This is a genomic window from Streptomyces scabichelini (assembly GCF_011045015.1).
GTDB classification, from domain to species: domain Bacteria; phylum Actinomycetota; class Actinomycetes; order Streptomycetales; family Streptomycetaceae; genus Streptomyces; species Streptomyces scabichelini.
Genome location: NZ_JAAKZY010000059.1, coordinates 1 through 51192, shown reverse-complemented (window position 1 = coordinate 51192; position 51192 = coordinate 1). Strand labels below are relative to the sequence as shown.

General features: G+C 69.2%; 39 protein-coding genes and 3 pseudogenes. 24 read left to right on the top strand and 18 right to left on the bottom strand.

Annotated elements, in window-relative coordinates; translation table 11 throughout:
• A partial coding sequence (locus tag G5C60_RS20100) for a pirin family protein (protein ID WP_206439747.1) occupies window positions 1–464 on the bottom strand: 464 nt, incomplete at its 3' end.
• An 84-nt stretch (window positions 465–548) separates the two neighbouring features.
• Here G5C60_RS20100 and fasR point away from each other — a divergent pair.
• From fasR to fabF, 5 genes are all read left to right on the top strand, one after another.
• A complete protein-coding gene (gene fasR / locus G5C60_RS20095; protein ID WP_165261214.1) occupies window positions 549–1754 on the top strand; it encodes a fatty acid biosynthesis transcriptional regulator FasR in 1206 nt (401 codons plus the stop codon).
• 89 nt (window positions 1755–1843) lie between these two features.
• Window positions 1844–2758, top strand: coding sequence for an acyltransferase domain-containing protein (locus G5C60_RS20090; protein ID WP_165261212.1), 915 nt, complete (start codon window positions 1844–1846; stop codon window positions 2756–2758).
• A gap of 16 nt (window positions 2759–2774) precedes the next feature.
• A complete protein-coding gene (locus G5C60_RS20085; RefSeq protein WP_165261210.1) occupies window positions 2775–3806 on the top strand; it encodes a ketoacyl-ACP synthase III in 1032 nt (343 codons plus the stop codon).
• Window positions 3807–3905: 99 nt separating this feature from the next.
• The gene (locus G5C60_RS20080; RefSeq protein ID WP_165261208.1) at window positions 3906–4154 is read left to right on the top strand and encodes an acyl carrier protein; all 249 of its coding nucleotides are present in this window, start codon (window positions 3906–3908) and stop codon (window positions 4152–4154) included.
• An 85-nt stretch (window positions 4155–4239) separates the two neighbouring features.
• Window positions 4240–5511 (top strand): beta-ketoacyl-ACP synthase II, encoded by a 1272-nt coding sequence (gene fabF / locus G5C60_RS20075; protein WP_165261206.1) that lies wholly within the window; start codon window positions 4240–4242, stop codon window positions 5509–5511.
• 157 nt (window positions 5512–5668) lie between these two features.
• Here the strand turns inward: fabF and G5C60_RS20070 are convergent, their stop codons facing one another.
• A complete protein-coding gene (locus G5C60_RS20070; protein ID WP_165261204.1) occupies window positions 5669–6163 on the bottom strand; it encodes a DUF3145 family protein in 495 nt (164 codons plus the stop codon).
• A gap of 248 nt (window positions 6164–6411) precedes the next feature.
• On the opposite strand from G5C60_RS20070, the gene G5C60_RS20065 reads away from it, so the two are divergent.
• Window positions 6412–7323, top strand: a complete 912-nt coding sequence (locus G5C60_RS20065) for an SGNH/GDSL hydrolase family protein (protein ID WP_165261202.1) — start codon at window positions 6412–6414, stop codon at window positions 7321–7323.
• Between the two features lie 156 nt (window positions 7324–7479).
• Here G5C60_RS20065 and G5C60_RS20060 read toward each other — a convergent pair whose 3' ends face one another.
• Window positions 7480–9933, bottom strand: coding sequence for a glycoside hydrolase family 3 protein (locus G5C60_RS20060; protein WP_165261200.1), 2454 nt, complete (start codon window positions 9931–9933; stop codon window positions 7480–7482).
• Between the two features lie 116 nt (window positions 9934–10049).
• Between G5C60_RS20060 and G5C60_RS20055 the strand changes: the two genes are divergently transcribed.
• The 3 genes and pseudogenes from G5C60_RS20055 to G5C60_RS20050 all read left to right on the top strand — a co-directional run bounded on the left by G5C60_RS20055 (window position 10050) and on the right by G5C60_RS20050 (window position 12139).
• Entirely contained in the window at window positions 10050–10637 is a 588-nt protein-coding gene (locus G5C60_RS20055; RefSeq protein WP_206439746.1) for a TetR/AcrR family transcriptional regulator, read from the top strand.
• A gap of 28 nt (window positions 10638–10665) precedes the next feature.
• Window positions 10666–10752, top strand: a pseudogene (locus G5C60_RS52180) (LysR family transcriptional regulator); the annotation flags it as partial.
• 139 nt (window positions 10753–10891) lie between these two features.
• Window positions 10892–12139, top strand: a complete 1248-nt coding sequence (locus tag G5C60_RS20050) for a pyroglutamyl-peptidase I (protein ID WP_165261196.1) — start codon at window positions 10892–10894, stop codon at window positions 12137–12139.
• 3 nt (window positions 12140–12142) lie between these two features.
• Here the strand turns inward: G5C60_RS20050 and G5C60_RS20045 are convergent, their stop codons facing one another.
• Together G5C60_RS20045 and G5C60_RS20040 are read right to left on the bottom strand one after the other, a co-directional pair.
• Window positions 12143–12949, bottom strand: a complete 807-nt coding sequence (locus tag G5C60_RS20045; protein WP_165261194.1) for an EI24 domain-containing protein — start codon at window positions 12947–12949, stop codon at window positions 12143–12145.
• A 44-nt stretch (window positions 12950–12993) separates the two neighbouring features.
• The gene (locus G5C60_RS20040) at window positions 12994–13857 is read right to left on the bottom strand and encodes a hypothetical protein (RefSeq protein WP_165261192.1); all 864 of its coding nucleotides are present in this window, start codon (window positions 13855–13857) and stop codon (window positions 12994–12996) included.
• A gap of 215 nt (window positions 13858–14072) precedes the next feature.
• Between G5C60_RS20040 and G5C60_RS20035 the strand changes: the two genes are divergently transcribed.
• Together G5C60_RS20035 and G5C60_RS20030 are read left to right on the top strand one after the other, a co-directional pair.
• On the top strand, window positions 14073–16637 hold the full coding sequence (locus G5C60_RS20035; protein ID WP_165261190.1) for a M14 family zinc carboxypeptidase: 2565 nt from the start codon (window positions 14073–14075) through the stop codon (window positions 16635–16637).
• Between the two features lie 62 nt (window positions 16638–16699).
• Complete coding sequence (locus tag G5C60_RS20030; protein ID WP_165261188.1) at window positions 16700–17848, top strand: serine hydrolase domain-containing protein; 1149 nt, start codon at window positions 16700–16702, stop codon at window positions 17846–17848.
• Window positions 17849–17962: 114 nt separating this feature from the next.
• Here G5C60_RS20030 and G5C60_RS20025 read toward each other — a convergent pair whose 3' ends face one another.
• Window positions 17963–19015 (bottom strand): NADP-dependent oxidoreductase, encoded by a 1053-nt coding sequence (locus tag G5C60_RS20025; RefSeq protein ID WP_165261186.1) that lies wholly within the window; start codon window positions 19013–19015, stop codon window positions 17963–17965.
• 121 nt (window positions 19016–19136) lie between these two features.
• Here G5C60_RS20025 and G5C60_RS20020 point away from each other — a divergent pair, with 121 nt between their 5' ends.
• The 3 genes from G5C60_RS20020 (at window position 19137) to G5C60_RS20010 (ending at window position 27658) form a co-directional block, all read left to right on the top strand.
• Window positions 19137–19571, top strand: coding sequence for a MarR family winged helix-turn-helix transcriptional regulator (locus tag G5C60_RS20020; RefSeq protein WP_165261184.1), 435 nt, complete (start codon window positions 19137–19139; stop codon window positions 19569–19571).
• Window positions 19572–19849: 278 nt separating this feature from the next.
• On the top strand, window positions 19850–25039 hold the full coding sequence (locus G5C60_RS20015; RefSeq protein WP_165261182.1) for a family 43 glycosylhydrolase: 5190 nt from the start codon (window positions 19850–19852) through the stop codon (window positions 25037–25039).
• A gap of 213 nt (window positions 25040–25252) precedes the next feature.
• The gene (locus G5C60_RS20010; RefSeq protein WP_206439745.1) at window positions 25253–27658 is read left to right on the top strand and encodes a SpoIIE family protein phosphatase; all 2406 of its coding nucleotides are present in this window, start codon (window positions 25253–25255) and stop codon (window positions 27656–27658) included.
• Window positions 27659–27733: 75 nt separating this feature from the next.
• Here the strand turns inward: G5C60_RS20010 and yjfF are convergent, their stop codons facing one another.
• The 6 genes from yjfF to G5C60_RS19980 all read right to left on the bottom strand — a co-directional run bounded on the left by yjfF (window position 27734) and on the right by G5C60_RS19980 (window position 34668).
• A complete protein-coding gene (yjfF, locus tag G5C60_RS20005; RefSeq protein WP_165261180.1) occupies window positions 27734–28762 on the bottom strand; it encodes a galactofuranose ABC transporter, permease protein YjfF in 1029 nt (342 codons plus the stop codon).
• The gene (locus G5C60_RS20000; RefSeq protein ID WP_165261178.1) at window positions 28762–29874 is read right to left on the bottom strand and encodes an ABC transporter permease subunit; all 1113 of its coding nucleotides are present in this window, start codon (window positions 29872–29874) and stop codon (window positions 28762–28764) included. The genes yjfF and G5C60_RS20000 overlap by 1 nt, the downstream gene beginning before the upstream one ends.
• Window positions 29871–31409, bottom strand: a complete 1539-nt coding sequence (locus G5C60_RS19995) for a sugar ABC transporter ATP-binding protein (protein ID WP_165261176.1) — start codon at window positions 31407–31409, stop codon at window positions 29871–29873. Before G5C60_RS19995 ends, G5C60_RS20000 begins: the two co-directional genes overlap by 4 nt.
• 108 nt (window positions 31410–31517) lie before the next feature.
• Complete coding sequence (locus G5C60_RS19990; RefSeq protein WP_165261174.1) at window positions 31518–32528, bottom strand: ABC transporter substrate-binding protein; 1011 nt, start codon at window positions 32526–32528, stop codon at window positions 31518–31520.
• A 158-nt stretch (window positions 32529–32686) separates the two neighbouring features.
• Window positions 32687–33742: a substrate-binding domain-containing protein gene (locus G5C60_RS19985; RefSeq protein WP_165261172.1), complete on the bottom strand. Its 1056-nt coding sequence runs from the start codon at window positions 33740–33742 to the stop codon at window positions 32687–32689.
• A 236-nt stretch (window positions 33743–33978) separates the two neighbouring features.
• Entirely contained in the window at window positions 33979–34668 is a 690-nt protein-coding gene (locus G5C60_RS19980) for an SCO2400 family protein (RefSeq protein ID WP_206439744.1), read from the bottom strand.
• A gap of 260 nt (window positions 34669–34928) precedes the next feature.
• Between G5C60_RS19980 and G5C60_RS19975 the strand changes: the two genes are divergently transcribed.
• The 8 genes from G5C60_RS19975 (at window position 34929) to G5C60_RS19940 (ending at window position 45217) form a co-directional block, all read left to right on the top strand.
• Window positions 34929–36086 (top strand): enolase C-terminal domain-like protein, encoded by a 1158-nt coding sequence (locus G5C60_RS19975; RefSeq protein ID WP_165261170.1) that lies wholly within the window; start codon window positions 34929–34931, stop codon window positions 36084–36086.
• A complete protein-coding gene (locus tag G5C60_RS19970) occupies window positions 36083–37087 on the top strand; it encodes an alcohol dehydrogenase catalytic domain-containing protein (protein WP_165261168.1) in 1005 nt (334 codons plus the stop codon). The genes G5C60_RS19975 and G5C60_RS19970 overlap by 4 nt, the downstream gene beginning before the upstream one ends.
• Before the next feature lie 128 nt (window positions 37088–37215).
• Complete coding sequence (locus G5C60_RS19965) at window positions 37216–38184, top strand: hypothetical protein (protein ID WP_165261166.1); 969 nt, start codon at window positions 37216–37218, stop codon at window positions 38182–38184.
• 99 nt (window positions 38185–38283) lie between these two features.
• Window positions 38284–39396: a multiple monosaccharide ABC transporter substrate-binding protein gene (gene chvE / locus G5C60_RS19960; RefSeq protein ID WP_206439743.1), complete on the top strand. Its 1113-nt coding sequence runs from the start codon at window positions 38284–38286 to the stop codon at window positions 39394–39396.
• A gap of 32 nt (window positions 39397–39428) precedes the next feature.
• On the top strand, window positions 39429–40979 hold the full coding sequence (gene mmsA, locus G5C60_RS19955) for a multiple monosaccharide ABC transporter ATP-binding protein (protein WP_165261162.1): 1551 nt from the start codon (window positions 39429–39431) through the stop codon (window positions 40977–40979).
• On the top strand, window positions 40976–42217 hold the full coding sequence (gene mmsB / locus G5C60_RS19950; RefSeq protein WP_165261160.1) for a multiple monosaccharide ABC transporter permease: 1242 nt from the start codon (window positions 40976–40978) through the stop codon (window positions 42215–42217). The genes mmsA and mmsB overlap by 4 nt, the downstream gene beginning before the upstream one ends.
• A gap of 63 nt (window positions 42218–42280) precedes the next feature.
• A complete protein-coding gene (locus G5C60_RS19945) occupies window positions 42281–43447 on the top strand; it encodes an aldose epimerase family protein (protein WP_165261220.1) in 1167 nt (388 codons plus the stop codon).
• Between the two features lie 123 nt (window positions 43448–43570).
• Complete coding sequence (locus G5C60_RS19940; protein ID WP_165261158.1) at window positions 43571–45217, top strand: pyridoxal phosphate-dependent aminotransferase; 1647 nt, start codon at window positions 43571–43573, stop codon at window positions 45215–45217.
• 186 nt (window positions 45218–45403) lie between these two features.
• On the opposite strand, the gene G5C60_RS19935 is transcribed toward G5C60_RS19940, so the two are convergent.
• Both G5C60_RS19935 and G5C60_RS19930 read right to left on the bottom strand, forming a co-directional pair.
• Entirely contained in the window at window positions 45404–46330 is a 927-nt protein-coding gene (locus tag G5C60_RS19935) for an arabinan endo-1,5-alpha-L-arabinosidase (RefSeq protein ID WP_338145870.1), read from the bottom strand.
• 295 nt (window positions 46331–46625) lie between these two features.
• A complete protein-coding gene (locus G5C60_RS19930; protein ID WP_165261154.1) occupies window positions 46626–46865 on the bottom strand; it encodes a hypothetical protein in 240 nt (79 codons plus the stop codon).
• A gap of 116 nt (window positions 46866–46981) precedes the next feature.
• Here G5C60_RS19930 and G5C60_RS19925 point away from each other — a divergent pair, with 116 nt between their 5' ends.
• A complete protein-coding gene (locus G5C60_RS19925) occupies window positions 46982–47887 on the top strand; it encodes a LysR family transcriptional regulator (RefSeq protein ID WP_165261152.1) in 906 nt (301 codons plus the stop codon).
• 49 nt (window positions 47888–47936) lie between these two features.
• On the opposite strand, the gene G5C60_RS19920 is transcribed toward G5C60_RS19925, so the two are convergent.
• From G5C60_RS19920 to G5C60_RS19910, 3 genes and pseudogenes are all read right to left on the bottom strand, one after another.
• On the bottom strand, window positions 47937–48668 hold the full coding sequence (locus tag G5C60_RS19920) for a class I SAM-dependent methyltransferase (RefSeq protein ID WP_165261218.1): 732 nt from the start codon (window positions 48666–48668) through the stop codon (window positions 47937–47939).
• A 61-nt stretch (window positions 48669–48729) separates the two neighbouring features.
• Window positions 48730–49203 carry a hypothetical protein gene (locus tag G5C60_RS19915; protein ID WP_165261150.1) on the bottom strand — a complete coding sequence of 158 codons (474 nt, stop codon included), beginning with the start codon at window positions 49201–49203 and terminating at the stop codon, window positions 48730–48732.
• 56 nt (window positions 49204–49259) lie between these two features.
• A pseudogene (locus tag G5C60_RS19910) lies at window positions 49260–50211 on the bottom strand (aminoglycoside phosphotransferase family protein).
• A gap of 86 nt (window positions 50212–50297) precedes the next feature.
• Between G5C60_RS19910 and G5C60_RS19905 the strand changes: the two are divergent.
• Window positions 50298–50984, top strand: coding sequence for a class I SAM-dependent methyltransferase (locus G5C60_RS19905; RefSeq protein WP_165261148.1), 687 nt, complete (start codon window positions 50298–50300; stop codon window positions 50982–50984).
• On the opposite strand, the pseudogene G5C60_RS19900 reads toward G5C60_RS19905, so the two are convergent.
• Window positions 50981–51192 (bottom strand): annotated as a pseudogene (locus tag G5C60_RS19900) (hypothetical protein); the annotation flags it as partial. The gene G5C60_RS19905 and the pseudogene G5C60_RS19900 overlap by 4 nt on opposite strands.

Sequence of the window (51192 nt, the reverse complement as noted above, 5' to 3'; positions counted from 1 at the left end):
CGCCGCACATGCAGCATCGCCCCCGCCTCCGGAACCGCGTACGGAGTGGAGTCCGCGATGCCGTGGACGATCTCGTACGCGGGATCGCCGCCCGGCGACAGCGGGGCGAGCCACATTTGCACGAAGGTCAACGGCTCGGCGCCGTCGTTGCGCTCCACGTGCCGTACACCGCCCGCCGAGCTGAGCCGCTGTACGTCTCCGGGCCTGACCACCGACACATGGCCCGCGGAGTCCCGGTGCGTCAGCTCTCCCGAGACGACCCAGGTCACGATCTCCGTGTGGCTGTGCGGATGCTCGTCGAAACCCGCGCCGGGCGCGAGCCGTTCCTCGTTGCAGGCGATGACCGCACCGAAGCGGAGGTTGTCCGGGTCGTAGTGGGGCCCGAAGGAGAAGGCGTGGAGGGACTCGATCCCGGCCGCCGAGTCGCCTCCGCGGTAGCGCTCCTGGGAGCGCCGTACATTCATCACAGGGCCCACGTTAGACCCGCGGCCACCCTCACCTGAGCCCCGCCGCCGCACACTCCCGTCCGGATAAGGCAGTCTTGTCCCGTGCCCGAACCCGAACCCAGCACCACCCAACCCGCTGCGCACGCCGCCCACGCGCACACCGCGACCCTGAAGCGGCTGGAGAAGTCCTCCGGAAGTCTCGCCGCGCAGGCCATCACGCGCATGGACGAGACACTGCCGTGGTACAGGGCGATGCCACCGGAGAACCGGTCCTGGATCGGTCTGGTCGCGCAGGCCGGTATCGCCGCCTTCACCGAGTGGTTCCGGCATCCGGATGCCCCGCAGGCCATCTCCACCGACGTCTTCGGCACCGCACCCCGCGAGCTGACCAGGGCGATCACCCTGCGCCAGACCGTCGAGATGGTCCGTACGACCATCGAGGTCATGGAGTCCGCGATCGACGAGGTCGCGGCACCCGGTGATGAGTCCGTCCTGCGCGAAGCCCTCCTCGTGTACGCCCGCGAGATCGCCTTCGCCACCGCCCAGGTGTACGCCCAGGCCGCCGAGGCACGCGGTGCCTGGGACGCCCGGCTCGAGTCGCTCGTCGTGAACGCCGTGCTGTCGGGCGAGGCCGACGAAGGTGCCGTCAGCCGGGCCGCCGCGCTCGGCTGGAACTCCCCCGAGCATGTGTGCGTGGTGCTGGGCACGGCCCCCGACGGTGACAGCGAGCTGACCGTCGAGGCGATCCGGCGGGCCGCCCGGCACGCCAAGTTGCAGGTCCTCACCGGAGTCCTCGGCGACCGGCTCGTCGTCATCGCCGGCGGCAGCGACAACCCGATCGGCGTGGCCAAGTCGCTGATCGGGCCCTATGCGGCGGGACCGGTCGTGGCGGGGCCCGTCGTGCCCGATCTGCTCGCCGCGACCCGCTCCGCGCAGGCCGCGGCCGCCGGGCTCAAGGCGTGTTTCGCCTGGCAGGACGCCCCGCGGCCGGTGCTGGCTGACGATCTGCTGCCGGAGCGCGCGATCGCCGGCGACCCGAGTGCGCGCGACCAACTGGTGGAGGAGATCTACAGACCACTGGAGGAGGCGGGGTCCGCTCTCCTGGAGACCCTGAGCGTCTATCTGGAACAGGCGAGCAGTCTCGAGGGCGCCGCCCGGATGCTCTTCGTTCACCCCAACACCGTGCGCTACCGGCTTCGACGTGTGACTGATGTCACCGGTTGGTCACCCTCCGATGTACGATCCGCCTTCACACTCCGGATCGCGCTGATCCTGGGGCGTCTGGCCGATGGAGATCCCCAGCTCTAGGCTTTTGTCGGGGGCCCACAAAACCCCCTGCTGTTCTTCGTCCCTGTCCCCACGGGCGGCATTGGCCGTCCACAAGAGAGAGTGTGAGGGTGCTCGTACTCGTCGCTCCCGGCCAGGGCGCCCAGACGCCCGGCTTCCTGACTCCTTGGCTCGACCTCCCCGGTGCCGCCGACCGTCTCGGCATGTGGTCGGACGCCATCGGGCTCGACCTTGCCCACTACGGAACGCAGGCCGACGCGGACGCGATCCGCGACACGGCGGTGGCGCAGCCGCTCCTCGTCGCGGCCGGACTCCTGTCGGCGTCCGCCCTCGGCGAGGTGGCACCGAGTGCCGTCGCGGGCCACAGCGTCGGTGAGATCACGGCCGCCGCCTTCGCGGGCATCCTGGACGACACGGCCGCCCTCGAACTCGTACGCAAGCGTGGTCTGGCCATGGCCGAGGCCGCCGCGATAACGCAGACCGGCATGTCGGCCCTGCTCGGCGGTGACCCCGAGACGACGATCCCGCATCTGGAGAAGCTCGGTCTGACCCCGGCGAACGTGAACGGCGCGGGCCAGATCGTGGCCGCCGGCACCATGGAGGAGCTGGCCGCCCTGGAGGCCGACAAGCCCGAGGGCGTACGACGTGTCGTGGCCCTCAAGGTCGCGGGCGCCTTCCACACGCACCACATGGCCCCCGCGGTCGAGACCCTGGAGCAGGCCGCCGCGGAGCTGACGCCGGCCGACCCGAAGATCACGTACGTCTCGAACAAGGACGGCAAGGCCGTCGCGACCGGCGCCGAGGTGCTGTCGCGCCTGGTCGGCCAGGTCGCCAACCCGGTCCGCTGGGACCTGTGCATGGAGACCTTCAAGGAGCTGGGCGTGACCGCGCTCGTCGAGGTGTGCCCGGGCGGCACGCTGACCGGTCTCGCCAAGCGCGCCCTGCCCGGCGTGCAGACGCTGGCGCTCAAGACCCCTGACGACCTCGACGCTGCTCGCGAGCTCATCGCCGAGCACGCTGCCTGACAAGGAGCCCGAGAGCATGTCGAAGATCAGGCCCAGCAAGGGCGCCCCGTACGCGCGGATCCTGGGCGTGGGCGGCTACCGGCCCACCCGGGTCGTGCCGAACGAGGTGATCCTCGAGACGATCGACTCGTCCGACGAATGGATCCGCTCGCGCTCCGGCATCGAGACCCGGCACTGGGCCTCCGACGAGGAGACCGTCGCCGCGATGTCGATCGAGGCCTCCGGCAAGGCGATCGCCGACGCCGGGATCACGGCCGAGCAGATCGGCGCCGTGGTCGTCTCCACCGTCTCGCACTTCAGCCAGACCCCGGCCGTCGCCACCGAGATCGCCGACAAGCTCGGCACGGCGAAGGCCGCGGCCTTCGACATCTCGGCGGGCTGCGCGGGCTTCGGCTACGGCCTGACTCTCGCCAAGGGCATGATCGTCGAGGGTTCGGCGGAGTACGTACTTGTCATCGGTGTCGAGCGCCTTTCCGACCTGACCGACCTGGAGGACCGCGCGACGGCCTTCCTGTTCGGTGACGGTGCGGGTGCGGTCGTCGTGGGCCCCTCCCAGGAGCCGCACATCGGCCCGACCGTCTGGGGCTCCGAGGGCGACAAGTCCGAGACCATCAAGCAGACCGTCCCGTGGAACGAATTCCGGATCGGCGACGTATCGAAACTGCCCCTGGACAGCAAGGGCAACATCAAGTTCCCTGCGATCACGCAGGAGGGCCAGGCGGTGTTCCGCTGGGCCGTGTTCGAGATGGCGAAGGTCGCGCAGCAGGCGCTGGACGCGGCCGGAATCACCCCGGACGATCTGGACGTCTTCATTCCCCACCAGGCCAACGAGCGGATCATCGACTCGATGGTGAAGACACTCAAGCTGCCGGAGCACGTCACGGTCGCGCGTGACGTACGCACCACCGGCAACACCTCGGCCGCCTCGATCCCGCTCGCGATGGAGCGGCTCCTGGCGACCGGCGAGGCGAAGAGCGGCGACACCGCGCTCGTCATCGGCTTCGGGGCGGGTCTCGTGTACGCCGCGACGGTCGTTACCCTCCCCTAGGCACCCCGTGCCAGATCCCCGGATCCGGTACGGACGCAACACCTGCCGCTGACGCGGCGGGCGCCACACCCTCTGGATATCTACGAAGGAGCGCCTCACATGGCCGCCACTCAGGAAGAGATCGTCGCCGGTCTCGCCGACATCGTGAACGAGATCGCCGGGATCCCCACCGAGGACGTCCAGCTGGACAAGTCCTTCACCGACGACCTGGACGTCGACTCGCTGTCCATGGTCGAGGTCGTCGTCGCCGCCGAAGAGCGCTTCGACGTCAAGATCCCCGACGACGACGTCAAGAACCTCAAGACCGTCGGCGACGCGACGAACTACATCCTCAAGCACCAGGGCTGAGCAAACCGCTCGGCTCGGTCGCTGAAGGCCCCGCCACCCGGCGGTGGCGCCGCTGATCCTCGTATCCGTTGGAGAAAGAATTCCCGTGAGCCCGACCAATCGCACCGTGGTCGTCACCGGTATCGGCGCAACCACACCGCTGGGTGGCGACGCAGCCTCGACCTGGGAGGGCCTGGTCGCCGGACGCTCCGGCGTCAAGCCCCTGGAGCAGGAGTGGGCCGCCGAGCAGGCGGTCCGTATCGCGGCCCCGGTCGCCGTGGAGCCGGGCGAGGTCATTCCCCGCCCGCAGGCCCGTCGCCTGGACCGCTCGGCGCAGTTCGCGCTGATCGCGGCCAAGGAGGCCTGGGCGGACGCCGGTTACACCGACAAGGCAGGCGAGGGCGCAGCCGTCGACCCGAACCGTCTCGGCGCGGTCATCGCCTCCGGCATCGGCGGCGTCACCACCCTGCTCGACCAGTACGACGTGCTCAAGGAGAAGGGCGTACGCCGCGTCTCCCCGCACACCGTCCCCATGCTGATGCCGAACGGCCCGTCCGCCAACGTGGGTCTCCTCGTGGGCGCCCGCGCCGGCGTGCACACCCCGGTCTCCGCCTGCGCGTCGGGCGCCGAGGCCATCGGCTACGCGATCGAGATGATCCGCACCGGCCGCGCCGACGTCGTCGTCGCCGGTGGCACGGAGGCGGCCATCCATCCGCTGCCCATCGCCGCGTTCGGCAACATGATGGCGATGTCCAAGAACAACGACGACCCGCAGGGTGCCTCGCGCCCCTACGACACCGCGCGGGACGGCTTCGTCCTCGGCGAGGGCGCGGGTGTGCTGGTGCTCGAGTCGGCCGAGCACGCCGCGAAGCGCGGTGCCCGTGTCTACGCGGAGGCGGTCGGCCAGGGCATCTCCGCCGACAGCCACGACATCGTGCAGCCGGAGCCCGAGGGCCTCGGCATCTCGCACGCGCTGCAGAACCTGCTCGACAACAGCGACCTGAACCCGGCCGAGATCATGCACGTGAACGCGCATGCCACCTCGACCCCGGCCGGCGATGTCGCCGAGCTGAAGGCGCTGCGCAAGGTCTTCGGCGACGACACCGACCACATGGCAGTCTCCGCGACCAAGTCCATGACCGGTCACCTCCTCGGTGGCGCGGGCGGCGTGGAGTCGGTCGCGACGGTGCTCGCCCTGTACCACCGGGTGGCTCCGCCGACCATCAACGTGGAGAACCTCGACCCGGAGGCCGAGGCCAACGCCGACGTCGTCCGCGGCGAGGCCCGCAAGCTCCCCGTCGAGGGCCGCATCGCCGCGCTGAACGACTCGTTCGGCTTCGGCGGGCACAACGTGGTGCTGGCGTTCCGCACGGTCTGAATTCGACCGTTCTTGCGCTGAACGGTGTGTGGCCCGGGCTCCCTTTTGGAGCTCGGGCCACACTGCGTTCGTTGTTCACTGCAAGCCGGTGGGGGCTGGTCGCGCCCACGCGGCGGAGCCGCAAATCGAAACAGCCCCGCGCCCCTTATGGGGCGCTTCAGACGACCTGGTGCAGCCAGCGCACCGGAGCGCCCTCGCCCGCGTACCGGAAGGGCTCCAGTTCGTCGTCCCAGGGCTTGCCGAGGAGCTTGGTGAGTTCGGACTCCAGGTCCGTCTCGCCGCGCTGGGAGCGGACGAGGGCGGCGCGCAGCCGGTCCTCGGGGATGAGGATGTCGCCGTGGATGCCGGTGACGGCGTGGAAGATGCCCAGGTCAGGGGTGCAGCTGTAGCGCTCGCCCTCGGCGGCGGCGGACGGCTCGGCCGTCACCTCGAAGCGCAGCATCTGCCAGCCGCGCAGCGCGGAGGCGAGTTTGGAGGCGGTGCCGGCCTCGCCCTGCCAGGAGAACTCGGATCTCCATGTGCCCGGCGCGGCGGGCTGCCGGATCCAGTCGAGATTGACGCGTGTGCCGAGCACGCCCGCGACTGCCCATTCGACGTGCGGGCACAGCGCGCGCGGCGCGGAGTGCACGTAGAGAACTCCACGTGTCGTCACTGGGACCTCCGGACAGAGCGGGCATCTTGTAACTTAGCGGAACGTCAGTGGCAGGGCAGCCACGGGGCGAGGCTACCGTGCGACGGCGCAAGGAGTGTGACGTACCGTCGGTCCCAACGCCTCGAAACGCCGAGGTTTCACCCGGGGGGACGCTTGTACGGGTGTGAGCCGTTGCACCTGACCGGTCGGGAACCCTCGTGCGTTGTTATTGGTTGGAACCCATGGCACGACGAGCGAGGGGATCTGGGATGCGAAAGCGTGGCTACCGATCACGTGCCGTCGTCGTGACCGCAGCCGCGGCGCTTGTGGGCATCGCGGGAGTGGCCGCATGTGACGCGAGCGGTGGCAACTCCCCAGCTCCCAAGGGCAGCGCCTCGCGGGCGAAACCCTCCCCGAAACCCACTCCCGCCTGGGACCGCAGCCCGCGCTCGCTGGCCGCGGTCGGCGACTCCATCACCCGTGGCTTCGACGCGTGCTCGGTGCTGTCCGACTGCCCCGAGGTGTCATGGGCGACCGGCAGCGACGCGAAGGTCAACAGCCTCGCGGTGCGGCTGCTCGGGAAGACCGGGGCCGCCCAGCGCAGTTGGAACTACGCCGCGACCGGCTCCCGGATGGCCGACCTGCCCGCCCAGATGGCCCGGGCGGTGACGAGGAAGCCGGAGCTGGTCACCGTGATGGCCGGTGCCAATGACGCCTGCCGTGCGACGGCGGCCGACATGACTTCGGTGTCGGACTTCCGCACCCAGTTCGAGGACGCGATGGGCACGCTGCGCGAGTCGCTGCCCAAGACCCAGGTGTACGTGTCGAGCGTGCCCGATCTGAAGCGGCTGTGGTCGCAGGGCCGGACCAACGAGCTCGGCAAGCGGATCTGGAAGCTGGGCATCTGCCCGTCGATGCTGGAGGACGCGGACGCCCTGGACTCCACGGCGACCCTGCGGCGCGACAAGGTGCAGGACCGGGTGGAGGAGTACAACGAGGCACTGGAAGAGGTGTGCGAGAAGGACAAGCGGTGCCGCTTCGACGGCGGGGCGGTCTTCGACTACCGGTTCGGCACCGCGCAGTTGAGCCACTGGGACTGGTTCCACCCGAGCACGAACGGACAGGCACGGCTCGCGGAGATGGCGTACCGCGTGGTGACGGCGGCGAAGCCGGCCGACTGACTGACGGACGGGGCCAGGACGTAGCCGACGGGGGCCACGGAGCGGAGTAGCCCCGGCCCGGACGTCAGGTTTCCGGACCGGGGCAGCTTGTCGGGAGCCTTCTCCCGTTCTCGGGGAGTCCTCTCCCTGCGTTCTCGGGGATTCTCTCCGCCGGGATCAGACGGTAATCGTCGTCGTGACACGGCGGTCCGCGATCGACCGCCCGGCCTCAACCTCGTACGAACCCTTCACAAAGGCCCACGCGTGCGTGGTCTCGTCCCAGATCTCGAAGGCACGGCGCGGGAGTTCGACGCTCACCTCGGCGCTCTCGCCGGGGCCGGCCTCGACGCCCGCGAAACCGGCGAGCCACCGGGCCGGGCGCTCGGTGTCGCCCTCCGTCGGCGCGAGGTAGACCTGAACGACCTCGCGGCCCGTGCGCGCACCGGAGTTGGTGACGCGGACCGTGGCCGTGGTGCCCTCGACCTTGACCGACTCGTACGTCCAGTCGGTGTAGCCGAGTCCGTGGCCGAAGGCGTACGAGGGGGTCCTCCCTGCACGCTTTTCCATGTCACGGTCCCAGGCGCGGTAGCCGATGAACACGCCCTCGCTGTACGGGAGTTCACCCCCGGAGGGGGTGACCTGGGTGACCGGGGCGTCCTCGAACGAGCCCCAGGTGGTGGGCAGTCGGCCGCCCGGTTCGTACGCGCCCGTGAGGACGTCCGCCAGCGCGGCGCCGCCCTCCTGGCCCGGGAACCAGCCGAGGAGCACGGCGGCGACCTGGTCGCGCCATGGGAGTTCCACCGGGGAGCCGGAGTTGACGATCACGACGGTGTTCGGGTTGGCGGCGGCGACCGCGCGGACGAGGTCGTCCTGGCGCCCTGGGAGCCGTAGGTCCTTGCGGTCGAAGCCCTCGGACTCGACGCGTTCGGTGGTGGCGACCACGACGACCGCGGTGTCGGCGCCGCGGGCCGCCTCGACGGCCTCGGCGATCAGCTCGTCGGGGTCGCGCTGCGGCTCCTGGTGGGCGAGCGTGAAGCCGACCACCTTCATGGTGCGGCTCTCGGGTATGGCCACGATGTACTTGAGGGAGACCTCCACCGGCTCGCCCGCGCGCAGTTCGGCCTCGGCGCGCGGCACCGGGGGTGCGAAGAACGCCTCGAACGGGTCGTCCCTTTCCGGGAGTTGGGGTCCGTCGAAGTAGGTGGTGCCGTCCACTTTCAGGGTGAACTCGCCCATGCCGCGCATGCCGAAGGTGTGCGGTCCGCTCTCGCGCGGGGTGAAGGTGCCGGTCAGCTCGACGCTGTGCAGGGTGTCGTGGGTGACGCCCTCGGGGAGGTCGTCACCCATCCACTGGATGTGGCCGCCCGGTACGGAGGCGGTGCCGATGACGTTGCCTTCGGCGTCCCGGCAGACGGCGCGCAGTTCGAAGCCCTTGCCGGCGGCGGCGAGTTCCTCGTTCGGGTCGGCGCCGACCGCGTACGTCAGGCTGCCCTCGGGCAGCGCGGCGGTGAGGCCGTCGAGCGGCGAGACGATCCGGGCGGGGAAGACGACGGCGGAGCCGCCGCCGAGGACTCGGGCGTCGCGGGCGGCGGCGCCGATGAGAGCGACCTTGTGCCCTTCGGGCAGCGGAAGGGCTCCTTCGTTGCGTACGAGGACGAAGGAGCGGCGGGCGACCTCGCGGGCCAGGGCCTCGCCGTCGACGGTGCCGGGCGGCTCGGTCACGGCCGGCTCGGCGCCCTCCAGGATGCCGACGCGAGCGGCGAGCCGCAGCACGTTCCGTACCGCCTCGTCGACCTTGGCCTCCGTCACCTCGCCGTCGCGAACGGCCTGGGCGAGCGCCTCGCCGTACACGGTCTGTGGGCCGGGCATCGCGATGTCCAGGCCGCCCTCGATGGCGCCGACGGTGGACCGGGCGGCCATCCAGTCGGAGACGTTGATGCCGTCGAAGCCCCATTCTCCGCGCAGGACTTCGCCCACGAGGTGGCGGTGCTCGGTCATCGTCGTGCCGTTGACCGAGTTGTAGGCGGTCATGACGCCCCAGGGGCGGGCGTCGGCGACGATGGCCTCGAAGGGGGCCAAGTAGAGCTCGCGCAGGGCGCGTTCGGAGACCACGTTGTTCACGGTGAAGCGGTCGGTCTCGGCGTCGTTCGCGACGAAGTGCTTGACGGTGGTGCCGACGCCGCCCTCCTGTACGCCCCTGACGTACCCGGAGCCGATCCGCCCGGTCAGATACGGGTCCTCGCTGTACGCCTCGAAGTGGCGGCCGCCGAGCGGCGAGCGGTGGAGGTTGACGGTGGGCGCGAGGAGGACGTGGACGCCCTTGCGGCGGGCCTCCTGCGCGAGGAGCGTGCCGGCGCGGCGGGCCAGGGCCGGGTCCCAGGTGGCGGCGAGCGCGGTCGGGGACGGCAGCGCGATGGACGGGTCGTCGGCGGTCCAGTGGACGCCTCGTACACCGATCGGGCCGTCCGACATGACCAGGGACCGCAGGCCGATCTCGGGCAGCGCGGGCAGGGACCAGATGTCCTGACCGGCGAGCAGCCGCGCCTTCGCGTCCAGGCCGAGCCTGCCGAGCGCGGCCTCGACCACCGCCTCACGCGCCTCGTCGGCCGGGGTGTGGGCTCGTCCCGCCATGCGGTGCCTCCTCGTTGAAGTCTGATCCGTCCGTCCATCCATCCTGCATCGTTTACCTGTAGATCGGTAGGTTCCGTTATCTTGCAGTTACATGAATCTTCACGTACATCATGCGCATGTCGTACGGTGAGGTCATGACGACGACCAGGGCGATCAGGGGCGCGGAGCGGCGCGCGGAGATTCTCCGGGCTGCCCTTGAGGTGATCGCCGAGCGCGGCTACCGGGGGGCGAGCCTGGCCGCGGTCGCCGAGCGGGTGGGGCTCACCCAGCAGGGGCTGCTGCACTACTTCCCGACCAAGGAGGCCCTGCTCGTCGCCGTCCTGGCGGAGCGCGACCAGTGGGACGCGGTGCCGGACTCCCGGTGGCGGCTCGATCTGCTCGGCTCGCTCGTCGAGTACAACGCGATGCGGCCCGGCATCGTGCAGACCTTCTCCGCCCTGCTCGGCGAGAGCGTCACGGAGGAGCATCCGGCACGCGAGTTCTTCACCCGGCGGTACGCGACCGTGCGCGCGACCATGGCGCAGGTGCTGCGCGCCGAGTACGGGGACCGGCTGCCCAGCGGGCTCACGCCGGAGCGGGCCGCTCCCCTGCTCGTCGCGGTGATGGACGGACTTCAGTACCAGTGGCTGCTGGCCCCGGAAGAAGTGGACATGCCCGGCGCCTTCCGGGACTTCCTCACGCTCCTCGGCGAGAGCGGGAGCTGACGGCGGCGACCACCTCGATCTCGATCTTGGCGGCCGCCCGCGCGTGGCGCATGTCGTCGCCGAGTGGACGGCGAAGCAGGGCTACGTGGCCGCCGGTCTCGGCATCACCCTGATGACCACGTGACCTCCTAACCTCCTGACCCGACCTCCTGGCCGGTGAGGTCACATGAGCTGTGCCCCATGGCGTACGTCCCATCCGTCACGCGATACTTCGGCCAGCCCGGCTTTCGCGTGATGGAAGGACCTGAACTGCCTTGACACATATACGTGTTCGGATCGGCGCCCTCGGACTTGCGGCTCTGCTGGCGGGTCTCGCGGCCCCGCCCGCCCTGGCGGCCGAGGAGTCCGCGGCCGCGCTCACCGTGGAGGAGCAGCGCCTCGACAGGGCGGCGCCCCAGGAGATCCTGCGTCGCTCCGGATTCGACGCGGTGGCACCGGAGTTCGCGCGGGCGCTGGGCAAGGCGCGGTCGTACGCGCAGGCCGAGCGGGTGGTCGTACGACAGGGCGGGGAGCTGTGGCGACGGGCGGTCGACCGGGCTCAGGGGCGGGGTCCGGCGGGCGGTGACCTGAGCCGGGACGACGATCGTCCGCTGTACTGGGCGCGGCTGGGCATGACCCGTGAAGTACGCCAGTGGGAGCCGGAGTTCGGCATCGGCGATGCCCAGCGCGCCCGGCTTCTGAGCGCACTTGAGCGGACCTCGCGCGGCCAGGACACCATCCGTTATCCGCACGGCAAAAGCGTCAAGCGGATCCTGGTCACCGGCTTCGATCCGTTCACGCTGGACCGGGACGTCCGGATCTCCAACCCCTCGGGGGCCACCGCCCTCGCCCTCGACGGCACGGTGATCGAGACGGCCGACGGCCCCGCCCGTATCGAGACCGCGCTCTTCCCGGTCCGCTGGCAGGACTTCACGGACGGAACGGTGGAGCGGACGCTGCGCCCGCATCTCCCCCGCGTCGATCTTTTCACCACGGTCAGCCAGGGCCGTGTGGGCCGCTTCGACGTCGAGCGCACCAACGGCGCCTGGCGGGGCGGTTTCCCGGACAACGAGAACCTCTCGCGCACCGAGACCATCCCGGTGACCGACCCGGTCTCGGGGCCCCAGTGGACGTCGACGACCTTGCCGTACAAGGAGATTGTGGCCGCGAGTACGGGTCGCTTCCCCGTGTACGACAACACGGCGGTGACCGAGATCCCGGCGGGCGGCACCGAGCCGGTGCAGCGGCCCGACGGTCCGACCCCGGGGTCGACGGCGCGCGAAGGCGGCGGCGGGAACTACCTCTCCAACGAGATCGCGTACCGGGCGACGCTGCTGCGCGACCGCCTCGGTCTGCGCGCCTCGCTGCCCGGCGGGCATGTGCACACGCCGGTGCTCCAGTTCGGCGCGGGCAACACGGATCCGGCGACGGGGGTGGTCACGGATGCGCAGTTCGTCCAGAACCGGCTGGACATCATCGCGCAGGTCCGGGCGATCGTGACGGTGGCGGCGGACGCGTCCTGAAGCTCACCAGGGAGTGACGCTGTCGCCCTGGGCCTGATTCTCGTCCTCGTTCTCGTTCTCTCCGGTCTGCTCGCCCAGCAGGTCGCGGGCCATCAGTGTGGCGCCCGCGACCGCGCCGGGCATCAGGAAGACGGCGACGAACGGGACGACGAAGGCGAGGGCGAGGGGCGTGCCGAAGCCCCATACCAGCGTCTTGCGGGAGCGCAACAGCGTGAGACGTTCGCGGAGTTCGACGCGGCGGCGTTGCAGCGCGACTCCTGTCAGCTCCTCGGTCAGGAAGAACCCGGTGACGATGAAGCCGATCACCGGTACGACGGTCTGGCCTACGAACGGGATGAACCCGAGCCCGAAGAGCAGCACGCCCCACACCGCGGCCCTGACGACGATCCGGAGGCTGTCCCTCGCCGAGATCAGCAGCTCGCGCCACAGCGGGAGTCCCGACTCGGGTGCCGTTCCGTCCGGTGAGACGTCGCGGTCCACCTTCTCGGAGAGGTTCTCGTAGAAGGGCTGGCCGATGAGCAGGGTCACGGCGGTGAAGGTGACGACGGCGAGGAGCAGGGCGAGGGCGAAGAGGACGGCCGTCAGGAACCCGCGGAAGAGGCCGAGCCAGGGGCTGGACCACTCGTCGGCGAACGGGGTGGCCCAGGCCACGAAGTCCGTGCCCCAGAGGGCGAGGGCGGTCAGCGCCGCCGCGTACAACACGAGCGTGATGAGCCCCGGGATCAACCCGAACCCGAACTGCTTCCCATGCCGGGCAACCCAACGCTGCCCCTGCACCAAGTAGCCGAATCCCACGCCCAGATCGCTCATAGGCGCACTTTATCCGGGCGGAGCACCCACGAACCCAACGGCCCTCACACGGGATGAACCGCCACCACAACCCCCTGGTCCGCCGCAGGCGACACCGCCGCCGACACCCGGACCGCCGCCGCCCGGGCCACCCGCCCCGCCCGGAAGGCGGACGCGAGGAGGAGGGGCTGGAGGTGTTCCAGGCCGGAGACGACGAATTCCTCACCGGCGATGAGGAGGGGGCGGCCCGCCTTCATGCCGGCGGCCGCCGCCTCCGTGAGGTCGGCCAGGGGCGGGAGCGTCGCGCGGATCACGCCCGCGCCGGCGGCAGCCGCCCGTTCCGCCAGGGCCACCTGCAGAGGCAGCAGCGGAGCCAGCGCGGCCGTCAGCGCGTCGGCGATGCGGCGGAGTTCGGGGGACGAGTCCCGCAGGACGTCCGCCGCGGCCCGTATCAGGGGAGTCACGGCGAGGAGCGTGCCCGCCGCCACCCCGGCCGCCGCGGGCAGTAACGGCGATGTGGCGTCGACGAGTTCGCCGAGCGCCTCCGCCGCCTCCTCGACGGCCGGCTCCACCGCGTCGAGTACGGGCAGCAGGCTGTCACCGAGCGCGGTGAGCAGGGCTTGGGCGGGCTCGCTGACGGGATGCACGGCGAGCGGCGCTCCGCTCGCGCCGAGCCGCGTCAGCGTGTCCACGATGCGGTAGAAGGCCTCCTGCGCCTGCGGTGAGGCGCTGGCCTCGGCCAGTTCGGCCGTGGTTTCCCGCAGTACCCGCAACGCCTCCGCCCCGGAACCGTCCCGCGGATCAAAGGTGTTGATGGCGATACGGGTGATATTGCCCGCGGTGTCCAGAAGTTGGCCGGTGATGTCGGTGGTGTTCCGTGCGATCCGTGCCACGTCATCCCTGCTGGGGAGCGACGGAATCGTTGCCATGGACTCTCCTCGCCTCACGCCCTGCGCTCCAGGGCCCGGCCTCCGTCGCGCCGACGCCCACCCTCAGCATGCCCTCTCCGGCCACCGAGGACCCGCCGCCTGAGACATCCGGAGCCGCACAGAGGCAATCCGGAGGCTCCCGTGCCGCCAACGCCCTCTTGTTGCAAGGGAGTCGAACAGGTACACCTCCCCGTACCGATTCACAGGAGGTACGCGTGCAGCTACCGAGACCCGCCCTGATCGCCACCGCCGCAGTCACCGCGGCGGCCACGCTGTTACTCACCCCGCACGGCGCCGTCGCCGACCCCACCCCACAGCCCCCGACTCGCGAGGCAGAGGCGGGGACGGATGCGGAGGCGGAGGCCCGGACCGGCACCGGACGAGCCGCGCGAACCCCGGAGAGCGCGACCGACAGGGCTCTGACGTCCCCCGTCACCGAACTCACCGGAGGCACCCGCGGCTACCCCCGCGAACAGGTCCTCACCCCGGACCCGGAGAACCCGGCGGACAAGTCCATCAAGCTCGGCCTGACCCCGTACCACGCCATCGCCCCGAAGCTGAACGAGATCCAGCGGCTCGGGGACCGGGTGAGTGTGGAGATCGCGGGGCGTTCGGCGGGCGGCCACCGTCTCTACCTGGTCACCGTCACCGCGCCGGAGTCGTCGGGGCAGGCGCGCGCACAGGAACGTATGCGGGAACTGATCGAGAACGCGCCCGCGGCCGCCGCGAAGGACCCGGCGATCAAGTCCGGCTACAAAACACCCGTCTTCTTCAACAACAACATCCACGGCAACGAGTGGGAGGGCACGGACGCGAGCCTCGAACTCATCGAGCGGCTCGCGACGGCCAAGGACCGCAAGACCACCGACCTGCTCGCTCACAACCGCGTCTACTTCAACATCACCGCGAACCCGGACGGCCGTATCGCCGGCACCCGCGCCAACGCCAACGGCTTCGACATGAACCGCGACTTCGTCACCGCCTCGCAGCCCGAGGTCCGCGCGATGCGCCAGATCGAGATCGACAAGCAGCCCGCGGTGATGGTCGACACGCACGGTTACGTCAACGGCACCCTCATCGAGCCGACGACACCGCCGCACGGCGAGAACTACGAGTACGACCTCTTCCTCAAGAACACCTACGCCAACGCGCTGGGCATGGAGGCCGCCGTCAACGGCCTCGGCTACACCCCCGGGAAGGACGGCGTCGAACCCGCCCAGATCCCCTTCCGGGACCAGGAGGAGGGCTGGGACGACTGGCCGCCGATCTTCACCCCGCAGTACGCGGCCTTCCACGGCACGGTCGCCGCGCACACGGTCGAGATCCCGCTGGCGGTCAACAACGAGGAGTACGACGAGCTCTCCGTCGACGAACTCCGCCGCCGTTCGGCCATCAACGTGGACGTGGCGGGCGCGGCCATCCGTGCGACCCTCGACTACACACAAGCAAACCGGACTTCACTGATCGCCGACCAGATCGAGGTCTTCCGCCGGGGCGCGACAGGCGCCGAGCAGGTCCCGGTCTCCCCGGAGACGGTGCCGGGCGTGCCGGGAATCGGCCCGGAGGACGTCTACACGACGGACTTCCCCCGCGCGTACGTCATCCCGGCGGGCGGCGGCAAGGCGCAGCGCTCGGCCACCGCCGCGGCCCGTCTGGTCGACCACCTGCTCGCCAACGACGTCCAAGTCACGCGTGCCACAAAGGACTTCAGGCTCGGCGGGAAGGCGTACGCGAAGGGCTCGTACGTCGTCGACCTGCACCAGCCCAAGCGCGGCATGGCGAACGTGCTGCTGGCGGACGGGCGGGACATCAGCGACAAGGTGTCGATCATGTACGACATCTCCGGCTGGAGTCTGGGCCGGCTGTGGGGCGCGACGGTCGACTCCGTACGCACCACCAGGCTCTCCGTCCCCGCCCGCGCGGTCGACGAGGCCGCGAACGTCGGTTACGTGGCCCCCCGCGGCACCCTCCGCCTGCGCCTCGACGACGCACGCGAGATCGCGGCCCTCAACTCCCTTCTGGCGGACGGTGTTTCGGTCCGCCAGGCGTCCGACGGCAGCGCGATCGTGCCCGCCTCGGCCCGCGCGAAGGCGGTGGCCCTCGCCAAGCGGTACGACGTCGCCTTCGACGCGACGAAGGAAACCGGCGGCGCCCCGCTCCATCGCGTACGAGTCGCCGCGGCCGTCACACCGGGCGAGCTGTTCGCCCTCCGCGAGATGAACTTCGACGTGACGCCCGTCTCGACCGCCGTCCTCAACGCGGGCTTCGACTGGTCGAAGGCGGACGTCCTGTTCGCCTCGGCCGGACTGAACCACGCGGGCCTCAGCACGGCCGCACGCACCGCTCTGGACGGCTTCCTGGCCCGCGAGGGTCTGGTCGGCCGCGGGGCCACCGGAGCGGCCCTCAACGCCGCCACGGAGCTGCTCGCCGTGAAGCCCGTGGAAGGCAACGGAGACGCCAACGGCGTTGTACGCGTGGTCAATTCGGCAGGCGGCGTCACCGCCGGCGCCCCGGACCACAGCTTCGTCTACGCCCCGCTCTGGTTCACGGACCTCGGCCGCGGAGTCCGCGTGGAGCAGTCGTACGCGACCGGGAACCCGCTCGTCTCCGGCCATTGGCGCCCCCTGGAGGACGGCACCGGCGGACCCGCGCAGGCGGCGGGCCGGGCGGCGGTGGTCAGCGGCCCGCACGCCGTCCTGTTCGGCACGGAGCCCCTCTTCCGCGACCACCCGAAGGGGGAATTCGCCCAGGTCGCACGCGCCTTGTTGACTGTGTCCTGAGCGAACCCCCGGACCCCCGAGGGAACAGCGAACCAGGGAACAGTGAACCGAGGAGAGCACCGATGACACAGGAGATCCACGGCACCGTCGCCGAAGGCTTCGAGGCGGTACGCGAGGAGTTCGCGGCCGTCGTCGCCGCCGAACGCCCCGACTACGCGGGCCAGTTGAGCGCGTACGTCCACGGGCGGCGGGTCGTGGATCTCTGGGCGGGCCCGGAGACCGACGCGGAGACGCTGTTCGGTGTCTTCTCGTCCACGAAGGGGGCGGCCCATCTGGTGGTCGCCCTGCTCATGCAGGAGGGGACACTCGACCCCGACCGTGAAGTGGCTTACTACTGGCCTGAGTTCGCAGCCGAGGGCAAGCAGGCGGTGACTCTGCGGGAACTGCTCGCGCACCGCGCGGGCGTGATCGGATCCGACGCGGGCTTCACCTTCGACGAGCTGGCCGACGACCGCCTGATAGCCGAACGGCTCGCGACCCAGCGGCCGTTCTGGCGCCCGGGCACGGCCTTCGGCTACCACGCACTCGTCATCGGCGCTCTGACGGGCGAGCTCGTACGCCGGGCCACGGGCCGCACACTCCAGGAGGTGTACGAGGAGCGGATCCGCGCCCCGTACGGGCTCGACTTCTTCCTGGGCCTGCCCGAGTCGGAGGAGCCCCGCTACCTCCCCGTACAGCCGATGGCGCCCACGCCGGCACAGCAGGCCGTGCTGGACGCCGCGCCCAAGGGCCCGCACACACTCACCGCGATCGCGTTCAACGAGCATGTGCCGGGGGTGGGGACGCTGGTGGAACACCCCAACTCCCGTACGGTGCGCGCCAAGGGCCCGGCATCGGCGGGCGGGGTCGCCTCCGCGCGCGGCCTCGCCGGGATGTACGCGGCGGCGATCAGCGGGCTCGACGGCCGAACCCCGCTCCTCAAGCCGGACACGGTCGCGGAGGTCGGCCAGATCCACTCCGTCGGCTACGACCTGATCGCCCGCACCCACAAGTCGTACGGTCTCGGCTTCCAGGCCACGGCGGACATGTGGCATCCGTTCCTGGGCGCCGGGACGTTCGGCCACAGCGGCGCGGGCGGCTCCCAGGCCTTCGCGGACCCGCGCAGCGGCCTGGCGTACGGCTACACGCGCCGTCGTATCGCCTTCCCGGGCGGCGCGGCACCGGAGAACGACGGGTTGGTGCGGGCGGCGCACCGGGCGGCGCTCACGTAAGCGCTCCGCTGGGAGAACGGTGATGCACCTGCGGGCCGGTGGGGGCTGGTCGCGCCCCGCTGCGGAGCCGCATATGTCACAGCCCCGCGCCCCTTGCGGGGCGCGGTGGACGGCTCAGAGTTTGACGATCATCTTGCCGATGTTGTCGCCGCGCAGCACCCCGAGGAACGCCTCCAGGTTGTTCTCGATGCCCTCGACGACGGTCTCGCGGTACTTGAGCTCTCCGGAGCGAACCCAGGGGCCGGCTTCCTGGACGAACTGGGGCTGCAGGTCGTAGTGGTCGCCGACCAGGAAGCCCTCGATACGGCCACGGGTCTGGATGAGACGGGCGAGGTTGCGCGGGCCGGGCGCGGGCTCGGTGTTGTTGTAGACGGAGATCATGCCGCAGACGGCGATACGTCCGTTCCGGTTGAGCTGTCCGATGGCGGCCTCCAGGTGGTCACCGCCGACGTTGTCGAAGTAGACGTCGACACCGTCGGGAGCGGCCTCGCGCAGTTGCCGGCTCACCGGGCCGTTCTTGTAGTTGAAGGCGGCGTCGAAGCCGTACTCCTCGACGAGCAGCTTGACCTTCTCGTCCGACCCGGCGGACCCGATGACCCGCGAGGCCCCCTTGAGCTTGGCGATCTGACCCACCTGGCTGCCGACCGCGCCGGCCGCGCCCGACACGAACACGGAGTCGCCCTCCTTGAAGGAGGCGGTGCGCAGCAGACCGGCGTACGCGGTCAGGCCGGTCATGCCCAGCACCCCCAGGTACGTGCTCAGCGGCACGGCCTCCGGGTCCACCTTGAGGGCCGGTACCTCCGCCGGGCCCACCTTGACGGCCTGCTTGGCGTCGACCACCGCGTACTCGCGCCAGCCGAGGAAGTGCAGGACGTGGTCGCCGACGGCGACACCCTCGGCGTTCGAGGCGACGACCTCGCCGACGGCGCCGCCCTGCATGGGCTTGCCGAGCTCGAAGGGGGCGACGTACGACTTCGCCTCGCTCATACGGCCGCGCATGTACGGGTCCACGCTGAGGTACTGGTTGCGTACCAGCACCTGGCCCGGTCCGGGCTGCTCGACCTCGGCCTCGACCAGAGCGAAGTCCTCGGGCTTCGGCCAGCCGACCGGGCGGCTGAGGAGATGCCATTCGCGGCTGGTGGCGGGGAGCTCGGGGGTGACGGGCATGGGGACGCCTTCCTCTTGCTGGTACTGCTGCTGTTCTGCGGCTCAGATTTGCTTCAGGTACTGAAACAACCATGCTCCTGAATATTTCAGGTTGTCAAATAATGGGGGTACGCTGGAGTCCATGGCCGCCCCGCAGAAGACCCGCCCCGACCCCCTGACCATGGAGGTCGTCGACCTCATCGGCACGGTTGTGGCCCGCTATCACGAGGAGTACGAGGACGCTGCCGCCGAGCATGCGCTGACGGGTGCCCAGGCGCGCCTCCTGAGTCTTCTCTCCCTCGAACCGCTGCCCATGCGCCGCCTCGCCCAGAAGCTCAAGTGCGAGCCTTCGAACGTCACCGGCATAGTCGACCGCCTGGAGTCGCGCGGGCTCGTCGAGCGCCGGCCCGATCCGGGTGACCGCCGCGTGAAGCTGGCGGCGGTGACGGAGGAGGGTCGTCGGGTTGCTCGCGGCCTCCGCGATTCGCTCGACTTCGCACGTGAGCCCCTGGCGGGGCTGTCGCGTGAGGAACGGCTGGCTTTGCGGGACTTGCTGCATCGAATGCTGGAGGCGTGAGGCTCCGCCGGTAGCCGCCGGGAGCCGGGAGGAAACCCGGGAGCAATTCGTTCGGCATGTCGGACGTCGTTCGAAAAGTCTTGACGGTGCCCTGAACCTCGACTGACACTCTCGCAACACGACGTCACACAGACGAAACGGCAGGGTGCCCGGGGTCAGGGCCCGCCACCCAACCGCCCTTCGTTCCTTCCTGCGTTCCTCCCTTCCTTGCTTCCTGCGTTCCTCCCTTCGGTCCTTGAGCGATGTCTCGAGCGATGTCTCAACGAGGAGACTTGAAAATGCCGCAGATCGACCGGCCTCGCAGCCGCGCGAGACGTTGGGCGGGTCATCTCGCCGGGCTGACCGCCGCGTCACTGTTCCTGGGCCTCGCCGGACCCCTCGCCCCCGCGCAGGCGGCGGAGATCACCGACGGACTGGCCCTCTGGTACAAGCTCGACGCCACCTCGGGCACCGTGGCGGCCGACGCCTCCGGGAACGGCCGGAACGGCACCGTCAGCGGCACCGCCGACTGGTCCGGCAGCGGCGAGGGACTCGCCTTCAACGGCTCCGACACCTACGTCGACGTGCCGGACGACATCATGAGCGGCCTGGACTCGATCAGCGTCTCGATGGACGTGAAGATCGACTCCACCCAGGCCAATCCGTACTTCCTCTACGGCTTCGGCAACACCAGCGGCACCGCCGGCAACGGCTACCTCTTCACCACCGGCGACAGCTTCCGTACCTCCATAGCCACCGGCAACTGGTCCACGGAACAGACCACCAGGCCGTCCACCTCCCGCAACCTGACCCGCGCCGTCTGGAAGCAGGTCACCTACACGCAGACCGGCAGCACGGGTGTCCTGTACGAGGACGGCGTCGAGGTGGCCCGCAACACCGCGGTCACCATCACTCCGGGCGCCATCGGCTCCGGCACCACGACCGCCAACTACATCGGCAAGTCCGTGTACCCAGGCGACAAGCTCTTCAAGGGCAAGATCCGCGACTTCCGCGTGTACGACCGGGCACTGGCGGGCTCGGAGGTCGAGGAGCTCTCCCTCCCCGTCGCCACCCAGGGCGTCGCCGACGACAAGGCCGCTCTCGACCTCGGCGACACGAGCGCCGTCGTCTCCGATCTGACGCTGCCGAAGACCGGCACGGCCGGCGGCTCCACGATCAGCTGGCAGAGCGACACTCCCTCCGTGGTGTCGGACACCGGCGCGGTGACCCGCCCCGCCGCCGGTGAGCCGGACGGCCACGCCACGCTCACCGCGACCCTGAAGAAGGGAACGGTGACGGACACCAAGAGCTTCGACATCACGGTCCCCGCCGCCTTCGACGACGGCACGGCCACGCGACAGGCCGCCGAGGCGCTGTCCGTCCACAACATCGGCGACGTACGCGGCAACCTGACCCTCCCCGCCACGGGCGACTACGGCACGAAGGTCGGCTGGTCCTCCGCGAACCCGGACGTCGTCTCCGCCGACGGCGTGGTGCACCGCCCCGCGCACGGCGCCGGCGACACCACCGTCGAGCTGACCGCCACCGTCACCAAGGGCGACGCGAAGGCCACCCGGGTCCTCACCGCCAAGGTGCCAGAGCTCCCGGCCAAGGCCGCCCTCAAGGGCTATATGTTCAGCTACTTCACCGGCGAGGGCACCTCGGACGGAGAGCAGCTCTACGCCGCGCTCAGCAAGGGCAACGACCCGCTGAAATGGCGGGAGTTGAACGACGGCAAGCCGGTCCTGACCTCCACGCTCGGCGAGAAGGGCCTGCGCGACCCGTTCATCATCCGCTCCCCGGAGGGCGACAAGTTCTACCAGATCGCCACCGACCTGCGGATCTACGGCAACGGCAACTGGGATGCCTCGCAGCGCACCGGCAGCAAGTCCATCATGGTCTGGGAGTCCACCGACCTGGTGCACTGGACCAACCAGCGGCTGGTGAAGGTCTCCCCGGACAGCGCTGGCAACACCTGGGCGCCGGAGGCGTTCTACGACGAGGCGCGCGGCGAGTACGTGGTCTTCTGGGCGTCGAAGCTGTACGACAACGAGGCGCACACCGGCGACACGTACAACCGCATGATGTACGCCACCACCCGTGACTTCCACACCTTCAGCGAGCCCAAGGTCTGGATCGACCGCGGCTACTCGGTCATCGACTCCACGATGATCAAGCACGACGACACGTACTACCGCCTGTCCAAGGACGAGCGGAACAACACCTCCTCCACGCCCAACAGCAAGTTCATCTTCCAGGAGAAGAGCGACTCGATCCTCGACCCGTCCTGGGACTTCGTCGCCGAGGGCATCGGCAAGGGGGAGATGAGCGCCGCCGAGGGACCGCTGGTCTTCAAGTCCAACACCGAGGAGAAGTGGTACTCGTTCCTCGACGAGTTCGGCGGCCGCGGCTACATCCCGTTCGAGACGACCGACCTCGCCTCCGGCAATTGGACCCCGTCCACCGGCTACGACCTCCCGTCCAAGCCCCGGCACGGCACGGTCCTCCCGGTCACCCAGGCCGAGTACGACCGGCTGCTGAATGCCTATCAGCCCGACCAGCTCGTCGAGTCCGTCGAGGACGTCGCGGTGAAGACGCGCATCGGCGACGCCCCGGTCCTGCCGGGAACGGTCATCGCCGAGTACGCCGACGGCGTCGAGCGCCCCGTCTCCGTCACCTGGGACGACGTCCCGGCCTCCGCCTACGCGCAGGCCGGCACCTTCACGGTGGAGGGCGGCCTGCCGGACGGCGCCGCGCTCAAGGTCAGGGCCGAGGTCACGGTGTCCGAGGAAGGCCCCGACGTGCCGGCCGACCTCGTCCTGCGCTACGACTTCGACGAGACCGGCGGCAACATCGCCCGGGACTCCAGCGGCCGCGGCTACCACGGCACCTACGTGCGTACGCCCGACTTCGGAACCGGAGTGGACGGCGGCTCCTTCAAGATGTCCGGCGGCTCCAGCAGCTCCACCACCTCGCCGTACGTCAGAATCCCCAACGGCGTCCTGAAGAACACCGACAGCGTCACCGTCTCCACCCACGTCAAGTGGAAGGGCGGGGACAACTTCCAGTGGCTCTTCGGCCTGGGCCCGGACCAGAACAAGTACCTGTTCGCCTCCCCCTCCAACGGCGGCGGCAAGCTGTTCTCGGCGATCACGAAGGCCACCTGGTCGGGAGAGAAGCAGCTGACGGCGGGCTCCCCGCTCACCGCCGGTGAGTGGAAGCACGTCACGGTCACGGTGGACGGCACGGCGCAGACGGCGGTCCTGTACGTGGACGGCGTCCAGGCGGCCAGGGCGACCGACGTCACCATCAAGCCGTCCGAGCTCTACGACGCGTCGAAGGGCTACTCCGGCTACATCGGCAAGTCCCTCTACTCCCCGGACCCGTACTTCGGCGGCGAGGTGGACGACTTCCGGATCTACAACCGGGCCCTGTCGCCCGCCGAGGTCCTGGAGCTCAGCGGGAACACCACCGGCATCGCCGCGGCGACCCACCCGGCGCTGAAGGTCGACGCCATCGTCGACGACGCGGACAGCAAGATCACCCTGCCGCTTGCGGAGGGCAGTGATCTCACCGCCCTCGCCCCCGAGTTCACCCTCGCCCACGGCGCCTCCGTCAGCCCGGCCTCGGGCACACTCCACGACTTCACCGAACCGGTGAAGTACGAAGTGACCGGCTCGGACGGCGAGAAGCGCACCTGGACGGTGGAGGCACTGGTGATGAGGAGCCCGGTGCTCCCCGGGCTCAACGCCGACCCGAACATCGTCAGATTCGGCGACACCTTCTACCTCTACCCGACCACCGACGGCTTCCCGGGCTGGAGCGGCACGCAGTTCAAGGCGTACTCCTCCAAGGACCTGGTCCACTGGAAGGACCACGGCGTCATCCTCGACCTGGGGCCTGACGTCAGCTGGGCCGACAGCCGGGCCTGGGCGCCCACGATCGCCGAGAAGAACGGGAAGTACTACTTCTACTTCTCCGCCGACGCGAACATCGGCGTCGCGGTCTCCGACTCGCCCACCGGCCCCTTCAAGGACCCCCTGGGCAAGCCGCTGATCGCCTCCGGCGCCTTCACGGGCCAGATGATCGACCCGGCGGTCTTCACCGACGACGACGGCCGGTCGTACCTCTACTGGGGCAACGGCAGGGCGTACGCCGTCCCCCTGAACGACGACATGGTGTCCTTCGACTCCTCGAAGGTCACGAACATGACCCCCAGCGGCTACAACGAGGGCTCCTTCGTCATCAAGCGCAAGGGCACCTACTACTTCATGTGGTCGGAGAACGACACGCGGGACGAGAACTACCGCGTCGCCTACGCCACCGGGTCCTCGCCCACGGGCCCCTGGACCAAGCAGGGCGTGATCCTGGAGAAGCGCCTCGGACTCGGGATCAAGGGACCGGGTCACCACTCCGTCGTCCACGTCCCGAACACCGAGGACTGGTACATCGCGTACCACCGCTTCGCCATCCCCGGCGGTGACGGCACCCACCGCGAAACCACCGTCGACAAGCTGGAGTTCGACTCCGACGGCCTGATGAAGAAGGTCGTCCCCACTCTGGGCAGCATCGACCCGGTCACGATCGTCCGTGCCGGCCCGAACGCCGCCGGCACGGAGGGCGGCGCGATCTCGCTCACCGGCACCATCTCCGGAGCCGGGGACCCGAAGTGGACGGTGGAGGACGGGGCTCCCTGCACCTTCTCCGACTCCTCCGCCATCCTGACGACGATCACCTGCGCCGACGACGGCACGTACAAGGTCACGCTGACCGGCGGCCGCAGCAGCGACACACTGACCGTGACCGTGGACAACGCGGCCCCGGTGATCACGGCGGCTGCGGGCCCGAAGGACCCGGTGGCGGCGGGCAAGAGCGCGGTGGTCGCCGCGGACTTCACCGACCTGGGCGCCGACGACACCCAGACCTGCCGGGTCGACTGGAAGGACGGCACCGAACCGGCCACCGGCACGGTCAGCTCCGCCCGCTGCGTAGCCACCCACACCTACACCGAGGCGGGCATTCACCGTCCGGTGATCACGGTGAGCGATGACGACGACGGCTCGGACAGCACGAAGCTCCCCGAGTTGATCGTGTACGACCCGGCGGCCGGTCCCGTGGCGGGCGTCGGCGTCATCGCCTCCCCCGCCGGCGCCTACCCCGCCAAGCCCGCCCTGACCGGCCCGGCGGCCTTCTCCTTCGCCGCCAAGTACAAGAAGGGCGCCACCGTCCCGAGCGGCAACGCCACCTTCGACTACGCGGCCGCCAAGCTGAAGTTCCGTTCCACTTCCTCGGACTGGCTGGTGGTCACCGACTCCGAAGCCCAGTACCAGGGCTCCGGCACGGTCAACGGCACGAGCGGCTACGGCTTCCGCATCACCGTCACCGACTCCCCCGACACGTACCGCATCAGGATCTGGAAGAAGTCCACAGGCGACGTCCTCTACGACAACCTCACCGGCACCAAGGCCTACGGCATCATCTTCGGCTGACGGCCCAACTCCCCACGGTGGAGCGGCGTTCGGGGCATCGCCCCGGGCGCCGCTCCGTGTGTGAGGAGGGCCGCAAGTTCGTCCGTACTGCTGCAGGGATCTCGGCTCGCGCTTTAGCCTTCAAGTAGAAGTTTTGTTCACTGGGGGCTCTTGCGTTCCATAGCTGTTCCATAGCTCAAGATCTCGGGGCGGGAGAAACGAGACGCGTAAAGGATGAGCCGGCACAAGGACACAGCGGGAGAAGGACCGAAGGACCCATTCGACGAGGCCGGTTCGGCACAGGCGGTCATCGACAGCACCGGCGCCGTCGTCGGATGGAGCGAGGGCGCCCAACGGCTGTTGGGGCACACACCGCCGGACGTCGTCGGCCGGCCCGCGGAGCGGCTGCTGTCAGCGGGCAGCAAGATCGTGCTCCCCGCGCCGGGGGCCGACCACTGGAGCGGCACCCTCGCCCTGCGCCACCGCGACGGCCATGAGCTGTCCGTGTGGCTGCTCGCCCATCGCAGTCGGCCGGAGCTCGGCGACCGCAGCGAGTGGCTGGTGATCTGCCCACTGGAGGACAGAGGCCCACTGCCGTTCGACGACGCTTTGTCGACGGCGGTGTTGGAGCAGTCCCCCTGCGCCATGGCGATCTACGACGAGCGGTTGCGGCTGCACAGGATCAACGAGGCGATGGAACGCGTCATCGGTCTGCCGGAGGAGCGCATCCGGGGCCTGCGGCTCGCGGAGATCGGCGGCAAGCAGCAGAGCGAGGAACTCGAGAGGCATCTGCGCCGGGCGTTCCTCACCGGTCAACGGCAGGACATGGACATCTACTTGCGCACGGGTGGGGAGGAGCACGCACACCCGTGGTCGGCGAAGTTCGCGCCGCTGACCGACGCCGATGGCGTGGTGCGCGGTGTCTGTCTGACCGCCCACGACATCACGGAGCAGGACCTGGCCCGCCAGCGGCTCCAGTTGGTCAACGAGGCGAGCATCCGCGTCGGCACCACCCTCGACGTCACACGCACCGCCCAGGAACTGGCCGATGTGTGCGTCCCCGGTCTCGCCGACTTCGTGAGCGTCGACCTCATGGACCCGCCGGACGACAGCGGCGAGTACCCCGCGGGCACGCCGACCGCCCCCGTCGTACTGCGCCGCGCCGCCCATCGGTCCATCACGCCGGGATGCCCCGAAGCCGTGATCGAGCCGGGCGAGGTCGACGCGTATCCGGCCTCGTCGCCGCAGGCCGACTCCCTGCTGGCCGGCCGGACGATCGTGAGGTCGGACCCGGTCGCCGCGCTCCAGGAATGGCTCGCCGGGGACGAGCCACGCAGTGAGCGGGTCAAGGAGTACGGCGTGCACTCGGGGATGTCGGTTCCGATCCGGGCCCGCGGCGCGACACTCGGCGTGGCCGTGTTCGTGCGGTACCGCACTCCGGAGCCCTTCACCGCCGACGATGCCCTGCTGGCCGAGGAGATCACGGCCAGGGCGGCCGTCTGCGTCGACAACGCCCTGCGTTTCTCCCGCGAACGCGAGACCGCGTTGGCCCTCCAGCGCAGCCTGCTGCCGCAGACGCTGCCCCGCACGGCGGCGCTGCGGACGGCTTCGCGCTATCTTCCGGCGGCGCACGCGGAGGTGGGCGGGGACTGGTTCGATGTGATCCCGCTGTCCGGTCTGCGCGTCGCCATGGTGGTCGGTGATGTCGTCGGCCACGGGATCCAGGCCTCCGCCACCATGGGGCGGCTCCGCACGGCCGTGCGGACGCTCGCCGACGTCGACCTGGCGCCGGACGAGTTACTGACGCATCTGGACGACCTCGTCGTACGGCTCTCCGCGGAGGCCGGGAACGCAGGAGCCACCGGCGAGGTCGGCGCCACCTGTCTGTACGCGGTGTACGACCCGGTCTCGCGCCGCTGCTCGTTCGCCAGGGCCGGTCATCCGCCTCCGGTCATGGTGGTCCCGGGCGGTTCCCCACAGCGGATCGACGTACCCGCGGGTCCGCCGCTGGGCGTGGGCGGACTACCCTTCGAGCGCGTTGAGTTCGAACTGCCCGAGGGCACCGTGCTCGCTCTGTGCACCGACGGCCTGATCGAGAACCGTGTCCGGGACATCGACGCGAGTTACGAGCTGCTGTATCAGGCGCTGTCGCGATCCGCCGGTTCGCTGGACGAGACGTGCCGCGACCTCGTAGAGACCCTGCTCCCCGCTGACGGTGCGGCCGACGACGTGGCACTTCTGCTGGCCCGCACCCAGGGCCTGGCGCCCTGGCGGGTCGCGACCTGGGATGTTCCACCTGACCCGGCCCTGGTGGCCAGGGCCAGGAAGTACGTCGTGGAACAGCTGGACGTCTGGGGCCTGGACGAGGCGGCGTTCGCGGCCGAACTCGTGGTGAGTGAACTCGTCACGAACGCCATCCGGCACGGCAGTCCGCCCGTCCGGCTGCGTCTGATCCAGGGGGACGCCACCCTGATCTGCGAGGTGTCGGACGGCAGCAGCACGGCTCCGCACCTGCGCCGGGCCAAGACCTTCGACGAGGGCGGCCGGGGACTCCTTCTCGTCGCCCAGCTCACCGAGCGCTGGGGCAGCCGCCACACCGACGACGGCAAGACGATCTGGGCGGAACTGGCGCTGGGCTGATGATGACGGGAAGCTGATGATCACGGGAAGTACGGTCCGGTCGGGTGCGTTCGCCGACCGGACCGTACTTCACGGTCAGGTCTTCTTCCGTGCCGTCATCGCCCGCTGGATCAGGATGAAGGCGCACAGCAGCACACCGGTGGCGATCTTCGTCCACCAGGAGCTGAGCGTGCCCTCGAACTGGATGATGCTCTTGATCAGGCCGAGGACCAGCACACCGAACAGGGTGCCGATCACATAGCCGGAGCCGCCCGTGAGCAGCGTGCCGCCGATGACGACGGCGGCGATCGCGTCGAGCTCCATGCCGGTGGCGTGCAGGGGGTCACCGGACTGGATGTAGAGCGTGAACAGCAGTCCGGCGAGCGCCGAGCAGAAGCCGCTGATCGTGTAGACGGCGATCTTCGTGCCGCCCTGCGGCAGACCCATCAGCAGGGCCGACTGCTCGTTGCCGCCGACGGCGTACACCCGGCGTCCGAAGCGCGTGTAGTGCAGGACGTAGAACGCCACGGCGAGGACGACCAGCGCGACGATCGCACCGATCGAGAGGAAGCCCATCCCCAGGTTCACCTGCGTCTGGGCCATGCTGCTCACCGAGGCGTCGCCGATGGAGATCGACTCCTTGCTGATGACCAGGCACAGGCCCCGGAAGAGGAAGAGGCCGGCGAGGGTCACGATGAAGGGCTGGATCTCGAAGTTGTGGATCACATAGCCCATCAGGAAACCGCCGAACGCCCCCACGGCCAGCGCCATGGGGATGACGAGCAGGATCGGCAGCCCCTGACGCTCCACCAGCCATGCCGTGAACATGGTCGTGAAGCCGATCACCGAGCCCACGGACAGGTCGATGCCGCCGGACAGGATGACGAAGGTGACACCGACGGCGGCGACCAGCAGATAGCCGTTGTCGATGAACAGGTTCATGAAGACCTGCGGTTCGGCGAACCCGTAGTTCTGGTACCGGCTCAGGCCGACGCCGTACATGACGAGGAACAGAGCCGCCGTCACCAGGACGGGCAGGCGCCGGTCGCCGAGCAGACGCGCGGCCTTGGACGGGGTACTGGTACGGCTGTCCGGGGCCGTGGGGCTCTTGGTGGTCGTGCTCATCACGACACCTCCATCTTGGGAGCGGCCTCGGTCGCGGCGGCGGGCTCCGCCGGGGCCGCGACCGGCTTGCCGGTGCCGCCCTTCGGGCCGAACCCGGCCCCGAACCTGGCGCCGAAGACCTTGGCGCGGAACTTCGGGGACTGCAGCAGGCAGACGACGATGACGACGGCGGCCTTGAAGACCAGGTTGGTCTGGGTCGGCACGCCGATGGTGTAGATCGTGGTGGTCAGGGTCTGGATGACCAGGGCGCCGATCACCGTGCCGCCGATGGAGAACCGGCCGCCCAGGAGCGAGGTGCCGCCGATCACCACGGCGAGGATCGCGTCGAGTTCGATCCACAGGCCGGCGTTGTTGCCGTCGGCGGCCGAGGTGTTGGAGCTGATCATCAGGCCCGCGATGCCCGCGCACAGCGCGCAGAACACGTACACCATGATCTTGATGCGCCGGGACCTGATGCCCACCAGACGACTGGCCTCGGCGTTGCCGCCGACCGACTCGACGAGCAGACCGAGCGCGGTGCGGCGGGTCAGCGCCACGGTGACGGCCACGACCACGGCCACCACGAAGATGGAGAAGGGCAGCGTCAGCCAGTAGCCGCCGCCGATCAGCTCGTACGGCTCGCTGTTGATGGTGATGATCTGGCCGTCGGTGACCAGCTGGGCGACACCGCGTCCGGCGACCATGATGATCAGCGTGGCGATGATCGGCTGGATGCCCATCCGGGCGACCAGGAAGCCGTTCCACAGACCGCAGACGACCGCGGCCAGCAGTCCGATGCCCATGGCCAGGAACACCCCGGACAGGGCGCTCTGGTCGGACTGGTCGCTGATGTACGAACAGGTCAGGGCCCCGGTGATGGCGACCACGGCGCCGACGGAGAGGTCGATGCCGCCGGTGGCGATGACCAGGGTCATGCCGACCGCCACCAGGATGAGGGGCGAGCCGAACAGCACGATCGAGACGAGGCTGCCGTGGAGGTGGCCGTTCGTCATCCCGACCGAGAGGAAGTCGGGGGTGAAGGGAACGTTGACGAGCAGCAGGACGACCAGAACCACGACCGGCCAGAACAGGTTGTGGCGCGTCAGCGCTCGCCATCGGGAAGTGGTGGTCACTGGTGCTCTCCGCTCGCGATGGTCTCCAGGATCCGGCTGGGAGTGATCTCGGGCCCGTTGGTGATCTGCGCCACCAGTCGGCGGTCGCGCAGCACTCCGATGGTGTGGCTGAGCCGGAGTACCTCCTCCAGCTCGGCCGCGATGTACAGCACGGACATGCCGTCCTCGGAGAGTGAGACGACGAGCTTCTGGATCTCCGCCTTCGCGCCGACGTCGATGCCGCGCGTCGGCTCGTCCAGGATCAGCAGCTTCGGCTGGGTGATCAGCCAGCGGGCGAGCAGGACCTTCTGCTGGTTGCCGCCGCTGAGCTGTCCCACCCTGGCCTCCGGGTTGGCGGGGCGGATGTCCAGCGCCTTGATGTACTTGGCGACGAGCTCGTCGCGCTGGGCGGCCGGGATGGGCCGGAGCCAGCCGCGCGCCGCCTGGAGGGCGAGGATGATGTTCTCGCGCACCGTCAGATCCGGTACGAGGCCCTCGGTCTTGCGGTTCTCCGAGCAGAACGCGACACCGGCGCCGATCGCGTCGTTCGGGGCGCTCATCGAGATCTGCTTGCCGCCTATGGACACCTTGCCGCTGTCCGGCTGGTCGGCGCCGAAGAGCAGCCGGGCGAGTTCGGTGCGGCCCGAGCCGAGCAGGCCGGCGAGTCCGACGACCTCGCCCTTCTTGATCTCCAGGTCGAAGGGGGCGATACCGCCCGTCCTGCCGAGGCCGTCCGCCTGGATCAGCGCCTCGCCGACCTCAGAGCGCAGCTGGTGCTCGTGGAGCCCCTCCAGCTGGTCCATGGCCTTGCCGATCATGAGCTGGATCAGTCCGACCTGGTCGAGTTCACTCACCATGTGCTCGCCGACGAGGCCGCCGTTGCGCAGAACGGTCATCCGGTCGCAGATCTCGTAGATCTGGTCGAGGAAGTGGGAGACGAACAGGATCGCGACGCCCTCGTCCCTCAACTGCCGCATCAGGCGGAACAGTTCGAGGACCTCGTCGCGGTCGAGGCTGGACGTCGGCTCGTCAAGGACCAGCACCTTGGTGCCCGACCCCTCGCCGTCGCTGTCACCGGTGCCCACCGACCGTACGATCGCGACCAGTTGCTGCACGGCCAGCGGGTACGAGGACAGGGGCGCGGTGACGTCGATGTCGAGGCCGAGCCGGTCCACCAGCTCCGCCGCCTCCTTGCGCATCCGCTTCCACTGGATGCGGCCCGCGCGGGTGGGTTCGCGCCCGATGAAGATGTTCTCCGCCACGGAGAGGTTGGGGCAGAGGTTGACCTCCTGGTAGACCGTGCTGATGCCGGCCTGCTGCGCCTGCAGCGGGCTGCCGAACAGCACGGACTTCCCGTCGAGGGTGATGGTGCCGCCGTCCAGGGAGTAGACCCCGGTCAGCACCTTGATGAGGGTGGACTTCCCCGCACCGTTCTCGCCCATCAGGGCGTGGATCTCGCCGGGGAAGAGCCGGAAGTCGACGCCCGACAGAGCCCGTACCCCCGGAAACTCTTTGACTATGCCCGTCATCTCCAGGACGGGCCGCGGCTCTGCCATGGCAGCGCTCCTCTTGGAATTCAAGAAATTCGTTCAGGCCCGCAGGGAGCCCCGGGACCGAGGGTGGTTCGGTCGTCCGCGGGCTCCCTGCCGGTGGGTGCGGGTCGGTCAGTACTTGCGGGTCGGGAGCGCGTCCTTGGCCTGGTCCTGCATGAAGTCGCTCTCCTTGGTCTTGATCCAGCGCTCGACCGTCTCGCCGTCCTTGACCTTCTGCACGACCTCCATCAGCTGGGGGCCGAGCAGCGGGTTGCACTCGACGATGGCGTTGATCTTGCCCTCGGACATCGCGACGAAGCCGTCCTTCACGCCGTCGACCGTGACGATCAGGATGTCCTTGCCGGGCTTCTTGCCGGCCGCCTCGATGGCCTGGATGGCGCCGATGCCCATGTCGTCGTTGTGCGCGAACAGCACGTCGATGTCCGGGTTGGACTGCAGGAAGGCCGCCATGACCTGCTTGCCGCCGGCGCGGGTGAAGTCACCGGTCTGGCTGACGACGATCTTCCAGTCGTCCTTGTGGTCGGCGTCCATGACCTCCTTGAAGCCCTTGGCACGCTCGATCGCAGGGGCGGCACCGGTGGTGCCCTCCAGCTGTGCGATCTTCACGGCACCCTTGTGGCCGGCCGTCTCGAGGACCTTCTCCAGGATCTTGGCCGCGCGCCGACCCTCGTCGGTGAAGTCGGAGCCGACGAGCGTGACGTACAGGGACTCGTCGGCGGTGTCGACGGAACGGTCGGTGAGGACCACGGGGATCTTCGCGGTCTTGGCCTCCTTGAGCACCGCGTCCCAGCCGGTGACGACCACCGGCGAGAAGGCGATGACGTCCACCTTCTGCGCGATGTAGCTGCGGATCGCCGAGATCTGGTTCTCCTGCTTCTGCTGGGCGTCGGAGAACTTGAGGGTGTAGCCCGCCTCCTTGGCGGACGCCTTCACCGAGTCGGTGTTGGCGCTGCGCCAGCCGCTCTCCGAACCGACCTGGGAGAAGCCGAGGGTGAGCTTCTTGCTGCCGCCGTCTCCGGAGGACGAGGTGGAGGAGCTGTCGTCCTCCTTGGCGCAGGCCGCCAGGCCGCCCGCAGCCGCCACGCCGACCGCCGCGGTGAGGAAGTTCCGTCTGTTGAGCATGTTCTTCTCCTTTGAAGACCGGCCCGGCGATGGACCGCCGTACTCGGTGGGACCGGCCGGCCGCACTACGTCCAGCCTGTCGATCATTGTTCGAAATGTCGGCCACACGGGTGCGTGAGGGGCGACTGGTTGGTGTCGTGTCAGCCGTATCGGCAGCGTCAGCCGCGTAAGTCGGGAACGCCCTCCGGTTGAGGGGCGTGCGGGAAGGTACTGGCGCGGACGACGAGTTGGGGTTCGATGGTGATCCGGGGCGGCCCGGAGGGGGCCCGGCCCTCGATGAGATCGAGGAGCAGGGCGATGCTGCGCTTGCCCACCGTCGAGAAGTCCTGCCGGACGGTGGTGAGCGGAGGGGCGAAGAACTCCGACTCCGGGATGTCGTCGAAGCCGACCACGGCGACGTCCTGGGGAGTCCGCACGCCCGCTTCACGCAGGGCCCGCAACACCCCCAGTGCCATCTGGTCGTTGGCGACGAAGACGGCGGTCAGCCCCCGGCCCACCCAGCCTGCCAGTTCCTGGCCGGCCCGGTAGCCCGACAGCGGACTCCAGTCTCCGCGCAGCGACATGGGCGGTTCGACACCCGCCGCTTCGAGGGTCGCCCGCCAGCCGGCGGCCCGGTCGGCCGCCTCCTGCCAGTCCTCGGGTCCGGCGAGATGCCAGACCGTGCGGTGGCCGGCAGCCAGCAGATGACCGGTGGCCAGCCGTGCTCCCGAGTGCTGGTCCACGCTGACGCTGTGGATGTCCGCACCAGAGCCGCTCCCCACGATGACCACGGGGAACGGACGGCGGAGTTCGGCCAGAGCGTCCACCGCCGACCGCTGCGGGGCGATGGCGACCACTCCCTCCACCCCGCCCTCGCTGAGGTGGTCGAGGGCCTCGGAGAGCGTCTCCACGGTCAGTTTGCGCAGACTGACCGTCGAGACGAGGTACCCCTCGGCACGTGCCGCCTCCTCGAGCGCGAACAACGTGCTGGCCGGCCCGTAGAGGGTGGTGTCGGAGGCGACCACACCCAGGGTCCGGGTGCGCCGGGTGGCCAGGGCCCGGGCCGAGGAGTTGCGGCGGTAGCCCATCTCCTCGATCGCACGGAGCACTCTGGCCCGTGTCTCGTCCCGCACATTGGGGTGATCCCCCAGCACGCGGGACACCGTCTGGTGGGACACCCCCGCCAGTCGTGCGACGTCCGCCATGGTGGGCGGCCGAAGCTGTGCATGTGCCACGGCCGCACCTCCTTTGGCGCTCGTCTGCCGATAAGTCCTGCGATGTGGGCGGGTGTTTACGCCCAGCCGGATTCACACCCGGCTCTGCGGCGGCCGGTCCCGGATTCCGGGGAGCCCCACGACGGAGGTCATTGTGAGCGCTAACAATCCATGCCGGTCAAGAGCGCGGTCAACGGGAAGGCGTCACGGTTGAATAACGCGGCGGCGCGTCCGGCCGAGTCGGAGGCGTCCGAGCTCTAGCCACACCACCACAGAAAGCGCGTGCACGTCTCGGTAGGGGTCGGGGACGGCGGTCGCGGGTCGGAGGTCGGGCGGGACGTCGGGGTGGCCGGGTCCGGTGACGTGGCGGGCGGGGCGGCCGGCGTGGTGGCCGAGGTCGCGGGATCCGGCGTCGTGGCCGACTCCGAGGGATCCTTGCGCTTGTCCCGGTCCTTCTTCGGTTTCCTGGACTCCGAGGCCGAGGCAGACGCCGACTCGTCCGGCGAAGCGCCCCCCGCGGTGGAACCCCGACGGGACTCCGGCGAAGCGTCCGCCGACGCCGTCGGCGAATGCGTCGAGGCGTCGTCCACGGCCGCCTCCGCGGGCTCCCCGGACGGGCCCTCCCGGCCGAGCTCCGCGAGACTCAGCCCGCCCGCCGCAAGCAGCAGCCCCGCGCCTATCAGCAGGGCCCGCCGACGACGGCGCCGGTGGAGCGCGGCCCGCCGGTCCCGTCGGCTCGCCCGCGCGCCGCGCCCACGGCCCCGGGCCTGGCGTCCACCCGCCTCGCCTTCGGCCTCTTCGTACTCGTCCTCACGTTCGTCCGCGTCCGCGGCGTCACGGTCGGACAACGAATCCGCGTACGCACGGCACGCTTCGGCCGACGTACCGCACCCGGGGCAGGCCAGGGCGCCATTGAGGTGCCGTTGGCACGGGTGGCAGTAGTCCATGACGCCGGAAGACTAAATTCCTCATAGGGCATGCTGATAGCCGCAGCCGTGAAGGTTGTGTAGGGACCTGGCCGCTCCGGTGTGTCGAGTCGACGACACTACGGATCATTTCCGGCCATCCCCACACCATCGCGTCCAAACCGTTATGCGTTCGACCCATTGACACTCCGACCGTCGCATACTTACTGTCACGATCAGCATTTCGAACGTGTGACGATATTTCGAACAAGCAAACCGAAGAGCGACAGGGAGCGACTGCCGTGCGCATCACGGGAATCAGCACGCACGTAGTAGGGACGCCGTGGCGCAACCTGACCTACGTACAGGTGCACACCGACGAGGGACTCACCGGCGTCGGCGAGACCCGCATGCTGGGCCACACCGACGCCCTGCTCGGCTATCTGCACGAGGCAGAGGCCAACCACATTCTCGGGTCGGACCCCTTCGCTGTCGAGGACCTGGTCCGCCGGATGAAATACGGCGACTACGGGCGCGCCGGCGAGATCGTGATGTCCGGCATCGCGGTGATCGAGATGGCCTGCTGGGACATCAAGGGCAAGGCTCTCGGCGTCCCCGTCTGGCAGCTGCTCGGCGGCAAGGTGACCGACAAGGTCAAGGCGTACGCCAACGGCTGGTACACCACGGAGCGCACCCCGGAGGCGTACCACAAGGCCGCGCAGGAGGTCGTCGCGCGCGGCTACAAGGCCCTCAAGATCGACCCCTTCGGCACCGGCCAGTTCGAGCTCGACCACGAGGCGACCCTCTACTCCGTCTCCCTCATCGAGGCCGTACGGGACGCCATCGGGCCCGACGCCGAGCTGATGCTGGAAATGCATGGCCGGTTCTCGCCCTCGACCGCCGTCCGCCTCGCCCGCGAGCTCGCCCCCTTCAAGCCCGCCTGGCTGGAGGAGCCGGTGCCGCCGGAGAACCTCAAGGCTCTGGAGAAGGTGGCCGCGAAGGTCGACATCCCGGTGGCGACCGGTGAGCGCATTCACGATCGCATCGAGTTCCGTGAGCTCTTCGAGAGCCAGGCCGTGGACATCATCCAGCCCGACGTCGGTCACATCGGCGGCATCTGGGAGACCAGGAAGCTGGCCGCCACCGCCGAGACCCACTACATGCTCGTCGCGCCGCACAACGTGGGCGGTCCCGTCCTGACCGCCGCCTCCCTCCAGGTCGGTTTCTCCTCCCCGAACTTCAAGATCCTGGAGCACTTCAACGACTTCGCGGACGCGGAGATCAAGAAGGTCGTCAAGGGCGCGCCCCAGGTCGTCGACGGGTACTTCCACCTCTCCGAAGAGCCGGGCCTCGGTGTCGAGCTGGACACGGACGCGGCGGCCGAGTTCCCTCAGCAGCAGGCCCGCTTCGACCTGTGGGCGGACGGCTGGGAGCAGCGCAAGCCCAAGGCGGCCAAGTGAGCACCGCGGTCGTCATCGAGGCGCCGGGTGAGCACCGGCTCGTCCCGCACGAGCCCGCCGCTCCGGCCGCCGGGGAGGCCCTCGTACGGGTCCATGCGAGCGGTATTTGCGGCAGCGACCGCGAGGTGTACCAGGGCAACAGGCCGGAGGGCTACGTCCGCTACCCGCTCACACCGGGCCACGAGTGGTCCGGGACGGTCGAGGCGGTGGGCTCCGGGGTCCCGGCGTCCCTCGTCGGTCGCAAGGTGGTGGGCGAGGGCTTCCGGAACTGCCAGGTGTGCGACCGCTGCCACGCGGGCGAGACGACGTTGTGCTCGGCCGGCTACGAGGAGACGGGCTTCACCCAGCCCGGCGCCATGGCCACCACGCTGACGCTCCCCGCCCGGCTGCTCCACGTCCTGCCGGACGACGCCGACCTGACGGCGGCGGCCCTGCTCGAGCCGGCCGCCTGTATCGCCGCCGCCGCGCTCAAGGCGAACGCGGTGCCCGGCGAGCGGGTCGCCGTCGTGGGCACGGGGACGCTCGGGATGTTCGCCGTTCAGTTCCTGAAGGCGGGCTCCCCGGCCGAACTGCTCGTGGTCGGCACCCGCCCGGACCGTGCGACCCTCTCCAAGGACTTCGGCGCCACGGACTTCCGCACCAAGGACCAGGAGCTCCCCGACGACTTCGACGTCGTGATCGAGACCGCCGGTTCCGCGGACGCGGCGCGCACCGCCGCCGCGCTGCTCAGACGCGGCGGACGCCTGGTCCTCACCGGTATTCCGGCTCCGGGCGCCGATGGACTCGACCCCACCGACCTCGTCGTACGGCAGCTCGAGGTGCACACCGTGTTCGGGGCGCCGCCGGAGGCCTGGGCCCACACGGTGCGAGTGTTCGGCGCCGGTCTGCTGAACCCGCTGCCCCTGGTCACGCACGAGCTGCCGCTGGAGGAGTTCGAGCACGCCATCGAGCTGGTCGGCTCCGGAGACCCCAAGGTCGGCAAGGTCCTGATCCGGCCGTAGTACCAGCACCACCGGGCGCCCGCGCCCCCTCGAGCCGTACGCCGGTACGGAGACCCTGACACTGCGTACCGGCGTACATCCACCGTCACGGACCACGTCCGAAATACCGCACAAGAAGAAGGTTAGTTGTGACCGACGCCTCCGCCGCAGCAGCCCGTCGACCCGGTGAGCCGTCGCTCGCCGCGCTCGGGCTGAGCGCTCCCGCCCTCTCCCCCGCCGACGCCTCACCGCACGCCTTCCCCGAAGGCGGCCGGTGGCGCACCGAGATTCCCTCGTGTGAGGGGCCGGAGGCACTGGCCGTGGTCCTCAAGGAGTCCTCGCGGCTGGATGTGCCGATCCACCGGATCAGCCAGGGCAGCGGTGTCTGGATGCTGACCGACGCCGAGATCACCGAGATGGTCGAGGCCACCAACGAGCGCGACATCGAGCTGTGCCTGTTCACGGGCCCGCGCGGAACCTGGGACATCGGCGGCTCGACCCGTACGGACTCCCGAGGCGGCGGACTGAGAGCCCGGGGCCATGACGCGGTCGCCGGCTGCGTCGAGGACGCCGTACGGGCCACGGAACTGGGCGTGAAGTGCCTGCTGGTCGCCGACGAGGGCGTGCTGTGGACCCTGCACCGCGCGCGTGAGGCCGGGATCATCCCCGCCGACACGACCCTCAAGGTCTCCGCACTGGTCGGCCCCGTCAACCCGGCCGCGTACGCCGTGTACGAGCAGCTCGGCGGCGACTCCATCAACGTCCCCAGCGATCTGACCCTCGACCACCTCACGGAGATCCGCCGGGTCAGCGCCGCACCCATGGACATGTACATCGAGGCGCCCGACGACCTCGGCGGTTACGTGCGCATGTACGAGGTCGCCGAGCTGATCAGACGCGGCGCACCGATCTACCTGAAGTTCGGCCTGTCCAAGGCCCCCGGGATCTACCCGTACGGCACCCATATGCGGGACCTGACCCTGAGTACAGCCAAGGAGCGGGTGCGGCGCGGCCGGCTCGCTCTTGACCTGCTCGCCCGGCACGGAGCGGACGCAGACATGGCGCCGCTGGGCTCCCGTATGCCCGGGAAACTGAACCGGTTTGAAATTCCCTCATAACGTTCCGGATAAACCCTCTTCACAAAAGCTCACGCAGCCGCACACAATCCGACAGCCTCCTCAGACCGGGCGCTCCCTCACACATCAAGGATGATGATCATGCGTAACCGCAGAAGTGCACTCGCCGTCATAGCCGCGGCCTCCTCCCTGGCCCTCACCCTCTCGGCCTGCGGCCAGAGCGGCGAAGGCGGCAGCGAGGAGAACAAGGGAGACGCCAAGGGCTCGACGGTCGGCATCGCGATGCCGACCAAGTCCTCGGAGCGCTGGATCGCCGATGGCGCCAACGTTGTCCAGCACCTCAAGGACAAGGGCTTCAAGACGAAGCTCGTCTACGGCGAGGACGACCCCGACCAGCAGGTCTCGCAGATCGAGAACCTGATCACGCAGGGTGTCAGCGCACTGATCATCGCGGCCATCGACAACAAGTCGCTGGACAACGTCCTCCAGCAGGCCAAGGACGCCGACATCCCGGTGATCTCCTACGACCGCCTCATCCTCAACAGCCCGAACGTGGACTACTACGCCTCGTTCGACAACGAGAAGGTCGGCGAGCTCCAGGGCGGGTACATCGCCGAGAAGCTCGGTCTGGCGGACGGCTCCAAGAAGGGCCCGTTCAACATCGAGCTCTTCGCCGGCTCCAACGACGACAACAACACCCGCTACTTCTTCCAGGGCGCGATGAAGGTCCTGCAGCCCTACATCGACAAGAAGCAGCTCGTCGTCAAGTCGGGTCAGACCAAGCTCAACCAGGTCACCACGCTGCGCTGGGACGGCGGCCAGGCGCAGAAGCGCATGGAAGAACTCCTGACCTCGGCGTACAGGAGCGGCCGGGTCGACGCGATCCTCTCGCCCTACGACGGCATCTCGATCGGCATCCTGTCGGCGCTGAAGTCGGACGACTACGGCTCCAAGAACAAGCCGCTGCCGGTCGTCACCGGACAGGACGCCGAGGTCGCCTCGCTGAAGTCGATCAAGGCGGGCGAGCAGACGGCGACCGTCTTCAAGGACACCCGCGAGCTCGCCAAGGTGGCGGCCAGCATGGTCGACTCCGTGCTCAACGACAAGAAGCCTGAGACCAACGACACCAAGACGTACGACAACGGCGCGAAGGTCGTGCCCGCGTTCCTCCTGGAGCCGGTGAGCGTCGACAAGACCAACTTCCAGAAGGTCGTCGTCGACTCCGGCTACGTCAAGGCCAGCGACGTCAACTGAACCGCCGCACCCTAGGATTGGAAGGCACGACCATGGCGGGACCCGTCCTGGAAATGCGCTCGATCGTCAAGACCTTTCCCGGCGTCAAGGCGCTGTCGGACGTCACACTGACCGTCCAGCAGGGCGAGGTCCACGCCATCTGCGGGGAGAACGGCGCCGGTAAGTCGACCCTCATGAAGGTCCTCTCCGGCGTCCACCCGCACGGCAGTTACGAAGGGGACATCCTCTTCGAAGGTGAGCTCTGCACCTTCAAGGACATCCGGGCGAGCGAGCAGCACGGCATTGTGATCATCCACCAGGAGCTTGCCCTGGTGCCGTATCTCTCCATCGCGGAGAACATCTTCCTCGGCAACGAGCACGCGACGCGCGGGATCATCAGCTGGACCGAGACGCTGAAGCACGCCACCGAGCTGCTGCGGCGGGTCGGTCTCAGCGACCACCCCGACACCCGCGTCGCCGACATCGGCGTGGGCAAGCAGCAGCTCGTGGAGATCGCGAAGGCGCTGTCGAAGAAGGTGAAGCTGCTCATCCTCGACGAGCCGACCGCGGCTCTGAACGACGAGGACAGCGGCAAACTCCTGGATCTCATCCTGGAGTTGAAGAACCAGGGCATCACCTCGATCATCATCTCCCACAAGCTCAACGAGATCCGCAAGGTCGCGGACTCGGTGACGATCCTGCGCGACGGGCGGTCCATCGAGACGCTCGACGTGAAGGCTCCGGAGACCAGCGAGGACCGGATCATCAGCGGGATGGTCGGCCGCGACCTCGAACACCGCTTCCCGGAGCGCACCCCGCACGAGGCGGAGGTGGGTGCGGCACCGGCCCTGGAGATCCGCAACTGGACCGTGCACCACCCGATCGACCAGCAGCGCAAGGTGGTCGACGATGTGTCGCTCAGCGTGCGCCGCGGGGAGATCGTCGGCATCGCGGGGCTGATGGGCGCCGGCCGCACCGAGCTCGCGATGAGCGTCTTCGGGCGTACGTACGGCCGGTACGCGGGCGGTTCGGTCTTCAAGGACGGCAAGGAGATCCGGACCAAGACCGTGCCCGAGGCGGTCAAGCACGGGATCGCGTACGTCACCGAGGACCGCAAGCACTACGGCCTCAACCTCATCGACACCATCGGCCGCAACATCTCCCTCAGCGCGCTGGGGAAGGTCTCCAAGCGCGGCGTCGTCGACGAGCACGAGGAGCGCCAGGTCGCCGAGGACTTCCGCAAGTCCATGAACATCAAGGCGCCGACGGTCTTCGAGCAGGTGGGCCGGCTGTCGGGCGGCAACCAGCAGAAGGTCGTCCTCAGCAAGTGGATCTTCGCGGGTCCCGATGTGCTGCTCCTGGACGAGCCGACCCGCGGCATCGACGTGGGTGCCAAGTTCGAGATCTACACGGTGATCGACCAGCTGGCCGCCGACGGCAAGGCGGTCGTCTTCATCTCCTCCGAGCTGCCGGAACTGCTCGGTATGTGCGACCGCATCTACACGATGGCCGCGGGGCGGCTGACCGGTGAGTTCCCGCGTGCGGAGGCCACGCAGGAAGTGCTGATGCGCCAGATGACGAAGGACAAAGAGGTAACCCGATGAGCACCGATGTGACCGCCAAGACCCCGGCACCCGCGCCGCCGGGCAAGGATGCCGCCGTGGGTGGCGGCCTGCTCCAGCTGATGCTGGACGGCATGCGCCGCAACATGCGGCAGTACGGCATGCTGATCGCCCTCGGGCTGATCGTGGCGCTGTTCGCGGTGTGGACCGACGGTGACCTGCTCCTGCCGCGCAACGTCTCCAACCTGGTGCTGCAGAACAGCTACATCCTGATCCTCGCGATCGGCATGATGCTGGTCATCATCGCGGGCCATATCGACCTGTCGGTCGGATCGCTCACCGCGTTCGTCGGCTCGATAGCCGCGGTGATGATGGTCAAGAACGACCTGCCGTGGCCACTCGCCGTGGTGCTGTGCCTGCTCCTGGGCGCCGCCGCGGGAGCGATGCAGGGCTTCTTCATCGCGTATCTGGGAATTCCATCGTTCATCGTCACCTTGGCGGGCATGCTGCTCTTCCGCGGTCTGACGGAGATCTTCCTGGAGGGGCAGACCCTCGGCCCGTTCCCGCAGGGGCTGCAGAAGGTCGCGAACGGCTTCCTGCCCGAGGTCGGCCCGAACACCAACTATCACAACCTCACCCTGCTGCTCGGCTTCGCCCTGATCGCCTTCGTGATCTACCAGGAGCTGCGTGACCGCAAGCGGCAGCAGGAGTTCTCCCTCGACGTGCCGCCCGTGAAGCTGTTCCTGCTCAAGCTCGTCGCGCTGGTCTCCGCCGTACTCGTGGTGACGATGCTGCTCGCCAGCTACAAGGGCGCCCCGGTGGTCCTGCTGATCCTCGGTGTGCTGGTCGTCGGCTTCGGCTACATCATGCGCAACGCGATCGTCGGCCGGCACATCTACGCGATCGGCGGCAACCTGCCCGCGGCCAAGCTGTCGGGTGTGAAGGACAAGAAGGTCACCTTCCTGGTCTTCCTGAACATGGGCATGATGGCGGCCCTGGCGGGTCTCGTCTTCGCGGCCCGCTTCAACGCGGCCTCGCCCAAGGCCGGCCTCAACTTCGAACTCGAGGCGATCGCCGCCTCGTTCATCGGCGGCGCGTCGATGAGCGGCGGCGTCGGCACGGTCCTCGGCGCCATCATCGGCGGCCTGGTCCTGGGCGTGCTGAACAACGGTATGAACCTCGTCGGCGTCGGCACCGACTGGCAGCAGGTCATCAAGGGCCTGGTGCTCCTGGCGGCGGTCGGCTTCGATGTGTGGAACAAGCGCAAGGTTGGTTCGTAACTCCAGTCGTACGGGGGCCCGCTCGGGCCCCCGTACTTACTTGAGGAGCCGTAACACATGGGAATGGGAACAAGCAGGCGAACAGTCTTAGCAGCAGCCGCGGCAACGGGACTTGCCGCGGCTTCGGCCGGTACGGCACACGCAACGGCCGGTACGGCACACCCGACGGGAGGCAGAAAGCCCGTGAAGGAGCTATTCGGCAAGCTGGCCGACGGCACCAGAGTCCACCGCTGGTCGCTGGAGAACGGCGGCACCCGGTTGAAGGTCCTGTCGTACGGCGGGATCGTGCAGTCCCTGGAGATCCCCGACCGGCGCGGCCGGTACGCGAACGTGTCCCTCGGCTTCGACAACATCGAGGACTACGTCGCCTCCAGCCCGTACTTCGGCGCGCTGATCGGCCGGTACGGAAACCGCATCGACAAAGGCAAGTTCACACTGGACGGCAAGGCGTACCAGGTGGACGTCAACGACGGCGAGAACAGCCTGCACGGCGGCGCCAAGGGCTTCGACAAGCGCGTCTGGGACGTGGAGGCCTTCACCTCCGGCTCGGACGTCGGCCTGGTCCTGCACTACACCAGCGTCGACGGCGAGATGGGCTATCCCGGCACGCTGAGGACAAAGGTCACGTACACCCTGACCAGGCACGGCGACTGGCGCATCGACTACGAGGCCACCACCGACAAGGCGACGGTCGTCAACCTCACCAGCCACGTGTACTGGAACCTCGCGGGCGAGGGCAGCGGCTCGGTCTACGACCACGAGCTGCAGCTCGCAGCGTCCCGCTACACGCCCGTCGACAAGGGCCTGATCCCCACTGGTGAACTGGCCCCGGTCGCGGGCACGCCGTTCGACTTCCGCCGCACTAAGTCCGTCGGCGAGGACATCCGCGAGGCGCACCAGCAGCTCCTGTACGGCCAGGGCTTCGACCACAACTGGGTGCTGGACAAGGGCATCACGGCGAAGCCCGAGCCGATCGCGAAGCTGCGGGACCCGTCCTCCGGCCGGACGCTGAAGATCGCGACGTCCGAGCCGGGAGTGCAGTTCTACTCCGGGAACTTCCTCGACGGGACGCTCGTCGGCACCGGCGGTCACATCTACCGCCAGGGCGACGCGCTGTGCCTGGAGACCCAGCACTTCCCGGACTCGCCGAACCAGCCGAAGTTCCCGTCGACCACGCTTCGGCCTGGTCAGACGTACCGCTCGACGACTGTCCACTCCTTCGGCCGCTGAAACCTGATGGGAAGCTTCAATCTCCTCAGCTTTCCCGTGAGTTGAACACGGACACATCTCCGTTCGTATGTAGGGGCGGCCCGCATCACGCCCGCGCGGGCCGCCCCCACGGACGGAGGGTCCATGGCCGACAACGTCACCTCGCTGTTCCGCACCGGCGCGCACAGCCCGTCAATGGCAGCGCTGGCACGAGAGAGCGGGGAGTCGGGTCCGCTGGACTTCTGCATCCCCTGCAATCCGTACTTCCCCACTCCCGCGATGTTCGAGGAGCTGACGCACCGGCTGCGGGACATCATCACGTTCTATCCGAGCAGCGCCGACACCATCACCGGTGAGCTGTGCAATCTGCTCCAACTGCCCCCGCAGTGCGTCGCGATGGGCAACGGGTCCACCGAACTCATCACCTGGATCGACCACCTGCTGGTCCGTGAGTCCCTCGCCATCCCCGTCCCCACCTTCGGCCGCTGGACCGACCAGCCGATGGAGACCGGCAAGCGCGTCGACATGTTCCCGCTCCAGGAGAGCAACGGCTTCGCCCTCGACCCGGCGCAGTACATCCAGTTCATCCGCTCCCGGGGCAGCCGGGTCGCCGTCATCTGCAACCCGAACAACCCCGACGGCGGCTTTCTGCCCCGCCAGACGATCAACGCCTTCTGCGACGCGCTCGCCGATCTGGATCTGATCATCATCGACGAGTCGTTCCTGGAGTTCGCCGACGCGGAGGCCGAGCCGAGCGTCGTCGAGGACGCGGTGATGCGGCCCAACGTGATCGTGCTGCGCAGCCTCGGCAAGAACTTCGGGCTGCACGGCGTGCGCTTCGGCTATCTCGTGGCCAACCCGAGCCTGGCGGGCAGGATCCGCTCCATGCTGCCCAAGTGGAACCTCAACTCCTTCGCGGAGACGGTGGTGTTCATGCTCCGGGACCACGGCGCCGAGTACATGGAGAGCCTGCACCAGGTCCGCCGCGACCGCCTCGACATGTCCCGCCAGCTCTCCCAACTGCCCGGTCTGACGGTGTATCCGTCGCAGGGCAACTTCCTCTTCGTGCGCCTCCCCGTGGGCGCCGAGGGCACCGTGGTCCGGGATCGGCTGCTCACCGAGCACCGGATCCTGGTCCGCGAGTGCGGCAACAAGATCGGCTCGTCCAGTCGCTTCCTGCGGCTCGTGGTCCGGCCCCAGGTGGATGTGCGTCGCCTGGTGTCCGGCCTGGAGTCGGTGCTCTACGGGTCCAGGAGGGGAGCCGCCGTACCCGAGTCGGGTGGAGGGAACAACACCTACAGCTCGGGTACGGCGGCCGTGGACCGACTGGTCAGCTCCACGAACGGCGGGGGTATGCCGGGGCTGGCCGCCGCTGCCCAGTCCCACCAGCAGCAGCAGCAACCGGGGCTCGCTCCCGCGGCCCAGCACCAGCAGCAACCGCAGCTGGCACCTGTGGCCCAGCACCAGCAACAACAGGGCCTGACCGCCGTGGCCCAGCACCAGCAGCAACAGGGTCTGACCGCCGTGGACCAGGGCCAGCAACGCCAGCAGCAACCCTTGACCGCCGCCATGGCCCGAGGCATGACGGAACCGCCCGGCCCCGGGGCCCCCGAGCAGCCGCCCTGGCTGACCCCGCTGTCCGCTCAGGCGCAGCAGCAGCAACAGGCCGGTCTCACCCCTGTTCCGCAGCCCGGCCCGCAGCCGATGCCGCAGCCCACCCGGTGGCCTGCGGCCGCCGTCGCTCGTGGTGCCGCCTGGCCGGAGGCGGCCGCAAACAACCGGGTCGGCTGACCAGCCGGAAGCCGGACCGGTTGCCCGGGGGCCTCGCTCTTCCCGCGACGAGGCCTCCGCCGGCCGGGAGGATCGGGCCGCGTTCGAGTCGGCCCAGGACCTTCGCCAGCAGGTCCCACATCCTCCCGGCCACGGCTCCCGCCGTGGTGGGGCGTGCTCAGGCGGGCAGGAGGGCCGCCAGCAGGGTCAGTAGGCGACGGGCCATCCGCTGCTCCAGTTCAGAAGGTTGATGCCGAGCTTCGGGGTGCCGTTGTCCTGGCCGTCGTAGTAGTGGTAGACGATCAGGTCGCCGTCCGCGTCGTTCATGATCGACTGCCCGCCGGGGCCGATGTACCGGCCGTGCGACTCCAGCACGGGCGTACCGCCGTTGTTCATCATGGCGACGCCGTTCTTGTCGAGGTACGGCCCGGTGACGCTGGTGGCCCGGCCGACCTTGACCTTGTACGTGGAGCTGGTTCCGGCGCAGCAGGTGTCGTACGAGGCGAACAGGTAGTAGTAGCCGTTGCGCTTGACGATGTAGGGCGCTTCGACGGCCTTGGTGCCGGTCGGGCGGGAGGCGAGGGGGTACCGGGTGGTGTTGGAGCTCAGCTGCTTCCCGGTGGACGGGTTGATCTGGATCATCTTGATCCCGGTCCACCAACTGCCGAAGGACAGCCACCACTTGCCGTCGTCGTTCACGAAGAGGTTCGGGTCGATGGCGTTGTAGTCGTTCGACGAGCTCGACGTGTGGACGATGCCCTGGTCGGTCCAGCTGCCCGGCCGGGCGGTCGTCGAAGTCGCAAGGCCGATCGCCGAGTTCTGCGAGCCGAACGACGAGACCGAGTAGTACATCAGGTACTTGCCGCCGTGGTACGAGATGTCGGGCGCCCAGGCCTCCGGCACGGAGGAGTAGTTCCGCCACCAGCCCGGCCTGCTGCCGAAGGCGTCGCCGCCGGCACTGAAGGCGATGCGGTCGCCGGAGGTCTTGGAGGAGATGCCTCCGCCGGTGGCGTACAGCTGGTACTGACCCGACGAGGTGCGGATCATCGTCGGGTCGTGGGTGACGATGTCGCCGGTGACGCGGCCCGGGTTCGGGTACGCGGACGCCGTGCTCGGGACGAGCGCGAGCAGGATCGCCGCGGGGACGGCGAGAAGGGCGGTTCTGCGAGCGGTTCTGCGGGTGGTTCTGCGGGCGGCTCTGCGGCTGCTTCTGCCGCTGCTTCTGCGGGAGGTGCGGCTCACGCGGATCCTCCTACGAGTGGGGGACGTTCTGCGGGGATCGCTCTACGGGCGTTCGAAATCCTGAACGCTGATCACAACTTCGAACGGGACCGTAGAATCGAACCCCTTGCGCGTCAACGGTTCGCGCAGCAACTCCCGCCACACAGGTCGTCGAACCGCGTTCGACACCTCACTGAACTCATTCAACTCACCTGTCGCACAGGTCCCTTGATGCCACGGCGGGGTCGGCGGGCCGACTGCGTGAGACCACGCGCAGGCCGGTGGCGTCCACGACGCGCACCTGGAGCGAACCGCAGCCGCAGCGGGTCCACACCGTGACGCCCGCCGCGGTGGTGTGCCGGGACACCACCCGGAAGGGCTCGGCGTGGTCCGGCCATCCGCAGTGCGGGCAGGCGCCGCCGGTCCTGCGGTCGGCTGTGCTGGCCATCTCGCACTCCTTCGGTGGAACGGTTGGGCTGACCGTCGCGACACAGCCAGGGTGGACCCAGGCCTTTGTGTACGTCCAGGTTGACTTGCTGGACCTCACCGTGAAGCGTGGACTTCATGATTGACCTACGCCGACTGCACGTCCTGAGAGCGGTCGACCACTACGGAACGGTCACCGCAGCCGCACGCGCCCTGCACTTCACTCCCTCCGCCGCCTCGCAGCAGATCCGGCAGCTGGCCCGTGACCTGGGCGTCGACCTGCTGGAACCACAGGGCCGTGGCGTACGACTCACTCCGGCGGCCCGGAGCCTGCTCACACACGCCGACGCGATCCAGGCCCGTTGGGAGCGCGCGGAGCTCGACCTGCGGGCCGACCACAGCGAGCCCGCCGGGCTGCTACGGGTGAGCGGCTTTCCGGTGGCCATCTCGATCCTGCTCGCCCCGATGGCCGCGCGTCTGCGTGAACGCCACCCGCGCCTCGCCATCCAGATCCAGGAGCTGGAGGTACCGGCGAGCTTCGACCTGCTCTTCGAGGGCGAGATCGACTTGGCGGTCGTCGAGGCGACCCCCCGTAACCCGCCGCTCAGTGACACCCGCTTCGACCAACAGCCGCTCCTGGACGACCCGTTCGACCTGGTCGTCCCGAAGGGGCACCGCCTGGCCGGGCGAGACCGCGTCGACCTCACGCAAGCCGCGCACGAGCCCTGGATCGCCCCGGTCCCGGACAGCCCCTGCCGCCCCCACGTCCTCTCGGCCTGCGGCGCGGCCGGCTTCACCCCCGACATCGTCCACCACGCCCTGGACTGGAACGTCACGGCCCACCTGGTGGCCCACGGCCTGGGCGTGGCCCTGATCCCCCGCCTCGCCCACCTCACCCCGCACCTGCCGATCACCCGCGTACGCTGCTCCGGCGACCCGCACCGCAAACTCCTCACCTGCACCCGAGCCTCCGGCCACGACCGCCCGGCGGTGGCGGCAGCACTGCGCGAACTACGCGAACTGGCGCCTACGGCGGTGGCCTGAGCCGCAGGCAGTCCCACACGGACGCACCTACGTGCTCACGCTGTGGGGATCAGTCCTCGCGGCGTAGCGCGACGAAGACGAACTCCCGGCCTGGCCGGTCAGGCGCATCGCGCACGTCCTCCACGACGTACCCCTGCGCGGCCAACTCGGCCTCGACCTCCTCCCGTTCACGGAATCGAAGCGTCGAGTCCGACGTCAGCACCTGCCCGTCCGCAGCGAAGACATATGTCCCGCGGAACGTCACCAGCGGCCCGCTGACATCGATCAGGTCCAGCCATGTCTCGACCGCGCCGACGCCCGGAATCTCCGTAACGCCGTACGTGGCCTCCCGGTTCCACTCCTCCCAGGCGCGCTTCGCGGGATCCCGGGTCTCGAACACGAAACGCCCGCCCGGCCGCAGCGTGTCGTGGACCCCTCGCAAGGTCTCCTGCCAGACCCGCGGGTCGACGACGGCCTGGGCAGCGTTCCCGGTCATGGTCGCGAGGTCGACTTGCAGCGGCGGAAGCGCTGTTGCATCGCCATGGATCCAGCGCACCCGGTCGCCGCCCGGCTTGGCCCGGGCCACATCGAGGGACGCGGCGGCAGGATCAACACCGACAACCTCGATCCCGCGCTCGGCCAGCCGAAGCGCGAACACGCCAGTCCCACAACCGACATCCAGCACTCGACGCGCCCCGAACTCCTCGACTGCACGCACGTACGCATCGAGATCACGGCGATCGGAATCGACCGCGTCGTAGATCGGGGCCAGCCGCGGATGTCCGAACAACTCGTCAGCCATGCGGCCGAACGTATCCGAGACGACACTCAACTGCCGCTCCTTTTTCGGCAGCCGACGGGGGTCAGCGCGGGTCGGGGTCTGCCTCCGTGAGCTGGGATGCCAGCCGCTCTATTGCCGACCGGATGCCCTGGCCGTAGTCGTCATCCTTGAGCGCGTCGAGGTGTTGCTGGGCTTCCGTCAGGTGTACGCGGGCCTGCGCCTCGTCAGCGAGCTTGTGGTAGTCCGCCGCGAGGTTGAGGTGCAGGGACGGGGAGAACCCGCGTATCGCCAAGGACGCGTCGTGCTGCTTGGCCCGGTCGTCGGTCACGGAACCCGCTGCTTCCAGGGCACGCAGATCCCATACGAGCTCGTCCCGCGGGTCCTCTTGCAGATCGGCCAGGTAGTGGGCGAGGACGCATCGGTGGAAGGGATCGCCGTCTAAGGCGATCTCCTCCCAGATCTCGGTGAACCGCTGCCGGGCGCCTTCGGTGTCACCTGCGTGTTGCAGCCCCATGGCTTCCTCGATGCGCTTCATCGTCTTGTCCTCGGCGGTCACGGGAGTCTCCTCTTGCTGGTCGGTTGCGCGAGGAAGCCTAGGGCCGACCACTGACATCAGCGGGCCCCGCGCCGACGTCCGGTCTCCGTGAGCAACTCCGCCAGGCCGTCCACGAATTCGGTGAGCCGGTCCAGTCGTGATCCGCTGCGGGCGACACGGAATCCGTGGCGGCGGCCGTGGAACGCGGCCTGGACGGCGTGGAACTGGGCCCAGCGCCGGACGCGTTCGCGATCGAGCTCCGCGGCCCTCGGCGAACACGTCCAGCGCACGGCGGACCGCCTTGCGCAGGTCGTCGGCTTCGAGGAGCTTCAGGGCGCGCGCCTTGAGCAGCGTGCCGCCGTCGTAGGCCGGGTCTCCCGCGTATCCCTTCGGGTCAACGGCCAGCCAGGGTTCGCGGTCGGCGCGCAAGATGTTGCGGGCGTGCAGGTCGCCGTGGATGACGGTGTCGGGTTGGGCGCGTCCCAGCTCGCGGACGGTCGCCACGGCGGAGTCCAGCACCTGACACGGCAGGGCGTGCGGCAACTCCTCGGCGTCCCTGCGCAGTTGCTCCTCCCAGGCGTCGGCCCGCTCGCGCAGCCGGGGCAGCCCGGGTGGTGCGGGGACGGCAAGGCGGCGGTTGAGCCGCCCCGCCACCGTCACCACCTCGTCGTCATCCTCCACCTCGGCCAGAGTCGACGTCCGGGCCCGCTCCAGCAGCATCGCGAACCGCTCGTCGTCACGCTCGTACAGCCGGACGGCGCCGCGCCCGCCCCACACCGTGAACGCGTCCGGCTCGTGGACATTGCCGGGATGCGGAAACGACACCTTCAGCACAGCGGCACGCTCGCCCCGCCACCACACCGGGACGATGACCCCGACCCCGCCATGCATGACGTCACCGTCGGGCACACACTCCCAGCGCCCCAGCAACTCGCCCACGATCCAGGGCAGTTCGGCAAGCCACGCCGCTCCGGGCTCTCCTTCTCGCTCGACGGTGCTCCGTACGAACGCCTCTGGTACCCGGATCACCCGAGCACACTACGCCAGCGGCAGACCACCCCTCACTGCTCAGCAAGTTCACTGGGTGGTGGGAACCGTGGCTGGGACAATGACCCATGACGACTTCTCACCTGGTCTCCGCGACCGAGTTGGAACGATCATCCGTGGTCGCCAACAACGCGATGAACCGCGAGCGCGGTCTGGCCGGTGTGAACAGCTACGCCCGTGAGCTCGGTTTCGACCCCCTCGCGTACCTGGCAGAGCGCGCCGCCGCCCCGTCGTGGCTCGATCTGTGCTGCGGCGAGGGACGCGCCCTGCACCAGGCCGCGTCCGCTCTGCCTGCCGCGGTACTCACCGGCGTCGACCTGGTGGGGCCGCTCGCCCCCGTGCCGACACCGCCCACGTTGGAACGGGTCACCGCCTCTGTCTCGCACTGGGCGCCGAAACGGACGTACGACCTGATCACTTGTGTGCACGGCCTGCACTACGTCGGTGACCAGCTCGGCCTGCTCGCCAGGGCCGCCTCCTGGCTGACTCCCGACGGCCTGCTGCTCGCCCACTTCGACCCCGACTCGATCCGCTGGGCCGACGGTTCACCTGCCGGGCGGGCTGCCGTGACAGCGCTGCGCACAGCCGGCTTCCGCTACAGCGCCCGCCACCATCGCCTCACGCTCCAGGGGGCGCGCAGCATAAGGCTCCCATTCCACTACCTGGGAGCCGACCCGGCCGCCGGCCCGAACTACACGGGCCAGCCTGCGGTCGCGTCCCATTACGGCCCCGCCGGGGTGGCAGCCTCCGACTAGGTCGCAATGCGGTCGACGAGGATGGCGCGGGCCCGCTCGATGGCCGCGTCGAAGGGAACGTCGTGCTGGTCCGCCCACGCCCGGTAGGAGGCCATGTGCGCGATGACCGGCTCGGGGTCGTGGACCGTGATGGTGCCGGGCCTGGTAGTCGTACCCGTACGCCCCAGCAGGCCACCCCTCACTGCCCCGCCAGCCCCGTATGCGCCAC

What these genes read in the sequence shown, in the direction of transcription:
- G5C60_RS20085 (WP_165261210.1), top strand. Translation starts at nt 2,775, where the DNA reads ATGTCGAAGATCAGGCCCAGCAAGGGCGCCCCGTACGCGCGGATCCTG.
- G5C60_RS20080 (WP_165261208.1), top strand. Translation starts at nt 3,906, where the DNA reads ATGGCCGCCACTCAGGAAGAGATCGTCGCCGGTCTCGCCGACATCGTG.
- G5C60_RS20065 (WP_165261202.1), top strand. Translation starts at nt 6,412, where the DNA reads ATGCGAAAGCGTGGCTACCGATCACGTGCCGTCGTCGTGACCGCAGCC.
- G5C60_RS20060 (WP_165261200.1), bottom strand. Translation starts at nt 9,933, where the DNA reads ATGGCGGGACGAGCCCACACCCCGGCCGACGAGGCGCGTGAGGCGGTG.
- G5C60_RS20055 (WP_206439746.1), top strand. Translation starts at nt 10,050, where the DNA reads ATGTCGTACGGTGAGGTCATGACGACGACCAGGGCGATCAGGGGCGCG.
- G5C60_RS20045 (WP_165261194.1), bottom strand. Translation starts at nt 12,949, where the DNA reads ATGAGCGATCTGGGCGTGGGATTCGGCTACTTGGTGCAGGGGCAGCGT.
- G5C60_RS20040 (WP_165261192.1), bottom strand. Translation starts at nt 13,857, where the DNA reads ATGGCAACGATTCCGTCGCTCCCCAGCAGGGATGACGTGGCACGGATC.
- G5C60_RS20030 (WP_165261188.1), top strand. Translation starts at nt 16,700, where the DNA reads ATGACACAGGAGATCCACGGCACCGTCGCCGAAGGCTTCGAGGCGGTA.
- G5C60_RS20025 (WP_165261186.1), bottom strand. Translation starts at nt 19,015, where the DNA reads ATGCCCGTCACCCCCGAGCTCCCCGCCACCAGCCGCGAATGGCATCTC.
- G5C60_RS20020 (WP_165261184.1), top strand. Translation starts at nt 19,137, where the DNA reads ATGGCCGCCCCGCAGAAGACCCGCCCCGACCCCCTGACCATGGAGGTC.
- G5C60_RS20015 (WP_165261182.1), top strand. Translation starts at nt 19,850, where the DNA reads ATGCCGCAGATCGACCGGCCTCGCAGCCGCGCGAGACGTTGGGCGGGT.
- G5C60_RS20010 (WP_206439745.1), top strand. Translation starts at nt 25,253, where the DNA reads ATGAGCCGGCACAAGGACACAGCGGGAGAAGGACCGAAGGACCCATTC.
- yjfF (WP_165261180.1), bottom strand. Translation starts at nt 28,762, where the DNA reads ATGAGCACGACCACCAAGAGCCCCACGGCCCCGGACAGCCGTACCAGT.
- G5C60_RS19995 (WP_165261176.1), bottom strand. Translation starts at nt 31,409, where the DNA reads ATGGCAGAGCCGCGGCCCGTCCTGGAGATGACGGGCATAGTCAAAGAG.
- G5C60_RS19990 (WP_165261174.1), bottom strand. Translation starts at nt 32,528, where the DNA reads ATGCTCAACAGACGGAACTTCCTCACCGCGGCGGTCGGCGTGGCGGCT.
- G5C60_RS19980 (WP_206439744.1), bottom strand. Translation starts at nt 34,668, where the DNA reads ATGGACTACTGCCACCCGTGCCAACGGCACCTCAATGGCGCCCTGGCC.
- chvE (WP_206439743.1), top strand. Translation starts at nt 38,284, where the DNA reads ATGCGTAACCGCAGAAGTGCACTCGCCGTCATAGCCGCGGCCTCCTCC.
- mmsA (WP_165261162.1), top strand. Translation starts at nt 39,429, where the DNA reads ATGGCGGGACCCGTCCTGGAAATGCGCTCGATCGTCAAGACCTTTCCC.
- mmsB (WP_165261160.1), top strand. Translation starts at nt 40,976, where the DNA reads ATGAGCACCGATGTGACCGCCAAGACCCCGGCACCCGCGCCGCCGGGC.
- G5C60_RS19945 (WP_165261220.1), top strand. Translation starts at nt 42,281, where the DNA reads ATGGGAACAAGCAGGCGAACAGTCTTAGCAGCAGCCGCGGCAACGGGA.
- G5C60_RS19940 (WP_165261158.1), top strand. Translation starts at nt 43,571, where the DNA reads ATGGCCGACAACGTCACCTCGCTGTTCCGCACCGGCGCGCACAGCCCG.
- G5C60_RS19930 (WP_165261154.1), bottom strand. Translation starts at nt 46,865, where the DNA reads ATGGCCAGCACAGCCGACCGCAGGACCGGCGGCGCCTGCCCGCACTGC.
- G5C60_RS19925 (WP_165261152.1), top strand. Translation starts at nt 46,982, where the DNA reads ATGATTGACCTACGCCGACTGCACGTCCTGAGAGCGGTCGACCACTAC.
- G5C60_RS19920 (WP_165261218.1), bottom strand. Translation starts at nt 48,668, where the DNA reads ATGGCTGACGAGTTGTTCGGACATCCGCGGCTGGCCCCGATCTACGAC.
- G5C60_RS19905 (WP_165261148.1), top strand. Translation starts at nt 50,298, where the DNA reads ATGACGACTTCTCACCTGGTCTCCGCGACCGAGTTGGAACGATCATCC.